Genomic DNA, 51,949 nt, shown 5'->3' with positions numbered 1-51,949 from the left:
TCAGGCTTACTTAGGTCTACTTCATAATTTGAAGCTGTACTCTTGGTGGAGGTATTACCCGCTTGATCCTTAAAGGTTACTGTCGCATTAACTTCACCAGCTACATTACCAAATGATGCCCCTTGAAGTTGTGCCGACCAAATACCATTTTTAAAATCAAAAATAATGGCATCAACAGTCTCTTCACCTACCGTAACTTGAATCTTAGTTGCGATGCTATCTTTAGGTATCGAGGTCAATTGACCAATTACAATAACTTTGTCGTTTGATTCCTCAATATTAATTACACCATCTTGCGCAATTCTATCAATTTTAAGGATCACATCATCTACTATCGGCGGGGTGAGATCTATAATCGCTGACTCTGTAACACTGTCAGAAACATTGCCTGCTTTATCTTTAATTTCTACAGTAACATCAAATTTACCTTCAGTTTTTCCCTCTAAAGGTACATTAACTACAATTTTACCTGCTTCAACATCTTCTTGTGTAAGTGCATGCTCTTCACCATTTACGATCACTTTATCCTGATCTGTTAAGCCTGTAGGTAAGTCTATAGTGACTTCAACCTTATCATCTTGAACTTCTTCTTTATTGATAAATGAATCACCATTACCAATGATGACATCCTGAGGCTTTTTCACTTTTGTTACTGCTTCTGATGATCCGCCACCCCCACTACCTCCTGCCGCACCCGCAATTAGACCAATTCCACCAAGCGCTAAACCAACAAATGGCCAAACACTTACAAATGAACTTTCTGACTGCCCATATAATAATGGTTCAATCTTATCTATAGGGTTATAAGTGATTGTTTTAAAATCAAATAAAAATAATTCTACTTGCTCATTTCTAAAAACTAACGAGCTTTCTTCTATATTAAAATGCCTTTGTTGCATAAAGATTTTAAAGATAGAGCTTTCCTAAGTTGTTTAAATTTAAGTGACAACTTGGGTGTGAGGTCGGCCGAGCTCCGTAAACTTATTTAAGATGGCCACACGTGCATGAATCTCGTTGACTTGGCTATCAAAATTCCGAGCACTGAGCTTATCGCCTAATAATTTGATGCAGTGCATCTTGGTTTCTACCAGACTTCGCTGATGGTAGCCCGACCATTTTTTCCATAGTGTCCTGCCTAAACGTTTAACAGTGCGAAGTAATTCATTTCGCTCTAGCGAATGAACTTTTGTATCTTTCCAAGGCTTCGCATTTTTTCTGGGTGGAATAATCGCATGGGCATTTCGATCTGTGATCAACTGGCGACACCGCTTTGTGTCATAAGCACCATCGGTATAAACGGAGTCAATATGCTCATCTTGAGGAATCTGATCGAGTAAATCACCAAGTACTTGTGAATCACTGACATTATTTGTCGTAAGCTGAACGGCACGTATTTGCAGTGTTTCAGCATCTATACCAATATGCAGTTTACGCCATTGCCGACGGTATTCAGGCTGATGCTTCTTACGCTTCCATTCGCCTTCACCTAAAAATTTTAAACCCGTAGAGTCGACGAGTAGGTGTAACCCATCACGACTTTTCTGGTAGTTAATTTGAATATCAATATACTTTTGTCTTCTACAAAGCGTCGTGAAGTCTGGTGCTGTCCAATCTAATCCGCAAAGTTTAATTAAGCTTTGAACAAAACCAGTAACCATGCGTAAAGTGAGTCTAAATAGAGATTTGATCATCAAACAGCATTGAATCGCTATGTCGGAGTAGGTTTGACTTCGACCTTGTTTGCCTTGAGGTTCTGCATACCATTGTGTTTTTGGATCGAACCAAATGGCAATATTCCCACGATTAATGAGAGCTCGGTTATATGCGGGCCAATTGGTTGTGCGGTAGATTTTGTGTGTAGGCTTCTTCATTTGGAAATTATATTGCCGAAGGAGTCTTTAAGAACAGCTTTGTGCAACAAAGCCTCATTACACTAAACAATGGACCTGAAAATATATGAATAATTATCCTGAAACCCCAAATTCAACCGAAACACAAGACCATCAGCCTGGTGTTCAGACTGCAATGAACCCAGAGCCAGAGATCATTAAACCTCACTATAAAGGTAGCGAGAAATTAAAAGGCAAAGTTGCTCTCATTACCGGTGGAGATAGTGGGATTGGCCGTTCGGTATCTGTCCTGTTTGCCCGTGAAGGAGCGGATATCGCGATTTGCTATCTGGACGAAGATCAGGATGCAAAAGATACAAAGAAAATGGTTGAAGCAGAAGGACAGCGCTGTCTACTGATCAAATGTGACTTGCAGCAACCAGAAGAAATTCAAGATCTGGTAAAACAGACTATTCAGGAATTCAAGACAATTAATATTCTGGTAAATAATGCAGGAGTACAATATCCGCAGAAAAGTATTACCGATATCTCTCCTGAACAGCTATATAAAACTTTTAACACCAATATTCTGAGTATGTTTCATTTAACTCAGGCGGTTCTCCCCCATATGCAGGCAGGTGACAGTATTATTAATACCACTAGTATTACTAGCTATCACGGACATGATGAACTGATCGACTACTCCAGCACTAAGGGTGCAATTACCACGTTTACCCGTAGTCTTTCGACCAATTTGCTGAAAAACAAGACAGGTATTCGTGTTAATGGGGTTGCACCCGGCCCGATCTGGACCCCACTTATTCCAAGTAGTTTTGACGAAGAAACCTTAAAAGAATTTGGTAAACAGACACCGATGGGCCGCATGGGACAGCCCAGTGAGGTCGCTCCAGCCTATTTATTTCTGGCTAGTGAAGAAGCCAGCTATATCTCGGGTCAGGTGATCCACGTAAATGGTGGCAGCATTGTTAATGGCTAAACAAAAGCTTTAGGATAATGGCTCTAGGGTCATTATCCTGTTCAAAATTAAGATTTTAAAATTGACTTCATCTTTAGAACTAAAAATAAGTTAGATATAAATGCTCCAGTCATTTAATAACCTATAAAACAATTCAAACAAATCCTGACAGAAGCTTACTTTGCCTAAATCAAGTCCTTGTTATAGTCATTCCCATATTAGACCGCATGTGAGGATCAGACTATGCCTAGAGGTGATAAATCTGCCTATACGGAAAAACAGAAACGGCAAGCTAAACATATTGAAGAAAGTGAGAAAGAACAAGGACGTTCTGAAAAAGAGGCTGAACGTATTGCTTGGTCTACAGTCAATAAACAGGATGGTGGGGGAAAGAAAAAGAAAAGTTCTGATCAAGCGTAATGATGTTTTCTAAAACATTTCATATAGGTAGGTGTTTAAAACATTTGCTTTAAGGATTGCCACAAAATATCAAATCCAAGCTGTTTTAAATTTAAGTTTCCAGTTTAACGATGGCAATTTTTCTCCTATCCATCTATCCAATAATTTTACTTATTAAATTTTAAATCTGACATAATCTTAGGTAAACATATGAAAATTTTGATTGTTCTGACCTCCCATGATCAACTTGGTGACACAGGCGAAAAAACCGGTTTCTGGCTAGAGGAACTGGCTGCCCCATATTATCGATTCATTGATGCAGGAGCCGAAATCACTTTAGTCTCCCCACAAGGTGGTCACCCGCCGCTTGATCCTAAAAGCAGTGCTGAAGATGCCCAAACTGAAGCAACCAGACGTTTTGAAGCAGATGAAACCGCCATGCGTGCTTTAGCCAATACCCATAAATTAAGCGAAGTAAATGCAGATGAGTTTGATGCCGTATTCTATCCAGGTGGGCATGGTCCGTTATGGGATTTAGCCAATGATTACACTTCAATCCATTTAATTGAAGAAACCTTGCAATCCAATAAGCCTGTCGCACTGGTCTGCCATGCGCCAGGAGTACTGAAAAAGGTAAAAGATAGTGAAGGCCACTCAATTGTGTCAGGTAAATCAGTAACTGGTTTTAGCAATACCGAAGAAGAGGGAGTCGGCCTGACGAATATTGTTCCATTCTTGGTCGAAGATATGCTGAAGGAAAATGGTGGGCATTATTCCAAAGCTGATGATTGGCAAGTTCATGTGCAGCAGGATGGTTTACTGATTACCGGACAAAATCCAGCATCATCTGCAGCAACGGCGGATGCCCTGTTAGATTTATTAAAATAATATCCTGAAGATGCCCATGAATAAATAACTCCTGATTTCTGCTCAATTCAGGAGTTATTTAAACAATTAAATCATGACTTAAATCCATCAACCCTGAAAGCCTTTCTCAACTCACGGTACATCAAATGGTGATGGATCCCATGTACCTCGTTCAAGTTCTCTTAATTTAAACCAGACATGCACAGATTCGCGCTGAAAATTCCGCATGACATAGCTATAAAGTCTTTCAGAAATAGGAACTTTAAAACTCAATAATCGATGTAGCATGAAGGCTAAATCAAAATCTGCAATACTCCATTGTGAACTTAACCATTGATCAACAATCAAAGCCTCACTTACTCTGGTTAACCGATCAATTTCTACCTGAGTATGCCGGTCTGGAACATAAGGTTCCGGTAATGGCTGAAAGATACCCGTGGAAGGCATATTTTGACATATCAGACTAAAATCAGATTTAAGCAATGCCTGAACCGCCCGACATTTAGCACGCGCCCGAATATCTGCCGGATAAAGAGCCGGATAATCAGGTGCTGGAAAAAGCTCATCCAGAAATTCAGTGATTGCCATGGATTCAAAAATTGACCAGCCATCCACAGATAAGCAGGGAATTTTTCCAGTTTTACAGATTCTTAGATAGGTATCTGATTTATTTTCATCCTTATCCAGATCGATTTTAATCTCTTTAAAATCGACATGTTTTTCTCTAAGGGCCACAAAAACCGACATGGCATAGGGACTTAATCTTTTACGATCAATATAAAGGCTTAGACTTTGCATAGCATGGCTCCCCTAATGGAGTTGTTATCAGTATATAAAACTATGGGATTGCATACGGTCATCAAGTTCCAAGTTATACCCAAACTGAAGTGAACAATAGCGGAGTATCTTTAGAGTTTAAGCAATTGCAACCAAGCCACTGCTAAATGGAAGAGCTCATTGAGCTGCATTCAGCTTTCCAAGTCATATGATTCACGTTAAATTAAATCATTTCTTTGATCAGTCACCATCATGCTTAATTTTGACGAATTTCCAGATACGGTCTATGCCATCCAGCATCTTGCCTTTGAAGACCTCGGCGCGTGGGAGGATACTTTCTATCAGCTCGGCTTACGGGTACGTTATTTTGAAGCAGGGGTCGATGACCTGACCCAGGCATTCGAGCACACAGGTCTGACGGTGATTTTAGGCGGTCCAATCGGCGTTTATGAAACTGAAGACTACCCTTTCTTACAACAGGAAATAGACTTACTGAAAGTTCGTTTACAACAGAATTTGCCGACTTTAGGAATTTGTTTAGGTGCACAGCTCATTGCGCATGCATTAGGAGCAAAAGTGTATGCAGGTCATAGCAAAGAGATTGGTTGGTCCAAGCTTAGCCTTGCATCTGTAGAGAATAATCCACTAAAAAATCTGGAAAATATTGAAGTACTACACTGGCATGGTGATACGTTCGACCTGCCCACAGAGGCTGAGCTTCTGGCAAGTTCTGCGGTCTATCCAAATCAGGCTTTCCGGATTGGCAGCAATATTCTGGCACTGCAATTTCATGCTGAAGTGGAAGCTGAGCGTCTGGAGAAATGGCTGATTGGCCATACCTGTGAGCTGCGTCACGCGAATATCGACATTGCAGCCTTACGTGCCGACAATCAGCAATATGCTGCTGCTTTAGAAGCTGTATCGGTATCCATCCTTCAAGAATTTCTCAAGCACATTCAAACCAGCTAATTTTTATTCTTCAAATTAAGTGGATGATAAAAAATATTCATTCAGATTAGCTATCTACTAATTTCTAGCAAAGCTTAATTTTCATCCATAAAAAAGCACCCTACAGGGTGCTTTTTAAATTTGTCTTTTCTTATTTTTTCGCAGCGGGTACAGATGCTTCAGTGGTAATGTTTACAGTAATTTTATCACCGACATTTGGCACATAAGCGCCAACATTGAAAGCTGAACGGTTAAATGACGTGGTCGCATTGAAGCCAATTGTTTGCAGTTTTGTCATTGGATGAACAGCCTGTTTATTTAATACTGCATCCAGCACAACTGGCTTGGTTACACCTTTTATAGTCAAATCACCGGTGATTTTATATTTGTTTTTACCTAAAGCCTGAACCTTGGTACTTTTAAACGTGATGTTTGGATATTTCTCTACATCAAAGAATTCTGCTTTTTGAATATGCTCATCCAGTGCTTTAACATTGGTATTAATACTCGATACCGGAATAGTTACATTCACTGATGAGTTAGCAGGCTTTTCATTATCAACCGTAATCGTGCCCTGAATATCACTAAAGTTCGCAGATGGTGTCGAAAAACCAAAGTGACTCCAGCTAAATACAGTCGCGGTATGGCCTGGATCAATGGTATACGCAACCGGCTTCGCCATAGAAAATGTTGCTACTGAAGCCAAAGTCAGGCCCAAAGCCAATGTCTTGAATTTCATATCATAACCCTCTGTTTTGAATAGGTTCTAATCTAGCTTAATTAGAATTATTTGCACCGCTAAAGATAGAACGATTTGTTGCATGCATGGAACGGTAAAATTGTAAGCATGATGACTTTGTCGATATTAAGTCATCTTATATTGAATAAAACCGGTTTTCTTGGCAACCTGATCATAAAGCTGCTGTGCTTGTCGATTGCTCTCATGAGTTAACCAATACACTCGATCACATCCATGCTGTTTAGCATCTACATATACTTTCTCAATCAAGGCTCGTGCCACACCCCGCCCTCGAAAATCAATATGCGTATAAAGATCTTGCAAATAGGCATACGGCGTTAAAGTCCAGCAGCTGTCATGTTGAATGACATGCACAATGCCGATAACCTGCTGATTCAGAATCGCTGCGAATCCATACATATTGCCGAATGCAAGATCAGTAAGCCTTTGCCAGGTATGCTGATTTACCTCTTCACTGAGCTGAGTCTGATAAAAATTCTGGTAATCCAACCATAATGGCAGCCACTCCTGCTGTGTAATATGTTCTAGAGGCTCAATTTGAATCTGGTCTTGTATCATCATTTTTATACGATTCTTCTATTTCAAATAGATTCAATTAGCTTAGGCTATTTTGATGATTAAGATAAGATATGTTTTTATTTTACTCACGCCAATTTTTTAAAATATATCTATGACTCATACAGATGATTATTTTGGTACAAAAATAGCCCCATGTGAGGCTATTTAAGCCTTCAATTTTAAAGCTTTTCCACCAGAATACGGTCAATCTGCTTTAAACCAGAATGTTTTTCATGGTTCTTACGACGCACTTTAATAATTTTTTCAGCCGCCAGATCCTGAAGTAACAGCTCAACTGCCATCATTGCTTCAAGAGGCAGATCCTGCCCGATCCATTTCTGTTCGCCTGCATCCATTAAAGTAATTTCATCGTTAATTTGTTCATACAAGCTCATGTTTATCTCACTCTTTCATTTCGACTATGGGAGAACTTTTTAGCAGTTGCCACATGAAAACAACACTAAAAAGTGAAAAAACAAAAGACGCCCCAAAACTGGGGCGTCCTTTAAAAACTGTTTAATCAGTTGATTAAGCAGTAATCTCTTTTACAGCTGCTACAACTGCTTCAGTGGTAATACCGAAGAACTGGAACAGATCTTTCGCAGGTGCAGATTCACCATAAGTAGTCATACCAATCACACGACCGTCAAGACCTACAAATTTCCACCAGTAATCCACATGTGCAGCTTCTACCGCTACACGTGCACGAATCGCTGCAGGGAGAACTGCTTCACGGTAAGCAGCATCTTGCTTCATGAATTCTTCAGCGCATGGCATAGAGACTACACGTACACCTTCAAGTTGTGCATACGCTTCCATTGCCAGAGATACTTCTGAACCCGTTGCAATAATGATCGCTTTCAATTCGCCTTTTTCTTCAGCCAGTACATAACCACCTTTCGCAGCGTTCTCGATTTGTGCTTGAGTACGGGTCTGGAATGGCAAGTTTTGACGAGAGAAGATTAATGCCGTTGGGCCTTCTGAACGCATTAAAGCTGATTTCCAGGAAATCGCGGCTTCAACAGTGTCACATGGGCGCCATGTATTCAGGTTCGGTGTACCACGTAAAGATGCGATTTGTTCAACCGGTTGGTGTGTTGGACCATCTTCACCTAGACCGATTGAGTCATGCGTATAAACATGAATTACGCGCTGTTTCATTAGAGCAGACATACGCACTGCATTACGTGCATATTCCATAAACATCAGGAATGTTGCTACATACGGAATGAAACCACCGTGTAGTGCTACACCATTGGCAATTGCAGTCATACCAAACTCACGTACGCCATAGTGTACGTAGTTACCTGCAGGATTGTCCTGTACGCCTTGCGCACCTTTCCAAAGGGTCAGGTTAGAGCCTGCAAGGTCAGCAGAACCGCCAAGCACTTCAGGCAAAGAAGGTACAAGTGCTTGCAACGTATTTTGGCTTGCTTTACGTGTCGCAATCGTTTCTTCTTTTGCATTTACTTCAGCAATGTAAGCATCTGCTTTTGCAACAAAGTCAGCTGGAAGATCACCAGAAATACGGCGTTTTAATTCAGCTGCTTCAGTTGGGTATTTTGCTGCATAAGCGGCAAAAGTTTCATTCCAGGCTGCTTCAGCTTGTGAACCTTTTTCTTTGGCATCCCATGCTGCATAAACTTCAGCAGGAATAACAAATGCTTCGTCTGACCAGCCAAGCGCTTCACGAGTCAATACGATTTCATCATTACCTAAAGGCGCACCATGACAGTCTTCTTTACCCTGTTTGTTTGGTGAACCTAAACCAATCACTGTTTTACACATGATGATGGTTGGTTTGTTCGCTTCAGCTTTCGCTTCTACAGTCGCTTGACGGATTGCATCCGCATCATGACCATCAACTTTGATGACCTGCCAGCCATAAGATTTGAAACGTTGCTCTGTATCGTCAGAGAACCAGCCTTCAACTTCGCCATCAATCGAAATGCCGTTGTCATCATAGTAAGCGATCAGCTTGCCTAGACCCAAAGTACCCGCTAATGAACATGCTTCATGAGAAACACCTTCCATCAAGCAGCCATCGCCCAGGAAGCAGTAAGTAAAGTGATCAACAACTTGAATATCGTCTTTGTTGAATTGCGCAGCAAGCGTTTTTTCAGCCAGTGCAAAACCTACGGCATTGGCAATACCCTGGCCTAATGGACCAGTAGTGGTTTCAATACCAGGTGCATAGCCCAATTCCGGATGACCTGGAGTTTTAGAATGTAATTGACGGAATGATTTCAAATCTTCGATTGAAAGATCATAGCCCGTTAAATGAAGAAGTGCATATTGCAGCATTGAGCCGTGACCGTTCGACAATACAAAACGGTCGCGGTTCGCCCAATTCGGGTTAGTCGGGTTATGGCTTAAAAATTCGCGCCAAACCACATCAGCGATGTCTGCCATCCCCATTGGAGCACCTGGATGTCCTGAGTTTGCTTTTTGCACAGCATCCATTGCCAATACACGAATTGCGTTTGCAACACGACGTTCATTAAGCGGGGTTGTCATAAATCAGTGTCCAAATAATTCAGAAATAGAAAATGATGAAAAGACTTTCAAAACTGCTGCATATTGTCTTAAAAAAACAGCGAGGGGTAAAGACCAGCCTACAATATTTATCACTTTATTGTTGTTTAGATTGGTCAACGTACATTTAATCTACACTTTTAAGTACAGGCACCGATTAATACTCAATTTTCATCACAATAAAAACCCTAATTTTCTTATGTTTTACAAGCGAGTTCCCTTCTATCAAATTTTTATTATTCTCTTGAAAAGGTCAGCCACTTAAATATACATATATGGCTTTTATTGATTCAAATTATTTCCCTCATCGGCAGGACTAAAAATAAACTAAAGCTCGCTGCTGTATTGTACCTTTTGCCCTCTTCTTCGTTTTCAGTAAATAAGGCCTAGTCTGTAGGCTTATACATGCAATGAAATTTTATAAATTTTAGATCAAAGTCTCGATGCAATCCTTCTATATATTATGTGCCGATCAGATTAATAGCGTTTAGCTCATTAACCTTAGCTTAAATCATCACGATTGATGGAGTGGTTTGCGACAGTAAAATGCATTTTCAAACAATAAGATTGCTTCTTCTTTGGAAAAATTAATCTAAGGTATAAGAAGCCTAGCTCTGCTGCTACAAAAAATGACCAAAAAAAGCTGCAAGATTTTTCTTGAGCAAAACATAAGCAAAAGCCACTGATATAAGCGGTATATCAGTTTTTCAAATACCAGTATTCAAATAAAAACAAATTAAATTGAAACAATTTCAGCCAATTTTACCGTTCAAACCTAGTCCTTCGACGCAACACGATGTAACATATCGGGTCTTTAAATTTAACTGTGATAGGACTTATGCGCGAGTACGCTGTATTTACCTCGGAATCTGTAAGCGAAGGCCATCCAGATAAAATGGCTGACCAAATCAGTGATGCCATTTTGGATGCAATCTTAAAAGAAGACCCATATGCGCGGGTTGCTTGTGAAACGCTTGTAAAAACGGGTGCGGTTGTACTTGCCGGTGAAATCACAACAACTGCAAACGTCGACTTTGAAGCGATCGTACGTCAAACCGTAAATGGCATTGGTTATCATCATTCTGATCTTGGCTTTGATGGTTCAACCTGTGCTGTGATCAACATGATCGGTAAACAATCTCCTGAAATTGCTCAGGGTGTAGACCGTCAAAAGCCAGAAGATCAAGGTGCCGGTGACCAGGGCCTGATGTTTGGTTATGCCAGCCGTGAAACTGACGTATTAATGCCTGCGCCAATTTCTTATGCGCACCGCCTAATGGAAAAGCAGGCTGAACTACGTCGTAATGGCTCATTACCATGGTTACGCCCAGATGCGAAAAGCCAGGTAACTTTCGCTTATGAAAATGGCATGCCGGTACGTTTAGATGCAGTGGTCCTTTCAACTCAACATGATCCTGAAATTTCACAGGCGAACCTGAAAGAAGCTGTGATTGAAGAAATCGTGAAGAAAATCATTCCAGCTGAAATGTTCCATGCAGAAACCAAATTCCACATCAACCCGACCGGTATGTTCGTAATCGGTGGTCCTGTAGGTGACTGTGGTCTGACTGGCCGAAAAATCATTGTAGATACTTACGGTGGTATGGCGCGTCATGGTGGTGGTGCATTCTCTGGTAAAGATCCATCGAAAGTTGACCGTTCTGCTGCTTATGCAGGTCGTTATGTAGCGAAAAATATCGTTGCTGCTGGACTTGCTGATAAATGTGAAATTCAGGTGTCTTATGCAATTGGTGTGGCTGAGCCAACTTCTATTTCAATCAATACCTTTAATACCGGTAAAGTATCTGACGAGTTGATCGTTCAATTGGTTCGTGAGCACTTCGATCTGCGTCCATATGGTATTACCCGTATGCTAAACCTGATCCAGCCGATGTATAAGCAAACAGCAGCTTATGGTCACTTCGGTCGTGAAGGTTCAGATACTGCGTTTACCTGGGAAAAAACAGATAAGGTTGAAGCATTACGTGCTTCTGCTGGACTGTAATTTTTCTTGCTTAAAAAGCCTGCCTTAGAGCAGGCTTTTTTGTTTTCAATAGTTTATAAAATAGTTGACAACATTTACACGAACGCCACATTTTGTAGCATTCTGAAGCACGTGATTCCGATAATATTTTTATATCAGTGATCTATGACAACAAAAGGATATAACACAATGAATAAACTTCTTATTGCTTTAGGTTTGGCGACAACTGTGGCACTTGTAGGCTGTAGCAAGGAAAAACAACCTGAAACTGGCGCAACTACAGGTGAGCACCTGGAAAATGCTGCAGAACAGGCAGGTCATGATATGGAAGATGCGAGCCGCGAAGCTGCAGCTGAAACCGACCAAGCTCTGGATAATGCAGCAGCAAATACAGCGGAAGCAACAGATAGAGCAGCTGCAAGTGCTGAAGCTGCAGCCCAACGTGCTAAAGAAGCAGCCAAAGATGCAACCGCCTCTGTTGCAGGTTCAGTTGAAGAAGGCGCAGCAAAAGTACGCCAAGAAGCTGAAAATTAATTCTGGTTACTTGATTCTTTTTCAAGGCTCCAGTGCCTTAAAAAGCCTGCATTTTGCAGGCTTTTTTATTCTCTCATCTATCTTTTCAGATTTAATACCTGGAAAAGAGAAGCCTGAAGCCGAACTCAGCCAATTGACCTGGATTTATATTATGCATGGTTTAGCTCAAGAACTGGCGTGAGGTTGCAATATAGCTGGATCATCATGCATTGGAGCCTTGGCCCGTGCTTGGGATGAGATCAGTGTTCATGCCAATACCACCGCTAAATCATTAAAAACTAGCAGACCAGCTACCCTTGTCTTTTCTGTACGAACATTATTTCCCACGTCTTAAATCTTGCTCAGTCTTAAGCAACTGATCTCAGCTGCCGCAATAATGGTAGGTATGTTTTCACTAGCAATTTTAGACGCGATTACCAGCTTACTTTACCAAGACGTTAAAGCTAAGTGCCAGTTAATATATTCCCTTTTTTGCTATCGCTGCCATGTTGTTCCTTTATTGGAATATCTCGCTCTTTCACATCAATCTGACTTAACACCATATAAGCTAAATTGATATGAAGAATCAGATATTGGAATGTAAATTCTAGGTTTTGGACTCGCTTTGAAAAAACAGGCCTGTAAAATGACACACTTTATTTTTTGATATTTTATCTCTCCTATGTCAGTGATTGCTGCATCCTCAAACCGCTCTAATATATCGGTTTGGGTATCATTTATTTTACTTGCTTTAGGTACGGTCGGTGCCTATCAAATCGTAGGGCTGAATCAGGCGCTTTTATTCCTGGTCGGTGGCGCCTTGGGCATGACCCTGTACCATGCTTCTTTTGGTTTCACTTCTAGCTGGCGTGTGTTTATCAAGGAACGCCGCGGTCGTGGGTTACGCGCGCAAATGATTATGCTCGCTCTGGCAGTATTGCTTTTCTTTCCCGCCCTTGGTGCTGGTGAGCTGTTCGGTAATCCTGTCAAAGGTAATGTTAATCCCGTTTCCATGTCAGTCATGATTGGTGCCTTTATTTTCGGTATTGGCATGCAGCTCGGTGGCGGCTGTGCATCAGGTACGCTCTATACCGTTGGTGGTGGTAGTGCGCGTATGCTGGTAACTCTGTTCTTCTTCTGTGCAGGTTCGCTGATTGCAACGTCTCATCTCGACTGGTGGTTTAATCTGCCACATCTGGCACCCATTTCGATTGTGAAAAGCTTCGGGGTAGTACCTGCCCTGTTACTCAGCTTTCTAGTATTTGCAGTTATTGCCGCTGCGACTGTGTTTCTCGAAAAGAAACGCCATGGCAGTCTGGAAGCTGAACCACAAAGCCAGTATCAAGGTTGGAAACGCTTTCTTCGTGGTCCATGGCCATTGATCTGGGGCGGTATCATTTTAACCCTGCTTAACTTTGCGACTTTGGCACTGGCTGGACGTCCATGGGGGGTAACTTCTGCCCTTGCCGTTTGGGCAGCGAAATCGGCAAGTTTCGTAGGTGTAGATGTTGCTTCTTGGGCATATTGGCAGCAACCAGGCAATGCTAAAGCATTATCAGAATCACTGTGGTTTGACATCACGTCGATGATGAACTTTGGCATCATGCTTGGCGCCCTGCTTGCTGCAAGTCTGGCAGGTAAATTTGCACCGAATTTCAATATTCCAAAACGTTCATTACTGGCAGCAGTCATTGGTGGCTTGATGCTCGGCTACGGCGCACGTTTGGCTTATGGTTGTAACATTGGCGCATATTTCAGTGGTATTGCTTCGGGCAGTGTACATGGCTGGTTATGGCTGGTATTTGCCTTTGTGGGGAATGGTATTGGGGTAAAACTCCGTCCGATTTTCTTCCCGGGCGAAAAACCTCAGCCAGAAAAACTGACCGGCTGTTAATACTCCAGCATAAAGAAGCCCATCTGATGATGGGCTTCTTTATGCACTGAATAATTTTAAAAATTTATAGTGCCGCTTTTAGATTACAACCATAGTTCATGGTTTGTTGTACCTGACGATAGCTGGTATATCGATCCAGAATAAAGGTATAGAACTGATCAGCCGTTGAGAAATTCGCTTTAAGATCTTCTTTTTCTGTATTTGGCAGCTGAATATCATTCACTAAATTAAGATTGTAATGTCCCAGTCGATACATCTCGGCAAAATAGCCATTCATCATATCGCAATAGGCCATTTTACTGGACTTAAGTGCTGTGCTTGCGACCAAATGCTGATTCAAGGTTCTCAGGTTATTTACATCTAAGGGGAACTGATGCGCAAAGGCAATGCTTTCGACTTTCTTAAACTGGCTAAAGTCAGTTGCCAGTTTTTGATTGAGGGTATCAAAGCGTTGCTGTAATTCCTGAGCATTTTTAACCTGATACTGAGCGGGGTCGACCTCAACCTTTTCGGGTTCTTGCGAACATGCAGTCAACGTCAAGCCTAGCGCCAATGTACTCAGCCATACCTTCATAAACACATCACTCAATCAAAAAACAATAGCGCTCTGATTATGCCTGAAAATCCTAAAGCATGTGTTTCAAAGTGCTTTTTCATTCATATATCGCCAATAGCGCTTAGGCACATATTGAATATGCAGCTTCATATTCTTACGTGCCTGAATATTTACACTATGAAAATAGTCTTTCCAAAGCTGGTCATAGAGTAATTCCTCATCATCCAGTTCAACGCTGAAAGACTGACTATGTCCAAGCCGGACTTGTGGATCTATCTGTACTGCATTCATTTCTACCTGATGTAAATTTTTTAAATCATAGTAGATACCATATTTGCGCTGTTCATCATAAATCAGCCAGGTCTGATCCTGATAACGTTCCTTGAAGTGTTTGCTAATAATCGGTAGCACATTAAAATCTGGCTTGATCAAACTTAAGAACAAACCATCCTGACATTTTTTGAAACGCACAAAAGCTTCCATCCGGTGCTTTTCGCGTCCCACCTGTTTTGCCCATTGTGACATACCCAATACCGCAGCATGACCATAGTCTTGATCCACTGGACGCTGACTCTGAAAAACATATATCGCAAAGTCAAACAGGACCTGAAAAGCCTGTTCTTGCTCCGCCAAAAAGGTATAGTAAAAAGCCCTCAAGCTGCCTGAACCGACTTTCTGCTTTAAGCCTTGCCAGACACGCTGGCCATGCGCATCATTAGACGCCACATGAATAAAATCATCAAACAGACCATTTTGTGCATGTGGATTGGCAGTAATTCTGACCTCAAATTCACGAAATTCAAAAGCACGAAATACACAGCTCAATAGTCCTGTCATCGTGCCATCAAAATAGTAACAGGCCATCAGAACCCTAATCCCAGTTGAGGTGAAAGTTGCTGCTGATATTTTGAATAACCCGACTGCAATATCTGCTGCCGAATCTGTTGTGATTGCTGTTCTTTTTTAAATTTTGGTGTATCGGCGCAGTGGATAAAATGCTGCGCACGGTTATAAGCTACCCCCATACGTTTCAGCTGATCAATATGAATCTGACCAAAACGGCGCGCCTGAACGATTTTTTTGGCTGAGCGTACTCCGATTCCCGGTACTCGCAGAATCATTTTATATTCGGCTCGGTTAATATCGACTGGAAAGGCTTCCGGATGACGTAATGCCCAGCTGAGCTTCGGATCAATATCCAGTTCCAGATTCGGATGCTGATCATCGACAATTTCTTCAGCATCAAAACCATAAAAACGCATTAACCAGTCAGATTGATACAGCCGGTTTTCACGTAATAATGGTGGCGCTGAACCCACGGCCGGTAGTGCTTTTTCTTCAGCATTAATCGGGATATAACCGGAGAAATATACCCGTTTTAGCTTGAATTCCTTGTAATGCCGATCCGCCATCAGAATAACATCACGATCCGTTTCACTATGCGCCCCAACCACCATTTGTGTAGTCTGGCCTGCCGGTACGAATTTGGGTACAGCCTTGATGATTTTACTTTCGTCTTTCATTTGAATCAGACGATCACGCACAATGCCCAGATCTTTCTGTACTTCAGCATGAGTTTTCTCTGGGGCAAATTTTCGTAATCCATCTTCTGTTGGCATTTCCAGATTGATACTCATCCGGTCCACATATAGACCTGCTTCAGTAATAATTTCCTGCGAAGCTCCCGGAATGGTCTTAAGATGAATATAACCATTAAAGTTTTCTTCCAGCCGCAGTTTCTTGACTACCTGCAGCATACGCTCCATGGTGTAATCGGCAGACTTAAAGATACCTGAACTCAAGAACAGCCCTTCAATATAATTACGACGATAGAAGTTCATGGTCAGATCAACCACTTCCTGCACGGTAAAAGCGGCCCGTTTTACATCATTGGAACGGCGCGAAACGCAATACGAGCAGTCATAAATACAGACATTGGAAAACAGGATTTTCAGTAAGGAAACACAACGGCCATCTTCAGTATAGCTATGACAGATCCCGTTGCCGGTATTGCCTAGACCTTTATCTTTATTCTTTCGATTACTGCCGCTAGATGAACAGGACACATCATATTTGGCAGCATCAGCGAGAATCTGTAATTTTTCACGTATACGATCAGACATGAGTTCAGGAAAATTTAACTAAAACAGTATTATAAAACTGCAGGATTTCATCTACTATGCAATCGATCAGTACAGCGACAATGAGTGTCGTCGCAAATGTAAAGCTTATGTAACTATAGTCGAATATTTCAAAATAAAATAACCAATATGATTTGCTTAATTTTCAAGGCGAAGGCACAGTAAGGTGATAACAAGGAGCAAAGCCATGTCTTTATTGGAAAAATTAGGCATTAAACACCCAATTCTGTTAGCACCCATGGCCGGTGTCTCCACACCTGAGCTGGCCGCTGAAGTCTCTAATCAGTGTGCTTTGGGTTCATTAGGATTAGGTGCCAGTAGCGTACAGTCTGCGCGTGAACAGATTCTTAAAACTCAGGAGCTGACCGATCAGCCTTTTCAGGTCAATTTCTTCTGCCATAAAACTGAAGACTTAGATGACACTGTCGCTCAAGCCTGGATCGAGCAGTTCAAGGATAAATTCGCCCAGTTTGGTGTAGAACCACCCAGAACCTTGAAATGCATTTATCCAAGCTTTAGGGACAATGATGATTTCCTGAATCTGGTTCTGGAAACACGTCCAAAAGCGGTGAGTTTTCACTTTGGTATTCCGCATTCGCATCAGGTTCAAGCACTTAAAGAGGCTGGAATTATCACCATGGTTTCTGCGACCAATCTGGCTGAAGCACGTGCGATCGAGGCTGCTGGCATTGATGTGGTGATTGCTCAAGGTATTGAAGCAGGTGGGCACCGTGGAATTTTCAGCACCAAATTTGATGCCTCAGTCAAAACTTCGAATTTAATCAAGCTGATTAAACAGTATTGCTCCTTGCCTATTGTAGCCGCTGGGGGCATTATGGACGGCTATCAGGCACGACAGATGCTGGAGTTTGGTGCTGAAGCCGTTCAGCTGGGAACGGCATTTGTACAGTGCAAAACCTCTAATGCCAATGAAGCCTATCGTAAAGCCTTGCTGTCTAAACCATTGACTCAAGTGACTGCAAGCATTTCTGGTCGTCCTGCGCGTGGCATTATCAATCACTGGCATACTGATATCGACACCCCGGATCGTCTAGATGTACCAGCCTATCCATATACTTATGACCTGGCCAAGCAATTACATGCAGCAGCCGTTCAACAGGGCGATCATGGCTATGGTGCTTTCTGGGCTGGCTCAAACGCCGCACAAACACGCGAAATGGAAGCTTCGGATCTGGTTAACCAGCTGGTTCTGGAGATTAAACATCGAGAATAAGCAGTTTTTCTTCTCATTAAAATAAAAAAAACCTCTCAATATTGAGAGGTTTTTTTTATGAGTAATAGAAGTTAGCGAGTCGCACGATGCCATGCATCTTTCACTGCAAACTTGGCTTCTTCCCAATTGAGACGGGAGTCACCTTTAACCTGTTCCCATTTGGTACGCAAATCAGGTTCAGCTTCATTAAATTCTTTACCATTGTAATATTCACGGTTTTCATAACCGAGGCGATATGCACCACGATAATCTCGATCATAGTCCAAATCACCATAGACATTACGGCTTTCACTATAATAAGGCGTCTGATGATGCTGTTCACGCCAGTAGTGATCATCGTCCTGTAAATTCTCTGAACCTGAAAGTGCAATACCTTCTGGTGTATCTAGCGTAGGTCGTGCTGATTCTGCCATTTCATTTCCAGCTAGGCCACCTACCACTCCCCCAACAAGGCCGCCGACGACTGCACCTGCAGGACCACCGACTGCTCCAATCGCCGCACCTGCTGCAGCGCCACCTAAGGTTCCAGCACTGGTCGCCACAGGATGATCACCCGCTTCATTCATATCGGGAACACGATGGCTTTCGGTATCTGGTAAATTTAAATCTGGGCGTGCACTGCCTGAAGTGGTAGGGCTGCTTTTCAATGCTTCATCATCTCTTAATACATCAGTCCGTTCTTGAGACAAATCACGATGTGAAGCTGGATTAATATCTGAAACTGGTCGATTGGTATTTGTCATTCTAAATCTCCCTTGATCTTTTATAGCCAAGATAGAAATCTCATCTTGTCTTTGATCTATTTATAATAGAGAAAATTCAGGTTAACACTGTCCAAGTCCTGTCCGGTTTCAGTGAATATATACTACGCTATGTACCTGTAGACTACGGATGTAACAGGCATGTCTAAATTGCATGAATAAACATCAAATAAGTATAGTTTTTATAACCAGGTAATTATAATTTTTTGAAATTCCCAATTTTATATTTATTCATGAATAGTCGTTTTAAATACATTATCCTCTTGCCTATTTTCAATGATGACTGTTAGATTTCTCGGATATAATAGACGTATTAAAAATAGCTAGTCTTAATCTGAAGGATTCAGACTAATGCTGTAAAGCAAATAACGGTTAAGTTTGTATTTGTAAAAAAATAATAAAACCTCTCCGAAGTAGAGAGGTTTTATCTAAAGATGTGATTTAGCGAGTTGTGCGATCCCATGCATCTTTGACTGCATATTTAGCCTGTTCCCAGGTCAAACGAGACTCACCTTTGAATTGTTCCCATTTGCTTCGCAAGTCAGGTTCAGCTTCATTAAATTCTTTACCACTATAATGTTCACGGTTTTCATAACCGAGTTGGTAAGCACCACGATAATCCCGATCATAATCCAGATCACCATGCACATTGCGGCTTTCACTATAATAAGGTCTGCTCTGATACTCTTCGCGCCAGTACTTGTCATGGTCACCTAATAGACTCGAATTCTCAATACCATGGTCTGGATGATCTGGTGTTGAAATATCCTTACCTGCGATTCCGCCAAGTACTCCGCCAACGACTCCACCAATCAAGGAGCCTCCTGGTCCACCCACCATACCGAGTGTTGCACCAATGGCCGCTCCGCCTACACTTCCAGCACCAGTTGCCAATGCCTGATCTCCAGCTTCAGCCTCTTTGTCATCTGGATCAAGGGGTCTTGTAGTATCTGCTGGATTTAAATTAGGATCACTACCTTGTGCGATTGAAGGATCCATTTTCACAACTTCTTCATGTTTTATTGCGTTATTGTCCTCAACCAGATCGGTTTGAGTAGTTGGATTAATCTCTGAAACTGGACGATTAATATTTGTCATTCTGATTCTCCCTTGATTTTATTTAGACAAAATTGAAATTCATCTTGCACATGTCCTTTATCATAGAGAAAATTCAGGTTAATACTGTCCAAGTCCTGTCCGGTTTTAGTGAAGTTAGTACTTAACTCTGTACAGGTATTTCCATCATGTAAACACCTTGCTGTATTGCAGCATACAGATATTAAAAAGGTACTGTTTAAACGACAGTACCTTAAGAAGGAATTCATTTCAGGTAATATGGAAAATCAGGTTGTTTCCAGAAGATTCACCTGCTCGACCTGCACATCACTCATGATCTGACCATACTCCAGCAGGTTATTGAAATAGTCTTCTACCACTTTATATTGATCTGCGGTACTTTCCACCTTATACATATTTTGACGAAACTCATTACTGGAACGCAGACCTTTGGTATACCAGGCAATATGCTTACGGGAAATTCGGCAGCCAGAATATTCACCGTAAAATTCATACAGTTCAGCCAAGTGACCCAGTAAGACCTCTTTAACTTCGGCAATACTTGGTGCAGCGAGCTGTTCTCCAGTCTTTAAATAATGTGCGATTTCACGAAAAATCCATGGACGTCCCTGTGCTGCACGCCCAATCATCACTGCATCGGCACCGGTATAATCCAGTACATATTTGGCCTTTTCTGGACTGTCGATATCTCCGTTCGCAATCACGGGAATATTCAATATCTCCTTCACATCTTTAATCAGTGAATAGCGCGCTGTGTTTAAATACATATCTTCGCGGGTACGGCCATGTAATGCCAAGGCCGCAATACCGGCTTCTTCTGCCCGCTTGGCCACACGCATGATATTTTCCTGACCATTTAAATAACCCAGACGGGTTTTTAAAGTCACGGGGACATCAACTGCAGCAACAACGGCATCCAGAATACGTGCAACCAGATCTTCATCTTGCAGTAATGCCGAACCAGCCAGCTTGTTACAGACTTTTTTAGCTGGGCAACCCATATTAATATCAACAATTTGTGCGCCGTTCGCAACCTGATACCGTGCCGCCTCTGCCAGATCACGCGGATCTGAACCGGCAATTTGTGCAGAAATTGGCGCCAGTTCGCCATCGAAATTAGCACGGTACAAACTTTTCTTACTCATGCGCAGGGTTTTGTCTGAAGTCATCATTTCACTAACAGCATGACCTGCACCAAAATATTTGCATAGTGTACGGAACGGACGGTCTGTCACGCCTGCCATGGGAGCAACAATCAAATTATTTGATAGTTGATACGGACCAATATACATATAAATTCATCACTTTGTTGATGAGCATAGTATACTGCATCTGCCTTGATCGCTCATCTGCTGGAATCTGATTTAGACAACATGAACAACACACTTCACCGAATTTTTACTGTTAAATCGTGGTCTGTCCTTGCTTTATCCCTAAGTCTTGCTGGCTGTGGCAATGGTTCCTGGTGGTCTTCTGATGAGCCAACTATGGAAGCTGACCAGATACCTAAAGCGATTCCATCACGTGTCAGCAATCGTGATTCATGGGCTAAAGATATCTATGATATTACCGAACAACTGGGTATTCCCCAAACTAAACAGAATATCTGTACCATCGTCGCAGTGGTGGATCAGGAATCTAATTTCCACGCAAATCCAACTGTTGCTGGTCTGGGCGAAAAAGCAGTAAAAGAAGTTCAAGGCCGTCTGGAAGAAAAATTTACCGAGAAACTTGGTGAAAGTATCGGTGGAACAGTTGCAGGATATTTCCAGGATGTTCTGAAGAATCATCCCACTCCGGATAACAACTATCTCAGCCAGATGCGTAAGGTTAAAACTGAACGTGAACTGGATGAACTGTATCGTGAAATATTTGACTATATGGCCAAACATTATCACGTGAGTGCCCTAACGGGTGCAGCCAAACTCTTTGGTCAAAACATCGGCGAAAAGCTTAATCCGATTACGACTTTAGGTTCGATGCAGGTGCATATTAGCTATGCCAAGGAGCATAAGCGTCAAGGTGGCAATATCGCTGAACTGCGTACCGATCTGTATAGTCAGTATGGCGGTCTGTATTATGGTATTCATCGTCTGATGATGTATCCGGCAGATTATGATAAACCGATCTATCGTTTTGCCGACTATAATTCAGGCATGTATTCCAGTCGTAATGCTGCCTTCCAGAGCATGCTCAATGACCTGACTGAAGCCGAACTGGATCTGGATGGCGATCTCTTGCTATATAGCAAAGATGGCAGTATCCGCTCTCAGAAAAGTCAGTCTGAACGTGAATTAATCAATGTATTTGCCAAGCATAATTTCATTATTACTGAGCGTCAGATCCGTTCTGACCTGAAGAAGGAAAAGGAAAAGGATTTTGAAGACACCATGACCTATCGTGGTGTAGCGAAACTATATCAGGAACAAACGGGTAAAGAACCTTTTTATGCCATCATGCCTGAAGTGGTGATTTCTGGACCAAAATTGAGTCGTGATTACAATACCAACTGGTTTGCTAGCCGTGTAGATGGCCGTTACCAAACATGCATGCGCAAAATCAAAAACCTCAAGCTCTAGCCTTATTTGACTTTGATGGCACCCTGTATCCACATGACAGCTTTACAGGGTTTATTTTTTCTGTCCTGAAAAAACGACATATTATTTGGCGTGGTCTGAAAATTTTGCCGTGGATTACTGCTTATTATCTCAAACTCTATCCTGCTCATCGCATGCGACCAAAGCTTTATTTAGCCATGTTTAAAGATGCTGATGTAAAAATAATTTACCCTTTAGCATTGCAATACGCGAATAAGATTTTAGGGAATCTTGACCCTGCCCTGTTTGAGCAGCTGAAAATGCATCAAAAGTTAGGACATAAAGTTATACTGGTTTCAGCAACCATTGATCTATATCTGGAAATGATTGCTAATACTCTAAGTATTGAGCTGCTCTGTTCCAAAGTGGAAATCAAAAATGGAAAATTGACAGGGAAATATCTAACACCCGACTGTAGCTGTCTGCAAAAGAAATTACGGATTTTAGAAGCAATCAATCTTGTAGATTACGAGACGATTTATGCTTATGGGAATGGTGAGGAAGATAAGCAAATGCTGAGTTTAGCGCAGCATAGCTATATGGTGGGTTATGACAATGATTTACCTGTATTAGAGAAAATCTAAATACTATAAAAAACTCTCAAATTAGTATTAGATCTCTTTCATAAATCAAAAAACGATCCTCTTTTTGGTTAATATTTGCACTCCGGATTTCTTGGCATTCGTGCATAATCTGCGAATGAAATACATCGATTCAAACAAGCTTTCTGATCCTCAGTTCAAGCGATACACAGGCATCTCATGGTCAACTTTCTATTTGATGGTTGAGCAATTGCAGAAGCATGTCTCTGCCAAAGGCAGACCGCCCAAGTTAAGCCTGGAGGATCAGGTTCTGCTCTGTCTGAGCTATTGGCGGGAATACCGAACCTTATTTCACGTTGCGACGAGTTACGGGGTTTCAGAGCCCACAGCCTCAAGAATTGTCCGTCATGTTGAAGACTGCCTGATTCGGTCCAATCTGTTTAATTTACCCAAAGATTTACCCGAGGGCGAAGGCATCGACTGGAATGTTGTGATCGTGGATGCCACGGAAATTCCAATCCAAAGGCCTAAAAAAACAGAAGAAAAGCTATAGCGGCAAGAAAAAGACCCATACCTTTAAAGTACAGGCCATGATTCACTACAAAACTCAGCAAATTCTGAGTTTATGTACCAGTCGCGGTGCAGTGCATGATTTCGAGTTGTTCAAACGCAATTTAAACCAGATTCCTTTTGGGGCTTTTATCCTTGCAGATAAAGGCTATCAGGGGATTTATGTGTTGTATCCGAATAGCCTGTTGCCATTAAAAGCCAAAAGACATTGTAAATTGGATCTTGAATTGAAAATCTATAATCAAGAAATCAATAAAAGAAGAATCGGAATTGAGCATGTATTTGGCAGCCTGAAAACCTTCAAAATCCTTGCTGAGCGTTATCGAAATAGAGGTAAAAGGCTTGGTTTGAGATTCAATTTAATCGCTGGAATCTACAACTTGGAACTGAGCAAAAAATGATTTATGAAAGAGGTCTAATTTAATCCCCCCAAATACATAAGAAATCTATATATCCAATACGGTGAAAATCCTTTTATTTTGCTATCAAAATTTATTTATGCTGCACGTCGGCATAAATGGAAAAAAGAAGAAATCGATCGTGTCATTTCAGCCGCAAAGAAAGGAAACTATATCAATCTCATTCGGATTTTACTTAGCCATGTTCAAGACTGAAAATATAATTAAAGGAATTAAAAAAACCACTTCAATTGAAGTGGTTGTCTATTAAATTATAGAAACTTATTTTTTAAACGGAAAAGCATATTTCACAATACGCTTGATCACGCTGCCGTACTGTTTCACCAGACTGGCATTGTTATAGTTCAGACCATATTTTTCACAAACCGCCTGAACTTTTGGCGCCATTTGACGATAACGACGTGCAGGTACATCAGGGTATAAATGATGCTCAATCTGATGGCTCAAGTGACCAGTCAGAATATGAAATGCTTCAGAGCCTGTCAGATTCGATGAACCACGAATCTGGCGCATATACCAGTGACCACGGCTTTCGTTTTCCAGTACTGATTTCGGGAATACTTCAACATCCTTGGTAAAGTGACCGCAGAAAATAATACTAAATGTCCAAACGTTACGGATACCATTTGCCACCATATTACCAGCAAACACCGGCAATGCAGCAGGACCTGCAATTAATGGGAAGAAGATATAGTCCTTAAACAGCTGCTTGGTAATTTTACGCTGCATTGGTTTCCATTCTTCTTTGGTCTGTTCCTTGGTTTTACGACCCTTGAAATATTTACCCAGTTCCAGGTTTTGAATCGCTACGCCCCATTGGAACAACAGGCAGAATGGAATGCTGTAAATCGGTTGCAATAAATAACCCGGTTTCCAGCGTTGTTCAGGGAACAGACGAACCAGACCATAGCCGATATCATCATCCATACCTTTAATATTGGTATAGGTATGATGCTTAAAGTTATGGGTTTGACGCCAGTTGTCAGAAGTACCCACAATGTCCCATTCATAAGTCTGGCCATTCATCTTAGGATCATTCATCCAGTCGTACTGACCGTGCATGACATTATGACCCAACTCCATATTTTCCATGATTTTGGCAAAACCAAGCAGACCTGTACCTAAAATCCATGCTGGAGGGAACCAGCCTGCGAACAATAACGCACGACCCGCAATAGAAGAGTAACGAATTGCAGAATAGACACGACGGATATATTTCGCGTCTTTCTCGCCCAAGTCATCTAGCACTTCCTGCTTGATCGCATCAAGTTCACGCGCAAGTTCGTCCAATTCTGTCTGTGTCAGTTCACGGTTTTTCGGATTTTTAAAATACTGAAATTTTACTGGCATATTCATAGTGATCAACTCGCTTATAGGTCGATGACAAGGTCAGTCTGCGCTGAATTCACACAAATTTTCAGGAGATTTCCTGGTTCTTTATTTTGTGCGCCATTGACTAAATTTTTGGTAGAACCTTCAACTTTATTGCAAGCGCATTTATTACAAATACCCATACGACAGCCGTGGTTCGGTTTAATATTTTGCTGTTCCAGACTCGCCAGAATAGACTGACCTTTTGGAATGCTAACAACTTTATTAGATTGCGTCAGTGTGACATTCACAAAGCCTGTTTCAGTGTTATCGTCCAGACTCATGCTGAAAGCTTCAGACTTAAATACTTTGGCATGAGCAAACAGTATTTCTGCCTGAGCGACAAAACCTGATGGACCGCAAGCATAGACTGTTGTCTGATCAATATTTTGAAGATCGGTCAGATGACTTTGATTCAAGCGTTCCGCAGCCGGTTGTTCCTGAGTCGCGAATACTTTAAAGCTAAAGTTTGGATACTGCGCAGCAAATTCTTCAAAACGTGATTTGAATGCGACATCTTGATAATGCTTTACCCAGTACAGAAGCTGTACTGGCTGTTGACTCAGCTTGCCAGTCTTGCTCAATGCTTCGAGCAAACTCAGCATAGGTGTAATACCACTACCCGCTGCCAACAACAGCATTGGTGTTGCTTCAACAGCTAAAGTCATATCACCAAATGGCAAACCGAATTCAATAATGTCACCAACTTGAGCGATATTTGCCGCCCAATGACTTACCTTACCATCTTCAACTTTCTTGATGGTCAGTAACACATGTTGCTGATCTAGCTGCGTCAGACTATAGCTACGCTCGTAACGAATACCATTTACCACAACGTAAACTGGATGATGCTGGCCCGCTTCGCCAAATTTGAACAAGCGATTGACCTGAATTTTCAGGCTGACCATATCCTGGGCAGCATTTTCTTTATGCACAATCTTGCCCAATGGCTGGTTCAACGACCAGAGTGGGTTAAATTTCTGCATCCAGAAATTAATCGCATGCTGATCAATCACGCTTTCTTTAAAGAAATCGATCGGCGATTTACGTTTTGCGAGTACCTGCATCTTCATAGCAATCTTGTTGGGTTTTGAATTATTATACACATGTATATATATTTGTATATACACCTGTATTGTTTCTATTCATTTCACAAGTTTGCTGCGCTTCGCTATAATACTGGAATGCCTCATATCCAATACATGACGAGTCTTCAATGAAAATAAGCAGTGACGCTTCCCTACTCAAAACAAAGAACATTGATGAACCGATCATTGTACGCAGCGTGGGGCGTAAGGCGACGATTACCAAAGAAGAACTGTTTCAGGCAGCCTTAAATCTGATTGGCCCACAAAAAAGTATTGCCTCTTTAAGCCTGCGTGAAGTAGCACGCGAAGCCGGTATTGCACCGAACAGCTTTTATCGTCACTTTAAAGATATCGATGAACTGGCAATTGAACTGATTGACCGTGCCGGTCTGGTATTGCGTAAGATTCTGAATGAATCGCGTTTAAAGGCATCGAAACAGAACAGTATTATTCGTAGTTCAGTAGAAGTATTTATTGCCCAGTTAGATGCTGATGAAGGCAACCTGAGTTTGTTACTCCGTGAAGGCTATACTGGTTCACAATCATATAAACAGGCGGTAGAACGTCAACTCCAGTATTTTCAGCAGGAATTACAGGAAGACCTGGTACGTCTGGAAAGACTAAATAAAAGCCGTCTGCTCTATCCGGATATCGCTGCCAAAGCGATTACCCAGCTGGTATTTAACATGGGTGCCAAAGTGATAGATATGCCAGCTGATGAACGTCAGGAAATTGCCGAACAGACTATGATCATGATCCGTATGATTTTGGAAGGTGCTCGACATCTCGATCAGTCTTAAATCCGTTAATCCTAATGAATGCAAGCTAAATAGAAAGAGATGCCGGTTATCTCTTTTTATTCGATATTATCCCAAAGTTTTCAGTTTGGCTTTTACATATTCAGCTACCTGTTTTGGCTGTTCCAGTGGAAACATATGTCCACCTGGCAAGACTGAATAATCAATTTGATAAATTTTCTTTAAGCCTTGCGGTAGACCCTGTTGATAGAACTGGCTCTGTTCTGCAGTGATGAGGTGAATGGGAACTTGCGGTGCTTTACGCGGGGTACGCCACCACCAGGCCGGAACTGTCCGAAAGATTTCTGCTTCAACCTGTTTTGGAATTTTTAAAGTTACACCACCGCGCTGTTGATCTTCAACAATTCCACTGTCGATATAGTCCTGAAAACACTGTTCATCAAAATGCTTAAACAGACGATTCGATCTCAGCGCCTCTACCGCGTCCAGCTGAGATGACCAGTGGTCTTTACGCTTTAAAGTAATACCTGCCGGAGTAAAGCGATCAATACTTTTTAAATTGAGCTTTTTTACCAGTTCAAATAACGCACTGTTTTTCCCAATCACAAAAGGCGGATCCATAATGATGAGCTTAGAAAATAAAGCTGGCTTTTTATAAGCCGCCATCATCGTAACTAAACCACCAAAAGAGTGTCCAAGTCCAATCACTGATTTTCCTGAAAATTGCTGTTCAATATCGGCAATCACCTCATCCACCAAATAACGCCAGTCTGTGGTAATTGGATAATATGGATTCATGCCGATCAAAGGAATACTTTTAACCGTATATTCATCCTGAAAACCGTTCAGGAACTTCCGATAGGTCGCTGATGGAATGCCATTGGCATGGGTAAAATGTAAGGCTGGCTTCATGCGGTTATATAGTTTTTCAATCCATGATGTCTGCAAGCTTAACCTTAAAGATGACTAAAAATGAGCACATATTCTTCCTAAGCATGACCTTGAAGTCACCGAATGAAGGATAAAAGCAGCTGGATTATTTTTGCGAAACTGTCAGATGCTGATTTGCCAGAAACTGGGCACCACAACTGGCTTTGTCACCTGCGACAATCACAGCCCGCCCTAAAACAGTTATGGATTGATTTTTAGCAATGGCGGTTACCACGCTATTGCACTTGGGACAGTAATGCTTCATGCCTTGTAAATGCACAGCGATGCCGTGAATTAATATAGAATTTTCCGCTTCACCAACTACACCACCATGTGAAGTTTGCGAGCCTAGAGTAATAAACGCCTGAGACATTATTTTGATTTCTTGTTATGGTTTTTTACCATTTTAACCGAAGATGATTTTTAACAACAACCATTTACTGACAGCTTATATCTTCAAACAAATATTCTTATCTAAATGAAATAGTTTTAATCATATAAGTCCTGATGATAGCCATCCAAATTTATTGTAGAAAAATAGCCATAAAAAAACAGCCCGAAGGCCATTGCTGTCCCACAATTTTTCACAAGAGGAAGCTCAAATGAGCTTCCTCTTGTTTTATGGATATTTTATCGGGTGAAAATAAAGCTTTTAAAGTTCTTCTTTCAAACAAGTTCACTTGAATTATTCTGAGTAAACGTTGAACTGTCCAACCTGTTTTTCCTAAATGTTGAGCGAAACTCACCAATAAATAGGCGATCATCGCAATCCAGATTTGTGTCTGAATTGCGTTCCTGCTGCGGCCTAAAAACGCTTTTAATTTGAGATTCTGCTTAATCGCCTTAAAGAACAGCTCAACTTTCCAACGATCTTTATAAATCGCCGTAATGGTGGAGGCGGCTAAATGAAAGTTATTGCTGAGAAAGCTAAAGTGCTTGCCACTTTGCTGATCTCTATATTCAATTCTTCTTAACACTGGGGCTTTTCTTTTTAGGGCATGTGCGCTATTCAGCTGAATGGTTTCATCTTTTAGAATACCTTTGGATTCAAGCACTGGATGTTGCTGGATCACCTGATACACAGATTTAGGCCTAAAACGTGTGACAAATCCAATGTTTTGAGCAGTCAGATTTGCATACCATTGGTAATCGACATAGCCTTTATCAAAAACTACAATGCTGCCAGCAGGAAACTGGAATTTGCGGCCTTGTACCATGTCATTTTCTTTGCCATTTTCAACTGCAACAAACTCAGGAATATCATTGCTGTGATTCAATCCTATACTGAGTTTCATGCTGGCTTTTGAGTCGTGAACTTTGGCCCATTCACATAAGGAAAGCGACAGGTCAATATGACTGGCATCCAAGGAATACAAGGGATTCTTAAAGCGAAATTTATGAGCTACTTTTGAGTGTTCATAGTATTTAAGCAACTTGTAAAATAGCTGTTGATACAAGGCAGCAGGCTGCTGCTCATTGATTCGTGCCAGCGTGCTTCGGGGAATAGACTTTGCTCCGAGATGACTTAGCTTTTCCTGTTGGCACTCCAAATTGGATTGAATATCTCTCAGACTTTGCCTACAAGAGAATTGAGACATCAATATGGCAATAAACTGATCCCACCGGGAAGCCGCTCTAAATTTCTGTCCAACATGGTGTACTTTAGCAAGTTGTTCAAAATCCTGTCGCACAACAGGTTTAATTAGCTCATGAAATACGGTATTCTGATGGGACAAAACCTGAATCCTGGTCGTTAAAGTGTTTGTTTGCACTCATATTTTAACTGTTAGGACTCAGGTTTTTTTATTTAAAGCAAACTATGGGACAGCAGTGGCCCGAAGGCTGCCTTTTCTTAGATGATTGTTATGGTTTAACCACCACCATCACCTGAATCGCTTCTGGGGTTACAGACAGACCATCCAGTAAGCTTAAACCTTCTTTCTGCAGTTTTTGCAGACGAGAAATTTCATCTTCACGGATGCTTGGGTTGAACTGTTTCAGATAAGTCAGACGGTCAATTTCATATTGCCATTTGCTGCCATAGACTTCCTTCGCCTGTTGCTTGAATTGCGGCAAAGCAGCACGAGCCAGTTCCAGTGCCTGTTGATAACGTGCTTCAATTACTTCACGACGCGCTTTTACGACCTGACGGCAGCTATTGCCATCCAGATGATGCAAGTATGGCTTCAGGATTTCTGGTGCAATTTTTTGCGACAGATCCTGACCTTTTTCGCTCAGCAATACCCGAACCAATTGCTGTGGCAGGCTTGATGGCAAGTTCAGTGCTTTCGGTGCCACCACATCCACTTTAAACCAGACTTCAAGCAATACTGAACCTTGTGGCAATGCAGCAGACTTCAACACCGCAACGTTAGTACTACCAAAACCTTGCGTATTGATCATTTCCATCACACTTTCAGTGAATGGATGTTCAAGCGTCAAGTATTGAGCATCTTCACGGATTTGTGCCTGATCACGATAGAAGGTTGCTGTCATGCCCTCTTCATCCAGAGTCAGACCTTGCACCTGCATTTGATCGGTTGGCTTGATGATCACAGTACCATTACTTTGCTCATCAAAATCAATGTTGGTCGATGCCATAAAGCGCTTCATGAACATTGGCAAAGTCGTATTATCGTCATAGTCTTCAAGCGCAGTGACGATTTCCTGTGCCACCATTGGACGGCAAGAGTTATACTCCAGCAGGCGGTCACGGCCTTCTTGCAGTTCTGCTTCCAGCGCCTGACGTTGTACAGTCACTTCTTCTAGCAGGTCTTCAAAAGCCTGACCTTTATCAGCAAGTAAACAGTCTTTTAATTCAATAATGAAGTTTTCTTGCAATGTTTGCGCAGTTGGCGAAATATTGCTGAAAATATTCAGTGCTTCGTTATACCAGCGGAACATACGCTCTTGTGCAGTACCGACCAGATAAGGTACATGGATCTGGATACGATTTTCCTGACCGATACGATCCAGACGACCGATACGCTGCTCAAGCACATCTGGATTTGCTGGCAAGTCAAATAGGATCAAGTCAGAAGCAAACTGGAAGTTACGGCCTTCAGAACCAATTTCTGAACACAGCAAAATCTGCGCGCCATAAGACTCTTCAGCGAAATAAGCTGCTGCCTGGTCACGTTCCAGCAGGCTCATGCCTTCATGGAACATCGCAGTACGGATACCAGCATGAAGACGTAGCACATTTTCCAGTGCTTCTACTACTGGACCACTACGCGCAATCAAAAGCACTTTTTTGTGTTTGAGATCAGTGCGGAGTTTTTCCATCAACCACATTACTCGTGGGTCTGATTCCATCCAGGAACCATCAAGCTGTGATTCTTCGGGCCACATTTGTTCACGTAGCTTGCCATTTTTAGACCAGTTTTCAGGTGCTGGTAATGGTGCTGGCTGGCAGTCCCGCCCCGGGAAGCCCTGAATGGCTTCACGGGTATTACGGAACAGGATACGGCCAGTACCATGGCGGTCCAGCAGTTCGTGAATCGCACGGAAACGTTGCTCAGGGTTATCTTCAATACGATGACCAAGCAGACCTTCAAGTGCTGCCAGATGCCCTTCTTCAAGTGGCATATCTGACATTAGCACTTCAGCAATTTTTGCAGTCTGCTGATATTGTGCTTCTTCATCCAGGAAACGGTCTAATGAACTGAAACGTTGTGGATCCAGCAAACGTAAACGCGCAAAGTGCGATTCCACACCCAGCTGTTCAGGTGTTGCCGTTAACAATAATACGCCTGATGTTTTTTCAGATAGTTCTTCAACCAGATCGTAACGGTCGTTACCACCCTCTTCTTCACTCCACATCAAATGATGCGCTTCATCGACAACCAGCAGATCAAAACCAGCTTCAAGTGCCTGCTCACGCAGGTCTTCGTGGTCAATCATCAGGTCAATAGAAGCAATAATGCGCTGTTCAGTCAGAAATGGGTTCAGATCAGGATCGTGTTCTTTGATCGATGCAGTACGAGTTAAATCAAATAGTGAGAATTCCAGATTGAAACGACGGCGCATTTCAATCATCCACTGATATTGCAGTGAATCTGGTACCAGAATCAGAATACGTTCAGAACGGCCGGTTTTTAGCTGTTGGTGAATGATCAAACCGGCTTCAATGGTTTTACCCAGACCTACTTCATCCGCCAGCAATACACGTGGTGCAAAACGTTTACCGACTTCGTGTGCGATATACAGCTGATGCGGAATCAGTCCTACACGTGAGCCAACCAGACCACGTAACGGGCTGCTTTGCATATTGGCTTGCATGAGCATGGCTTCAATGCGTAGATCATACCATTCTTTATAATCGATCTGGCTAGCCAACAAACGGTCTAATGGCTTAGACAACTGAATGGTTGCACCAATACGGGTTTCATTCAGAGCTTTACGTTCTTCAGTACCATCACTTAAAGTACGTACAACCTGATAACGCACCACGCCGTTGCGATCTTCAAAAGATTCAACCGTCCAGGTATTGCCTTCCTGGTCTTGCAGTTCATCATTTACATTAAAAATGATACGAGACAAAGGCGCATTGCTACGTGCATAGACACGGGTTTCGTCGCTTTTCGGGAATAAAATGCTGACCGATCGCTCATCAACATCAATGAGAACCCCCAGACCGAGTTCTGTTTCAGTATCTGATAACCAACGTTGACCAATAGCAAACTGCTGCAATTTTTCCACCTTTATCTTAAGTACAAGACTGTAAAGATTATGCTCAAAAATAACACATCATTTGAGCAAAATTTCACACCTTCAAGCAATATATTTTGACACAAAGCCCACCAAAAGTGGGCATCAATAACGACGATTAAACAAGTATTTCCTAGAATGGTGCAGGGCAATAAAACTCGACTTTTTCTGCATTTTTAGGATGAATAAAACTGAGCTGTTCTGCATGCAGACACAGGCGTGGCATCAACTGTTGCTGTTGCACTGTAGCATATAAAGTATCGCCAATAATTGGATGACCGAGATACTGCATGTGTACACGGAGCTGATGTGAACGGCCGGTAATGGGTGTCAGTTTGACGCGAGTAACGGGCTGTCCCTGAATTTCAAAATGCTCGACTGCCTGCCAGTGGGTCAATGCGGGCTTATTATGATTTGGTTCAGCAACATGTAATGGTGGACGGCTTGGATCATAGATCACCGGTATATCGACAGTACCTTCACCGTCTAATGTTCCGGCTACAATAGCTTGATAGGTTTTATCGGTTTGGCGTTCCTGAAACTGGCGCGAAATAGATTTTTGTCCTTCACGGCTTAAGGCAAAGACCAGAATTCCTGAAGTGTCCCGATCGAGACGATGAATAAGCAGTGTTTTTGGTTCTAATTCTACTAATCTGTTAATCAGGCAATCTTGCAAATCTTCTGTTTTACCGGGTACTGTGAGTAAACCTGCTGGTTTATGAATGACCATAAAATCGTCATCACGATGAATCAGATGTTCGGTTAGAAAATTGCTCAAAGTTCAATCCCTGGCTGATCGCGCAAAACAAGGCGGCAATGATAGAAAGCTTGGCACAGAATTACAATGTCGTTTTCTGTAATTGCCGATGAAATTTCCGATTATATTAAGAAAATTACCCAATTCGTGCTTATCTGCGTGCTGATTGCAGAACAAAACTCACCAGTTCTTCTAGTGAAGGATATTCATAAACATCTTCATAACCGACATTTGCACCATTAGCGCGCCACACACCAACCAGGCTTACCACAGCGATCGAGTCCAGTCCGTATTGTCTTAAATCTACATGTGGATCAATATCTAGTACATCCATATCCAGCTGTTCTGCTACTGCTAACATAATACCTTTGCTCGACAACACATATTCTGCTGGCGCACTCAGATTCTATAATCGGGTCAAGCTATAACTATTCATATGATGCAAGCCTTGTGCAGAAATATTATCGATCCACTGAATGTGCTGTTCTTGATTTGACAATAGGATCGCATCATCAATCACGCAAATTTGCTCAGTCACACTTTGTAAATGTGGCAGGATTTGTTTCAACACTGGGGTGATTGTGCCTGCAAAGATTAACTGTGGATGGGTTGAGGCATATTCACCGAGTTGCTGCATACCTTGAATCAGATCATCACCGTACAGGTCAACAATGGGAATATCGAGTGCTTTGGCTTTGTTGCTGATTTGGATCAGATTTTGCATCAATGGGCTATCTTGAATCCCTGCCTGCATCCTTAAATTATGCAACCCAACCAGCACTAGCACAGATTGTGTTGAGGACAGCTGCCATTTGGCTTGGGAAGGTGCAAACTGGATTTTTTTAGGCATTGGGTACAGCATAGTAGACTCTTATAAATACAAAATGGCATGAGGATTCATGATATTTTTGTCTAATCTCAATTTGAAAAAATTTTGATTGCACAAACATTTATTGAACTAATTTCATATAATACCCTTATATTAAATAGACATAAATTTAGTAAATTATTCATGCTCCATCTTTAGAAAAACTTGCAGATTCTTTTTTAATTTGTAATCCTTGTCACTAAGGGTGTCTAACTAAGCTAAGGCAGGTGTGTGTTGTAGTCGGGCCGCTACAATAATGATAAAGAGCGCCTGTATGTTGAATTTCAAGATTTTTAATAAAGTCTCTACAGAAGTATTGACGATAAAAAATGACCTCCAGCTTAATTCTGAGCAGCAATTAATTAATAAATATAGAACTTCTACTTCTGAGGATTATAGACAAGCTATTGTTTTGATCTTTAAAGAACGTGGTTACACTAGACTAGAAATAGGCCAAATATTCGAAAGGTAAATTTAAACTTTTTCTAAAATTGGAGAAAATATAATAAACGTGACATGAAATACGATTTTTATTTTATATAGAAAAGCCCCCTCATTACCGATTGGGCTTTTATTTGATATTTCACGCTTCATTTTGGAACAATTTATTGAATTGAATTAATCAATTTCTATTTTGAATTAACTCAGCTGTGCTAAAAACTTCTCAATTGCTACCTGAGCAATCTCCGCATCTTCAAACGACTTCACACCAGATACACCGATTGCACCCACTAACTGCCCTTGATACAGAATCGGCTCACCACCTTCCAACATACCCGAGAAGGTATCCATTGTCAGAAAACCCATCTGGCCGCCTTTAATAATATCTTCAAATAGCTTGGATGGACGGCGACTCATGGCAGAACACTTGGCTTTTTCCAGACATAAGTTAGCCGTCATAGGTGAAGCACCATCCATACGCTTCATCGCAAGTAAATTACCCGTTTCATCCACCACCGCAATGCTGACATTAAAGCTATTCTGAATCGCATATTGATGGGCTTGATCTAATAAAAATTCTGCATCACTTAAAGTCAAATAATGTTTGGTTTGCATTTTGATCTCAAATTAACTGAAGCTTCCCTCTCCTTTTAGGGGAGGGTTAGGGAGAGGTGTGATCTTTATTTACAACGATGAATACCCTCTCCTGAGCGAATATTAAAAGCATTGCTTATAAATTGTTTATAAAATAAAGCCCAAGAGAGGGTTAGGGAGGATTTAAATTTACCCTTTCATCTCAGCAAAAGTTTCTTTTGCTGCTTGAATGGTATAGGCAATATCTTCATCAGAATGTGCAGCCGAAATAAAGCCTGCTTCAAATGCTGATGGCGCCAGATTTACGCCACGATTGAGCATCCCATGGAAGAATTTACGGAAAGCATCGACATCGCATTTCAACATTGAATCGAAGCTGGTGATGTCTTCTTGATCAGTAAAGTATACACCAAACATACCACCGACTTGTTGGGTCTTGAATGGAATACCAGCTTCATCCGCAGCAGCTTGTAAACCAACCAGCAGTTTCTCAAGTTGCGCAGTTAATTTCTCATAGAAACCTTCTTGACGCAGATGTTTAAACATCTCAATGCCAGCACGCATTGCCAGTGGGTTACCTGACAAAGTACCTGCTTGATACACCTTACCAAGCGGTGCGATGCATTCCATCACTTCACGTTTACCTCCGAATGCACCCACTGGCAGACCTGCACCGATGATTTTACCTAAAGTGGTTAAGTCAGGAGTTACGCCATAATGTGCTTGCGCGCCACCAAGACCCACACGGAAACCTGTCATCACTTCATCAATAATGAAAACTGAACCATGCTCATCACATACATCACGAATGGCTTGCAAGAAACCGTCAATCGGTTTCACCAGGTTCATGTTACCTGCCACAGGTTCAACAATCACACCCGCAATTTCAGAACCGAACTTGGCAAAGCATTCTTTTAAGGTAGCGATGTCATTGTATGGAAGTGTTAAAGTATGTTTTGCAAAGTCCGCTGGTACGCCCGCAGAAGTCGCTTCGCCCTCGCCTTTGGTCAAAAGCCCTGAACCTGCTTTTACCAGTAAGGAATCCGAGTGACCGTGGTAACAACCTTCAAACTTCACGATCTTGTCACGGCCAGTATAACCACGTGCCAGACGGATCGCAGTCATTGTTGCTTCAGTACCTGAGTTGGTCATACGAACCAGTTCAATTGATGGCATGATATCGCAAATGATATCCGCCAAAGTCGTTTCATGAACCGTCGGTGCACCAAAGCTTAAGCCATCTACCGCAGCATCCTGAACAGCTTTAATAATAGCTGGATGCGCATGACCCAAAATCATCGGGCCCCATGAACCGACATAGTCCACATAACGTTTACCATCGACATCGTATAGATAAGCACCTTGTGCTTTCTCGATAAAGAGTGGCGTACCGCCTACGCCGTTAAAAGCACGTACAGGTGAGTTTACGCCACCTGGAATATGTTTATTGGCTTGTTTAAATAGTTGTTCTTGCTTTGGAGATAAACTCATGAAAATCACTCAACTCAAAAAAATAAGATAAGAAATAAAAAATTAAGCTTGTTCAGCAAATAGTTCTGACCAGTCATACACACGTTGACCGACAGTAGACATTGAACGACCTAAAACATCGTTAATAACCGCACAAAGATCCGCACCTGCCCCAATCACCTCTTTCGAGTTTTCAACAGTTAAGCCACCAATTGCACAGATGGGTACATTTAATTTTTGCTTGGCCAGTTTTAAAGTTTCCAAGCCAATATTGCCCGCTTCAGGTTTGCTATCAGTGGCATAGATCGCGCCAAATGCCACATAATTTGCACCATCTGCAATGGCTTGTTCTGCAAGCTCAAGTGAGTTGTTGCAACTACGACCAATCAAAACATTTTTAGGTAACCGTTCAACAGCTTCCCGAATGGAACCATCACCCTGCCCCAAATGCACACCTACGCCATATTTTACCGCAGTTTCTAAATCATCATTAATCACAAATGGAACTTTATATTGTTCACACATTTGTTTCATATATTCGATTTCATAAGCCTGATTTTCTTTCGCCACTTTTTTACGACGATACTGAAGTACTGCAACTTCATAAGTTGCCATCGCACCTTCAAGTTTCGCAAGAAGAAGTTCAATTGGATCATCATTGGTAATTAAATATAAACCGCGCATGACTGCCGCCATTCAAAATACATCAGCTATTATAGGCATAACCAAGAGCATGATGACACCATGCAAACTTATATAACGACATATTTTCAGTAAATAAATACAAGGAATGCAGTATCAAAATAACCAGTTCATTTAATGTGGAAAATTAATAATTTCAGGGATAATTTATATCTGCTATTTGACTTAAATAAATCACATAAAAATAATCATCAGTTATGAATCACTCATTTGATACCCTGATTTTTATGCACCCAATTTGTAGGAGCATTGCAGAATGTCAGGTAATAATTTTACCTTGCCGGATTTTGGCCATAAAAAAAGCCCGGAGAAGGTCACTCCAGGCATGGAAAACTGTGTAATTCTTGCCGCTATATCTTTTGGTAAAATATCACCTTTAGACAACACCTTAATTATTAGAACATTAACTCTAAGCTTGCAAGCGTTTTCCTGTAATTTTGATGACCCATCAATACATTTTTTTATTTTTTAATCAGTTCTAACTTGGAATCTTGTCCTGATCACGACTAATCAGGCTGATATTGCCACGCAATACATCAGCAAACATACGCCAATCCGAGACAAAACTATATAGTGGCTGCTTAAAGCTAGCGGGCTTGTTTTTCTCAAAAATAAAATGTCCGATCCAGGCACAGGCATAACCCGATGCCAGTCCATAAAGAAAATATTTTGGTTTACGCTGTATGATCGCCTTGCCAAAGAAATACAGCCCAATACTGCTTCCTGCTACATGCAGACGGCGACTCATGATATTGCGGTGTTCAGTCAGATAAAATCGATAAAATTCATGATAATCACGGATCGGCATTGGCTGGCTAACTGCTGGCATCAGATCCGCTTTAGGTTCTACTTGTGCATTCATGGCATCATCCTGATATTTTTAATTTCACATTAGCGCATTATTTAAACATTTAAAAGTGCGATTTCATGCAGTGAGCTTTCTCAGCTATGTTTAATTTTCCTTGAATCTAGCATGCTTTCAACTGCTTAGGCATGAATAAATTCTATCAATTTAAACAGGTTCATGATTTTTTTAGCCTGGTCAAGTCTTACTAAAAAAATGATTTTAGTTACAATCTTCGACTTAAAAATTAAAAACATGATTGCAGCGTGTATGTGCTCACATCCACAGCATATACAAAGCATCATCAGCTCTGTCTATCACCTTTATAGACAGTACAAACAGGATATTTATCATGGTTGAAGTTGAACTTAAATTTCAGATTCCAGCAGCACGCCGCACTGCGCTGTTAAAGGCACTTGATCCGAAGAAGTCCGAACAGATTCAACTGCAAGCCAAATACTATGACACCGAAGACCGTCTGCTTTCAAAAAGTGGTGTAGCCCTGCGTCAGCGTCTGGAAGGCACTCGTTGGGTACAAACCTTAAAAGCAGCCGGTAAAAGCCATATTGAACGTTTTGAACATAATCATGACCTGGGTGAACTGGAACGGGCACCTGAACTGGATCTAAATATTTATGCCACTGCACCAGAAGCGCAACAAATTTTAAATAACGCACTGGGTGATCAGATCAGCCAGCTCAAGCTACAGTTTGAAACGGATATCACCCGTACCCTGCGCGTGATTGAATATGAAGGCACTGGAATTGAAGTTGCCCTCGATATCGGTGCGATCCGTACTCTAGATGCCGAACAGGAAGTCCATGAAGTCGAATTCGAACTAAAAAGTGGTTCAGTTGAACAATTGCTGGCATTTAGCTTTGAATGGGTTAAGAAATATCAGCTATGGCTCGATGTGCGCAGCAAAGCAGAAATCGGTAACCTGCTTGCAACACAGCAAAAAGTTAGCCCAGCAGTACCAGCTAAAGAATTCCAGCTCAGCAAAAAAGACAGTGCAGCCAAAGCTTTATGTAGTCTGATTGCCCAGCAGATGCAGCATTTACTGCCTAATATCGCAGCAATTTCAGCGCAGGTCGCAGAGCAGGATCATATCGATCAGGCTCAGCAAGCGCTAGAGCATTTGTATCTGAGTGTTCTGTTATTCAAAAACTGGCATTCTGGCATTTCAGATAAATGGGCACATCAGTTGGAAGCTTTTAAGAAGCAGTTTGAACACTTGCAGCATTTACAGCATATGCAAAGCACATTAGCCGCCTTTTTACAGAATCCGACTACTGCAGAAAACCTGAGTAAAGATATTCTATATGCCAAAGAGAAGCTGGGTAATCTGGTGAAATCCACCCAGAATGTGCATCACTATCTGGAATTACTGATCTTCAGCTTAAGTACAGATGAAGCCAAGCCACTGGAATTAAAATCTGCAGCGCAAACTACTTTGCAGCAACAATACAAAGTTTTGCAGGAACAAATGAGTCAGACTGATATTACCAATTTTGAGAGTCTGGATCAGCTAGCAATTCGCATTCAGGAATTAAAATTTAGCTTCCCGATTTTGACCACAATTTATGATGTCAAAAACCTGCAAAAATACAGTAAGGCATTAAATGATGCGCAGCAGGCAGCAAATGAATATCAGACACTGGCCTCTTCTGCAGTCTATATTCAACAGACCGAGCTGGAAGCCAGTGACTGGTTTGTCTTGGGCTGGCTGACTGCAAAGCAGGAAGTTTATGCGCAAAAACTGCTAGAGGCCACAGAACAGTTTCTGATAAGCCGCAAGTTTTTAAAATAAAGTCGCTTTATCAAGTTTTATTGCAGTTGTAGAAAATCCATCCTAGAGCACTTCAGTCGCAGAGGTGCTTTTTTGTTGCATTTGCAGCTTACCTTTTCCAAACGCTTTGGGCTATATTCACTATTATAACTATTAAATGCCGTATCGAGGAGGAGCACCCGATGGCAGAAATCGAACTCAAATTTCAAGTTCCCTCCCACATGCACGCACAGCTGCAACAAGACTTCATCAGTTTAACGCTAGTGCGTAATCATCTCTGGGCTCGTTATTTTGATACGACTGAGTTACAGCTGCGCGAGCATGGCATTGCTTTACGGCAGCGCCTGGAAAATGAAATCTGGCTACAGACCCTTAAAGCTCCTGGGAAACAGCCTTTTGAACGTCTGGAGGTGGAATTTGAGTTAGGAAAAGAACAGCCTGAACAATGTGACCTTAAACACTATAAAAATTATCCTGAAGTCAGTGAACTGCTCAAAGAAGCATTAGGGTCACTAAAAATTCCTTTACATCTGCAATTTGAAACTGAAGTGCAACGTTCTATTCATGTAGAAAACTATAAAAACAGTGTGATTGAAATTGCTTTTGATCAAGGTGAAATCCGGCATGGTACAGAATTTATTGCCATTTATGAGCTGGAATTTGAACTCAAACAGGGACAGCTGAGTGAACTGATCGAATTTGTACAACCCTGGATCCAACGTTATGACTTATGGCTAGACAGCCGTAGCAAGTCAGATCGTGGCTATGCTTTGCTTGAAGGCAGCAGCATTACACCTGCTCAACATCAACTGCCGCTGGTATTAAGCAAGGATGATAACCTACATGGCATGTTGCAGAAAATTATTAGAAATACCTTGCAGCACCTACTTCCTAATGCGACGGCGCTGTCTACTGAACATTATGACAGTGAACATATTCATCAAGCTCGGGTCGCTATCCGTCGTCTGCGCAGTGCCTTACGCTTTTTTAATGTCGATGAGCTAGAAATTCCTCCAATTTGGGTGGAACAACTGACTGAGCTTTTTCAGCAACTCGGTACAGCACGTGATCGCGATGCCTTGGCAGAAAGCTTATTGCCACAACTTGAAGCTGCCGGATCACCGATTCTGAGCTTACCACCGGCAACAGAAGAAAATGTCGATGTAGAACAGGTGTTCCGGGAACCAGAAACCAATTATCTGATACTGGACTTACTCCGTTATAGTGAGGCTGAACCTAAACAGGTCACTACAGATATTCGTATGCTGTATAAGCGTCTAGGCAAATTACATCAGCAGATCTGTGCCGATGCTGAACAGTTTTGTGAGCTGGCAATTGAAGATCAGCATCGTACCCGTAAACGGGTCAAGCGTTTACGCTATAACATCGAATTTCTGCAAAACCTGTTTCCAGCCAAACAGGTGAAAAATTATCTCAAAGCGTTAAAACCGCTACAGGAAAGCCTGGGTCAATATAATGACCTGCATGTTGCAGAAAGCCTATATCAGCCTTATGTGAAACGAAAGCCTAAAGCATGGTTTGTGCTAGGCTGGTTGCATGCGGAGCAACAGCGGCTGCAAAAGGAAATTCAGGCAGAGTTACAGCAATTTGCCCAGGTACAGCCTTTCTGGAAGAAATAGATCAGTAAATACTTAGCGATATTTACCGTAAACTTTCCAGGTATTGTTATCGGCAAGCGGATCGTTATAACTGTCACTGCGCTGTTTACGTGGCTTATCTCGTGCATCTACCAGTTCGAAATGCTGCTCTACGCTCAGGACAATACCATTCACATAGAATCGAGTCCGAGTATATTCATTTTGCCCATGCTGGAACACATAAGTGCGCAAATCGACAAATTCCCGATGTGCCACCAGTGCTGCTGTCTCATCGCTGTCTAGCCAGCGTTGCATCGCCTGAATCTGCTCTGGCTCAAATTGACCGCATTTTTCAACCAGACTGGCAATACCACGAAAAGTTTTTGATTCTTTGGCGCGGGTTTTATTGATCCGGATACGATCGACATGAAAATAGAATAATGGCAGATTTAAATGGCTCGGCAGATGAACTGCATCCAGCACTTCGTCTTCCATAAAAGGCTGAAACAGATCCTGCGCCCTTTCAATCAGACCCGTCCACTGACGATAATATTCTTCCACCTGCGACTTGCTGCCATAGTAAATTGGTAGTCCTTCAACATTGGCCAGATTGACTGGTGGCCAGATATTTTGGCGTAATAAGGCAATGTCACTTTTCAGGCTTTGTACAGCGATTGCATCTTGCATGGGAATCACATTTTTATGCTTAGGCTATTTTTAGATTAAGCCAAAGGTTTAGTTTCTGCAAGGCTTTGCCTATAATAAGTCGATTAAGATTTTAGTGTCAGGAAAAATTCATGGTTCAAAAGATTGAAGCGACCGATGTAACCGAAGAAGAAGCGTTAAATGCTGCATTCTTTGAACGTGCTGATGAATTTATCAAGCAAGCCAATGAGTTTAGCCGCGTAGAAAAAGGCTCTCAGGACAATCCTGCAGAAAAACGCGGTCAGGTCAGCGCTTCGATGCTGTTTGCAACTGCCCGTTTTAATACCTGGGTAGCAGCCAACAATTTCAAAGATGGCAATGAAATGCGTGATGCCAAAGATCAGGTGATGTCTTATATTCTTCAGCAGTTCCAGATGATGCTGGAAGACAATTATGATGAATACTGCGAGCAGTTCGAAAACTATTTGCGCTTCCGTCATAACGAAGAATTCCATGCTAACAAGCATAAACATGATCATGACCACGATCATTAATGCTCAGCCCTTCGGGGCTTTTTTTATACCTGGCATTTTTAGATCAACTTTTTGCATTGACGCCCGTATTATTTTACTTCTATATAGCAATAAGAATAATTCCAATAACAACAAGGAAAGTCATGCAGCTTAGTTTCCCCATCATCGACCCACACATTCATCAATGGGATCCCTATCACACCCCTCATGCAGCTGCACTGGCAGTCAAACTGTTTGGTAAGCATCCTCGCCTGCTGGACCGTATGGTGCGCCTCCTGAATCCAAAACCAATTATTGAAACGATAGGCCTGACTGAACACATTACCGCACCTTATTTACCTGCTCATTACAAACAGGATATTGCTCATTATCAGGTCGAACAGGTAGTACATATTGAAGCTGGCTGGCATGAACACAAAGGCACAGGTGTCGTGAATGAAACCCGATTTGTAGCCGGTCTGCCTTTTCAGGCACACGATCTGGCATTGGGTGCAATTGTGGCTACCGCGGATCCACGCAGGAAAGACTTTAAAAAGTTACTGCAACTCCATCAAGAAGCTTCGCCCAAGTTTCGTGGGATCCGTAAAATGGCTTCCGTGCATCCAGATAAAGGCGTGCATGCCTGGGCTGATGAACCCCATTTGTACCTTAATAAAAAATTCCTGAAAGGGTTTGAACATCTGGCCAAAGCCAGGCTGAGTTTTGATGCGTGGGTCTATTCCACCCAGATTTCTGATGTGATTCATCTTGCCAAGACTTTCCCTGAAACACCGATTGTTCTGGATCATCTCGGCACGCTTGTTGGACTATTTGGCACAGTGGGTAAAGGTACTGGAAAAACTGCACAGGAAAGGCAACGGATTCTAGAAAACTGGCAAACAGATCTGGCCAAACTGGCAGAGTGTCCGAATGTCATGACCAAAGTCTCTGCGCTATTTATGCCAGTGCTGGGTCATCATTTTCATCAGCAGCGACAATTAGCTTCCAAAGCGCAGCTGATTGAACTTGCGACGCCTCTGATTCAGCATGCCCTAAAATGCTTTGGAAGGGATCGTGCCATGTTTGCCTCCAATTTTCCGATGGATCGGGTCAGTGCAAATCTGGTCGATATCATTGATGCTTTTAGTGATATCGTGCATGGCTATGATGAAAATGCTTTAAAATCTGTTTTTCATGACAATGCTAAAGGTTTTTACCGGCTTTAAAGGTTGAGAAAATGGCCAGAAATTATGGAATATCTATTACCTCTCACTTATGGAAGATATTTACTACTATTAAAGAATAAACATTTCCCTTCCTTATAAAAACCTCCTGCATTGAGGAGGTTTTTTAGTCAGTTATCTATCAGAATTAAGCAGATTTAACGTTTCGTAAGCGTGGTCTGATTTACTGGCTGCCCATATTGATCCGACATCACTTCTACCAGCTGATCGGCAGTCAGATACTTTTGAATCACTGCATCGATATCTGCTTTGGTTAAGGCTGCCACCGCGCGGTCACGTTTTTGACGATAATTCAGGTCACGGTTCCGTTCCAGCTGAGGCACCAGCATGCTATGAATACGGCGATCATCTTCCAGTGCTGTGACACGTTTTTTCAGAATACTGGCTTTTGCAGCTTCGACTTCTTGTACAGTGACACCTTTGCTACGTAGCTCAGCAATTACCTTACGTATTGAATCCGATACTTGGCCAGAGCGTCCTGCGGTATAGTTTGCGCCAAAGGCCAAGGCACCGGCATTGTCCCATTCAGCGAAATCTACATTAGCACTAAAGCCATAGACCAAGGCATTCTTTTCACGTAATTCCTGTGCCAGACGAGAAGACAGTTGTGAATCACCCAAAATGTGTCTTAATACCAGTAATGCAGGTACATCTGGATGATCTGAACCCACCGGAATTGAAATGGCGGCGACATAGCTGCCAAACTCGCGCTGTTCCGATAATGCATGTACCCTTTCAGCAGTACGCGCGACATATTCAGACTTGAGGCGGGCATAAGGCTCATTGCTCTTCCAGCCCTCAAATTCCTGCTTGATTAATGTTTGCATCGCTTGAGGCTTAAATTCACCAGTGACCGCAACGCGGGCATGATGGGTTTTAAAGAAACGTTGATACAGTTGCTGGACCTGTTCACGCGTCGCTGCGTTGATCTGCTGTTTAGCCAAGTCAGGCTCAAAATGATAACGTAAATCTCCCGGCTCATAACGCTCGAGCAGACGCGCAAAAGTCAGACTGGTCACCGTATCCGGTTCTGTATAAGGACGGTCTAAGCTGGACAAAGACTGAGACTTGATCAGATCAAACTGGCTCTGCTCAAAAGTCGGATTTTTCAATACATTTAGAATGTATTTAAAATATTCTTCAAAATATTCTTTCTTGGCTGAAATCGAAATATTCAGGCCATTGCCTGATGCACTGACATTGGCCGAGCCACCCACTTCAATAGTTTTGTCTGAAATCTGTTGCAGGCTCTGAGTCTCAGAAGCTCGCATGATCAAGTAAGCCATCAGATCCAGCAATTCCCCTTTATGCTTGAGTGTTTCAGCTGTACCAAAATCAAGGGCAATCGTCGAGTAGACTTTGTCATCGCGGGTCTGGGTGGGGAACAAAGCATACTGAATGCCATTTTGCAGTTTGCCACGCTGGATCTGCTTTTCTTTGCTGGCCAGTAGCTTTCTAGATTCCTTTACGTACTGCTTTACTTCAGTCTGATAAACCGAAACATCTTTTAATGGTTCTTCAGTGACAGGCTTTAAATCCAGGGTTGGTTTGACTTCTGCAAGCTGTTCTTGCTGTTTAGCTTTTTTCTGATCTTCAGGCGTAGGTACAATATTGCCCTGGATGCGGTATTCCGCCTTAAAGAAATTCTTATAGATGGCGTTAGCATCAGCCACAGTCAGGTTTTGAATTGCATTCAGATCCCTAAAATATTTGCTCCAGTCTCCATTCGAAGATGCAATATAATCACTCAGGCGTGAACCTAGGGCTGCTGCGTTATTTTTAATGTTCTCAGCGGCATTGCGGCTCATATTTTTAACCCGGTTCAGCTCAGTTTCATTAAAACCTTTACCCTGCTCGACACCATTCTGCAACGCCTGTTCGACCTTTTTCGCATCATGATTCGGCGCATAGACCGCACCCATGAAGACCATATTGAAGTCCTTATCTAGCCAGGTGGCAGACTGTACAGCTGTCGCTGTTCCCTGCTCGACAACCCCCTGATACAGATGCCCGCTCGGCTGCAAGGTGTACAGCGTTGGTGTTACCGATAATGCGTTCTGCTTAGCTACTTCTGAACGGTTCAGATAGATATTGAATTTGGCAAAATCACTGCCTTTGGCCACAGTAAACTCACGCTGTTTAATCTTTTCAGGACTTAACTCTGGTACTTTCGGCTGTTCTGGTACAGAACGTGCCTTGATTGGACTAAAATGCTGATCAATATATTTCAGTACCTGTTTCTTGTCGAACTTGCCTGAAATTACCATATAGGCATTATTTGGTGCATACCAGGTCCGGTAGAATTGATTCAGTTCCTGCATATTGATCGATTGTAGCTCGTTTAAATCGCCAATTGGCAGACGACCGAGATGCTGGTTGCCATAAGCCGATTTAAAGATTTGATCCATCAATACTGAAAATGGCTGATCCAGACGGATTTCACGTTCACGTTTAACAATATCAATTTCAGTTGGTACATATTTTTCTTGTAGTACCAGCCTATCCATCCGTTCTGCTTCAAGCTGAATTACCGCAGCCAGTGCAGTGCTTTCAGGGCGAACCAGATTAGTATATTTGGTAGAATAATAATCCGTACTGGCATTCGATGAGAGTGTGTACTGGTCCAGACGACGCTGAAATTCATCACCTTTAATATTTTCAGTCCCTTTAAAGGCTAAATGTTCTAATAGATGTGCCAGACCACCTTTCCCCTGCGGATCGTTCAATGAACCGGTGAAATAGACCGTATTCATAAAAGTCTTATTTTCTTTGTCATTTGGTGCAAGGACAATTCTTAAACCATTATCCAGTTTATATTCTTCAATATTTTGTTCTGTTTTTACCAATACTGGTTGAGCAAAACTGAGCGTCGCTGCGCCCATTAAAAACATGGAAAGTGTTAATTTTTTAAAACGTAGTGACATTCTGGATCCAGCAAATTTAAACATGAACTTTTTATTCAGTGAACATCATAGAGAATGACTCTCTTGTTGTGAGTTGTATTTTTATAAAAGCTGCTGTTCACAACAGCTTTTAGATATTCTATCTGATTAAAGCAGAATTTCAGCTTTCATATACAGCTTGCCATAACCTGAAATTTCAATCCGGTCATTATCCTGTATCTCGCAATACAGCACACCACCCCGACTTGAGCCCTGATAAGCAACCAGCTGCTGTTTTCCGAGTTTTTCTGCCCAGATCGGCACGATTCCGGTATGAATTGAACCCGTCACTGGATCTTCATTAATACCATTACTTGGTGCAAAATAACGCGATACACAGTCATACTTTTCTGCACCCGCCGTTAAGGCGACATCCAGCAATGCGCCAGTCGCAGTAATCGCGGTACGGCGATCATTGACCTGTTTCAGTAATTCAAAATCCGGAGCCTCATCCAGCACATCCTGTACCGACTCATATTCGATAATATAGGCCTGTTCATTTAAATAGACATTTTTAAAAGATTTGGTCAAAGCTCCACGCAACATAGCAGGATATTCATCGACCAAAACTGCCCGACGGATCGGGAAGTTCATACGGATTTTTCCATCTTCATCTTGACTAACTATAAAAATACCGAGATTTTTTACATGAAATCGAATGGTTTTATGCGAGGTATAATCCAGAAATAATACAAAGCTGCTGGCCAAGGTTGCATGCCCACAGAAATCAACTTCTTTCGTTGGCGTAAACCAGCGAATTTCATAGTTTTCTGCATCAATGGTCTTCACAAAGGCAGTTTCAGATAAATTATTTTCCAGCGCAATGTTTTGCATCAGGCTCTCATCCAGCCACTCATCCTGCACAATCACCGCAGCGGGATTGCCCTTGAATAGCTCCGTAGTGAACGCATCCACTTGATACATTTTCATTGCTTAAACTCCTTTTGTTTAGCGCTTTAGTTTAAAAGCTTTTTTCGCCAAAAAAATTTATATATGTTAATAAGCCAATAAGTGCATAATTTTTAGCACGTACATTTGTTTATTTTAAGGTTTGCAATGTCTAATCCCCATCTGAAAGCTGTACCCTTGGAAAAATCCTATCGTTTGCTCAATCATGGTCCAACGGTGCTGGTTTCTGCCCAGGATCAGGAAAATACGGATGTTATGGCCGCAGCCTGGGCTTGTGCACTAGAATTCCAGCCAGCCAAAGTCACTGTAGTTTTAGATAAAAGTACCAAAACCCGCAAAATTATTGAAAATTCTGGTTACTTTGCTTTGCAAGTTCCCACGCTTAAACAGCTGAACATGGTGCAAGCCGTTGGAACGATCAGCATGCATGATCAACCCGATAAGTTAGAACAATGTGGTGTGGAACTGTTCCAGTTTGATCAGTCAGACATTCCGGTTGTAAGGGGTTGTGCAGCCTGGCTGCTGTGTGAACTGATTCCTGAACCCCATAATCAGCAAACTCATGACCTGTTTATTGGCAAGGTCATTACGGCTTATGCTGACGAGCGCGTGTTCCGTGATGGACACTGGTATTATCAGGACGTGGAGCGTGAATGGCGCAGCATTCACCATATTGCAGGGGGGCATTTTTATAGCATTGGTGATCCGGTTTCAGCGGATGATATAGACTGATCACCCAACCTATACACTCTTAAAATCAGATACATGAATCATCCATAAACATCGATCCAGCATCTGCATATGCCGGGTAATTATGCTAATTTACTAAATAACTTCAAACGGTTTAACTGAAATGATGCCTTTCAAAATTCACTGTATAGACGTCAAAAATATCTTACAGAACTATATCTGGCTGCTGGAACATACAGACTCCAAACAGGTCGTGGCTGTTGATCCCACGGAAGCTGGTCTGGTACAGGAATATTGCCAGCAGTATAGGCTGGAACTGGCGCAGATCTGGTTAACCCATTGGCATAAAGACCATATTGGCGGTGTTCCTGAACTGATTCAGGATAAAAACATTCCGGTATATGGTCCTCGTGAGGAATTGAGTAAAATTCCATTCATCAGCCATCCTCTAGAGCATGAAGATGAATTCAATTTTCATGGTATCGATGTCAGCATCATCAGTGTACCGGGACACACTTTAGGCCACATTGTCTACTTTATCGATGCGCTAGATGTGCTGTTCTGCGGTGATACCCTGTTTGCAATGGGCTGTGGACGGGTGTTTGAAGGTACTTTTGAACAGATGTACCACTCTCTATCCCGTCTGGCTGCATTACCCCCGCGCACCAAGGTGTACTGTACACATGAATATACACTTTCCAATGCCCAGTTTGCACTGCATGCAGAACCGGATAATCTGGAAATTCAGGAGCGCCATGAACAGGTTGAACGTCTGAGAATGCTAGGCCAATGCACCTTACCCAGCACGATTGAAATTGAACTTAAAACCAATCCTTTCTTGCGTGCAGACAGCGTTGAAGAATTTGCCCGTTTAAGAACCTTGAAAGACAATTTCTAATTAGGGTTTTTATAGAATCTGATTGCTTTTCGCGTAGGCATCCAGCTCTGCTTGGGTCACAACGCGTAAAGCATGAATTTCATCCACCCGAACCAGTAATAAACCGCCCAGTGCTGGCTGATAACGTCTTGCGCTCCCGAATGGCGTATATGCCACTTGAGACTGTACGGTAAATTCAATCCAGTCCTCATGTCCCAACATGACAGCAACCGGTGTCTGATCCTCTTGCTGCATACGTTCAATGCAATCCTTTACATACTGTTCAATATTTACTTGTGTCATATTCAGACTCACTATTTTTTGCAAGTATAAATTATTCTACACATTGATCGAGGACCACTTATTGCAAAAAATGGTCAACCAGATGATTGCTGCAATCTCTACCCAAATTGAAATGAATAACAATTCGACCAGTTGTAGACTCCCCCTAGTTGCAACATACTCAAAACTTTATAATGCGTAAATTTCAGTCAATCAGAGTGCGATTTCTAATATTTAGTTACAACATCCAAAAGCATTCATAAATCATAAATTTAGCTATTTATTAGTGAAAGTTCATCCAATTATTTGTCTATAAAAAAAGCATTTTCAGGAAATTTAAAGAATTTTTAAAATTTGCCCCTTTAAAAATTTTTTATTCACCCTAATTTATTAAGGAACAGTGATGAAGGAGTTATCTCGTGAAAAAAGTGGTGAAAGCAAAAAATCTTCTGGCATTCCGTCTATGGCTTGAAAAATTGGGGTATTCCGTACGTACCTTGGCAGACAACCGTGGTTTTACATTTAGTTTTAAAAAAGAATACGGTCTGGTGACCTGTGATCTCTCTGGCAATACCCTTGCAATGCAATTGGGTGAAGAATTCGAAGACCATTTGAAGGCTTAATTTGCGTCACTTTTAACGCGAAAGATCAATTCAAACATCTTAAGTTAACGCCAAGCTAGCCCATTTCGATGGGCTTTTTTATAGCTATAAAATTTCAGGCGAAAAAAAACAAGGCATCAACCTTGTCTCTTTTGAATGGTGGGGACGGAGAGACTCGAACTCTCACACCTCGCGGCGCTGGAACCTAAATCCAGTGCGTCTACCAATTTCGCCACGTCCCCATCGGGTACCAACTTATCGCTGGATTTCTCAAACTTTAATGGCAGAGGATCAAGGATTCGAACCTTGACGAACGGTTTTGGAGACCGTCATGCTACCATTACACCAATCCTCTACTCGACCATCTCTACTCATTCTCATAAGTAAATTTGGTGGGGACGGAGAGACTCGAACTCTCACACCTCGCGGCGCTGGAACCTAAATCCAGTGCGTCTACCAATTTCGCCACGTCCCCGATGGCTGTGTATATTATAGAGATCATTTCCCTTTGACAAGCCACTTTACAGGCAATTAGAGTCTAATCTGCTATAAATTAAGCAGTTAAATCTATTTTTTTATTTTTCATCAAATTAATACAGAGAAATGCATCATTTTTATTCTTTTTCTATCAATCGATTCATTACAATCATTTTTCTGTTTCCTCTGCTCGTTCACTTAACTATAGCGAATCAGAGGTTTCTTTATAGTTTCGATTCCAATCACTTGGTCTAATAAAGACTCATTCATCTACCCTGCCAAATTTCAGGCAAAAAAAAACAAGGTATTCAACCTTGTTTTTCAAATCTGGTGGGGATAGAGAGACTCGAACTCTCACGCCCAGAAGGCGCTGCGACCTGAACACAGTGCGTCTACCAATTCCGCCATATCCCCGCTGAACTGTATATTATAGAGATCAAGCTTTGTTGACAAGCGCTTAAATAAGCAATAAAGCCTTATTTAATCAAAAATTAAGCAATTAAATCATCCAGGCATTTTGATGGTCAGATTTTAAAAAATTAAAAACAATTTGATCCAAAAACTTTTATTCATCCAAATTTTTTCGATCAACCCATTTCGAGTGCACTTACATAAGTAATAATACATATGGCCAGTCATTATCAATTCTAAGATTTAAAAAACACAATAAATCTTGGCTCTTTTTATCAATTCGATTCTTTATAAAAACTTGCTACCCTTTTCTTATCTCCAAGTGAGCAAGAACTATCTTTTTATGCATTAAACTCTTTAGCTTTTTTTCTGGATGATCGATATAGAGTGATATAGAGTTTAAAAGAACCGTATGTTTTTTTCAAAGACCGAATCAGAGAGGAAAGCTTGCCATTAAATTTCAGGCGAAAAAAAACAAGGCATCAACCTTGTCTCTTTTGA

51 protein-coding genes, 4 tRNA genes and 1 pseudogene are annotated in these 51,949 nt (G+C 41.8%); 23 read left to right on the top strand and 33 right to left on the bottom strand.

Features of this window, described 5'->3' with window-relative positions:
* The coding region (locus F899_RS15635; RefSeq protein ID WP_005221706.1) for a hypothetical protein at positions 1–899 on the bottom strand (899 nt) is incomplete at its 3' end.
* A gap of 39 nt (positions 900–938) precedes the next feature.
* Complete coding sequence (locus F899_RS06925) at positions 939–1,871, bottom strand: IS5 family transposase (protein ID WP_004811110.1); 933 nt, start codon at positions 1,869–1,871, stop codon at positions 939–941.
* Positions 1,872–1,956: 85 nt separating this feature from the next.
* Here F899_RS06925 and F899_RS06920 point away from each other — a divergent pair, with 85 nt between their 5' ends.
* The 3 genes from F899_RS06920 (at position 1,957) to F899_RS06910 (ending at position 4,092) form a co-directional block, all read left to right on the top strand.
* Positions 1,957–2,826 (top strand): SDR family oxidoreductase, encoded by an 870-nt coding sequence (locus F899_RS06920; protein WP_004812568.1) that lies wholly within the window; start codon positions 1,957–1,959, stop codon positions 2,824–2,826.
* Between the two features lie 222 nt (positions 2,827–3,048).
* The gene (locus F899_RS15630) at positions 3,049–3,225 is read left to right on the top strand and encodes a hypothetical protein (protein WP_005221705.1); all 177 of its coding nucleotides are present in this window, start codon (positions 3,049–3,051) and stop codon (positions 3,223–3,225) included.
* A gap of 189 nt (positions 3,226–3,414) precedes the next feature.
* Positions 3,415–4,092, top strand: a complete 678-nt coding sequence (locus tag F899_RS06910; protein WP_004894308.1) for a type 1 glutamine amidotransferase domain-containing protein — start codon at positions 3,415–3,417, stop codon at positions 4,090–4,092.
* Positions 4,093–4,203: 111 nt separating this feature from the next.
* Here F899_RS06910 and yfcF read toward each other — a convergent pair whose 3' ends face one another.
* On the bottom strand, positions 4,204–4,869 hold the full coding sequence (gene yfcF, locus F899_RS06905) for a glutathione transferase (protein WP_005221704.1): 666 nt from the start codon (positions 4,867–4,869) through the stop codon (positions 4,204–4,206).
* Between the two features lie 231 nt (positions 4,870–5,100).
* On the opposite strand from yfcF, the gene F899_RS06900 reads away from it, so the two are divergent.
* The gene (locus F899_RS06900) at positions 5,101–5,817 is read left to right on the top strand and encodes a glutamine amidotransferase (RefSeq protein ID WP_005221703.1); all 717 of its coding nucleotides are present in this window, start codon (positions 5,101–5,103) and stop codon (positions 5,815–5,817) included.
* Positions 5,818–5,947: 130 nt separating this feature from the next.
* Here the strand turns inward: F899_RS06900 and F899_RS06895 are convergent, their stop codons facing one another.
* The 4 genes from F899_RS06895 to tkt all read right to left on the bottom strand — a co-directional run bounded on the left by F899_RS06895 (position 5,948) and on the right by tkt (position 9,631).
* Positions 5,948–6,535, bottom strand: a complete 588-nt coding sequence (locus tag F899_RS06895) for a YceI family protein (protein ID WP_004894301.1) — start codon at positions 6,533–6,535, stop codon at positions 5,948–5,950.
* A 126-nt stretch (positions 6,536–6,661) separates the two neighbouring features.
* Entirely contained in the window at positions 6,662–7,117 is a 456-nt protein-coding gene (locus F899_RS06890) for a GNAT family N-acetyltransferase (RefSeq protein ID WP_034433969.1), read from the bottom strand.
* A 176-nt stretch (positions 7,118–7,293) separates the two neighbouring features.
* A complete protein-coding gene (locus tag F899_RS06885; RefSeq protein WP_004812556.1) occupies positions 7,294–7,509 on the bottom strand; it encodes a hypothetical protein in 216 nt (71 codons plus the stop codon).
* Positions 7,510–7,642: 133 nt separating this feature from the next.
* Positions 7,643–9,631 (bottom strand): transketolase, encoded by a 1,989-nt coding sequence (tkt, locus tag F899_RS06880; RefSeq protein ID WP_004894294.1) that lies wholly within the window; start codon positions 9,629–9,631, stop codon positions 7,643–7,645.
* Positions 9,632–10,487: 856 nt separating this feature from the next.
* On the opposite strand from tkt, the gene metK reads away from it, so the two are divergent.
* The 4 genes from metK to F899_RS06865 all read left to right on the top strand — a co-directional run bounded on the left by metK (position 10,488) and on the right by F899_RS06865 (position 14,040).
* Complete coding sequence (gene metK / locus F899_RS06875) at positions 10,488–11,654, top strand: methionine adenosyltransferase (protein WP_004812553.1); 1,167 nt, start codon at positions 10,488–10,490, stop codon at positions 11,652–11,654.
* A 168-nt stretch (positions 11,655–11,822) separates the two neighbouring features.
* Entirely contained in the window at positions 11,823–12,167 is a 345-nt protein-coding gene (locus F899_RS06870; protein WP_004812551.1) for a hypothetical protein, read from the top strand.
* Positions 12,124–12,348: a hypothetical protein gene (locus tag F899_RS15555; protein ID WP_155756519.1), complete on the top strand. Its 225-nt coding sequence runs from the start codon at positions 12,124–12,126 to the stop codon at positions 12,346–12,348. Before F899_RS06870 ends, F899_RS15555 begins: the two co-directional genes overlap by 44 nt.
* Before the next feature lie 480 nt (positions 12,349–12,828).
* Positions 12,829–14,040, top strand: coding sequence for a YeeE/YedE family protein (locus F899_RS06865; RefSeq protein ID WP_005221701.1), 1,212 nt, complete (start codon positions 12,829–12,831; stop codon positions 14,038–14,040).
* Between the two features lie 64 nt (positions 14,041–14,104).
* On the opposite strand, the gene F899_RS06860 is transcribed toward F899_RS06865, so the two are convergent.
* The 3 genes from F899_RS06860 to F899_RS06850 all read right to left on the bottom strand — a co-directional run bounded on the left by F899_RS06860 (position 14,105) and on the right by F899_RS06850 (position 16,719).
* Positions 14,105–14,614, bottom strand: a complete 510-nt coding sequence (locus F899_RS06860) for a hypothetical protein (RefSeq protein ID WP_004812548.1) — start codon at positions 14,612–14,614, stop codon at positions 14,105–14,107.
* 66 nt (positions 14,615–14,680) lie between these two features.
* Positions 14,681–15,460 carry a TIGR03915 family putative DNA repair protein gene (locus tag F899_RS06855; RefSeq protein ID WP_005221700.1) on the bottom strand — a complete coding sequence of 260 codons (780 nt, stop codon included), beginning with the start codon at positions 15,458–15,460 and terminating at the stop codon, positions 14,681–14,683.
* Complete coding sequence (locus tag F899_RS06850; RefSeq protein WP_004894280.1) at positions 15,460–16,719, bottom strand: putative DNA modification/repair radical SAM protein; 1,260 nt, start codon at positions 16,717–16,719, stop codon at positions 15,460–15,462. Before F899_RS06850 ends, F899_RS06855 begins: the two co-directional genes overlap by 1 nt.
* A gap of 205 nt (positions 16,720–16,924) precedes the next feature.
* Between F899_RS06850 and F899_RS06845 the strand changes: the two genes are divergently transcribed.
* Positions 16,925–17,971 carry an NAD(P)H-dependent flavin oxidoreductase gene (locus F899_RS06845; RefSeq protein WP_005221699.1) on the top strand — a complete coding sequence of 349 codons (1,047 nt, stop codon included), beginning with the start codon at positions 16,925–16,927 and terminating at the stop codon, positions 17,969–17,971.
* A gap of 71 nt (positions 17,972–18,042) precedes the next feature.
* Here the strand turns inward: F899_RS06845 and F899_RS06840 are convergent, their stop codons facing one another.
* From F899_RS06840 to dusB, 3 genes are all read right to left on the bottom strand, one after another.
* Positions 18,043–18,714 (bottom strand): glycine zipper domain-containing protein, encoded by a 672-nt coding sequence (locus F899_RS06840; RefSeq protein ID WP_004894274.1) that lies wholly within the window; start codon positions 18,712–18,714, stop codon positions 18,043–18,045.
* 459 nt (positions 18,715–19,173) lie between these two features.
* Positions 19,174–19,830, bottom strand: a complete 657-nt coding sequence (locus F899_RS06835) for a hypothetical protein (protein ID WP_005221698.1) — start codon at positions 19,828–19,830, stop codon at positions 19,174–19,176.
* Positions 19,831–20,075: 245 nt separating this feature from the next.
* A complete protein-coding gene (dusB, locus tag F899_RS06830; RefSeq protein ID WP_005221697.1) occupies positions 20,076–21,101 on the bottom strand; it encodes a tRNA dihydrouridine synthase DusB in 1,026 nt (341 codons plus the stop codon).
* A gap of 81 nt (positions 21,102–21,182) precedes the next feature.
* On the opposite strand from dusB, the gene F899_RS06825 reads away from it, so the two are divergent.
* The 4 genes from F899_RS06825 to F899_RS06815 all read left to right on the top strand — a co-directional run bounded on the left by F899_RS06825 (position 21,183) and on the right by F899_RS06815 (position 23,919).
* Positions 21,183–22,388, top strand: a complete 1,206-nt coding sequence (locus F899_RS06825; protein ID WP_026056709.1) for a DUF1615 family protein — start codon at positions 21,183–21,185, stop codon at positions 22,386–22,388.
* Positions 22,355–22,990, top strand: a complete 636-nt coding sequence (locus F899_RS06820) for an HAD family hydrolase (RefSeq protein WP_005221696.1) — start codon at positions 22,355–22,357, stop codon at positions 22,988–22,990. Before F899_RS06825 ends, F899_RS06820 begins: the two co-directional genes overlap by 34 nt.
* Positions 22,991–23,105: 115 nt before the next feature.
* Entirely contained in the window at positions 23,106–23,501 is a 396-nt protein-coding gene (locus F899_RS15385) for a transposase family protein (RefSeq protein WP_008306679.1), read from the top strand.
* The gene (locus tag F899_RS06815; protein ID WP_005221695.1) at positions 23,449–23,919 is read left to right on the top strand and encodes an IS5/IS1182 family transposase; all 471 of its coding nucleotides are present in this window, start codon (positions 23,449–23,451) and stop codon (positions 23,917–23,919) included. Before F899_RS15385 ends, F899_RS06815 begins: the two co-directional genes overlap by 53 nt.
* A gap of 279 nt (positions 23,920–24,198) precedes the next feature.
* On the opposite strand, the gene F899_RS06810 is transcribed toward F899_RS06815, so the two are convergent.
* Together F899_RS06810 and F899_RS06805 are read right to left on the bottom strand one after the other, a co-directional pair.
* Positions 24,199–25,293, bottom strand: coding sequence for a fatty acid desaturase family protein (locus F899_RS06810; protein ID WP_005221693.1), 1,095 nt, complete (start codon positions 25,291–25,293; stop codon positions 24,199–24,201).
* A 14-nt stretch (positions 25,294–25,307) separates the two neighbouring features.
* Positions 25,308–26,375 carry a ferredoxin reductase gene (locus F899_RS06805; RefSeq protein ID WP_008304718.1) on the bottom strand — a complete coding sequence of 356 codons (1,068 nt, stop codon included), beginning with the start codon at positions 26,373–26,375 and terminating at the stop codon, positions 25,308–25,310.
* 149 nt (positions 26,376–26,524) lie between these two features.
* Here F899_RS06805 and fabR point away from each other — a divergent pair, with 149 nt between their 5' ends.
* The gene (gene fabR, locus F899_RS06800) at positions 26,525–27,196 is read left to right on the top strand and encodes an HTH-type transcriptional repressor FabR (protein ID WP_005221689.1); all 672 of its coding nucleotides are present in this window, start codon (positions 26,525–26,527) and stop codon (positions 27,194–27,196) included.
* A 66-nt stretch (positions 27,197–27,262) separates the two neighbouring features.
* On the opposite strand, the gene F899_RS06795 is transcribed toward fabR, so the two are convergent.
* The 6 genes and pseudogenes from F899_RS06795 to F899_RS06770 form a co-directional block, all read right to left on the bottom strand.
* On the bottom strand, positions 27,263–28,066 hold the full coding sequence (locus F899_RS06795; RefSeq protein WP_034434214.1) for an alpha/beta fold hydrolase: 804 nt from the start codon (positions 28,064–28,066) through the stop codon (positions 27,263–27,265).
* 124 nt (positions 28,067–28,190) lie between these two features.
* On the bottom strand, positions 28,191–28,457 hold the full coding sequence (locus F899_RS06790) for a PAAR domain-containing protein (protein WP_005221686.1): 267 nt from the start codon (positions 28,455–28,457) through the stop codon (positions 28,191–28,193).
* A gap of 211 nt (positions 28,458–28,668) precedes the next feature.
* Positions 28,669–29,820 (bottom strand): IS4-like element ISAbe18 family transposase, encoded by a 1,152-nt coding sequence (locus F899_RS06785; RefSeq protein ID WP_005221684.1) that lies wholly within the window; start codon positions 29,818–29,820, stop codon positions 28,669–28,671.
* Positions 29,821–29,947: 127 nt separating this feature from the next.
* Positions 29,948–32,785 carry an RNA polymerase-associated protein RapA gene (rapA, locus tag F899_RS06780; protein ID WP_034424508.1) on the bottom strand — a complete coding sequence of 946 codons (2,838 nt, stop codon included), beginning with the start codon at positions 32,783–32,785 and terminating at the stop codon, positions 29,948–29,950.
* Between the two features lie 142 nt (positions 32,786–32,927).
* Positions 32,928–33,572 (bottom strand): RluA family pseudouridine synthase, encoded by a 645-nt coding sequence (locus F899_RS06775; RefSeq protein ID WP_005221683.1) that lies wholly within the window; start codon positions 33,570–33,572, stop codon positions 32,928–32,930.
* 130 nt (positions 33,573–33,702) lie between these two features.
* Positions 33,703–34,413, bottom strand: a pseudogene (locus F899_RS06770) (phosphopantetheine-binding protein).
* Between the two features lie 280 nt (positions 34,414–34,693).
* Between F899_RS06770 and F899_RS06765 the strand changes: the two are divergent.
* Entirely contained in the window at positions 34,694–34,891 is a 198-nt protein-coding gene (locus F899_RS06765) for a hypothetical protein (protein ID WP_004812396.1), read from the top strand.
* A 167-nt stretch (positions 34,892–35,058) separates the two neighbouring features.
* Here the strand turns inward: F899_RS06765 and F899_RS06760 are convergent, their stop codons facing one another.
* From F899_RS06760 to thiE, 3 genes are all read right to left on the bottom strand, one after another.
* Positions 35,059–35,475, bottom strand: coding sequence for a GlcG/HbpS family heme-binding protein (locus F899_RS06760; protein ID WP_004812395.1), 417 nt, complete (start codon positions 35,473–35,475; stop codon positions 35,059–35,061).
* A 168-nt stretch (positions 35,476–35,643) separates the two neighbouring features.
* Complete coding sequence (gene hemL, locus F899_RS06755; RefSeq protein ID WP_005221677.1) at positions 35,644–36,945, bottom strand: glutamate-1-semialdehyde 2,1-aminomutase; 1,302 nt, start codon at positions 36,943–36,945, stop codon at positions 35,644–35,646.
* Between the two features lie 42 nt (positions 36,946–36,987).
* Positions 36,988–37,608: a thiamine phosphate synthase gene (gene thiE, locus F899_RS06750; RefSeq protein ID WP_008304736.1), complete on the bottom strand. Its 621-nt coding sequence runs from the start codon at positions 37,606–37,608 to the stop codon at positions 36,988–36,990.
* Positions 37,609–37,882: 274 nt separating this feature from the next.
* Between thiE and F899_RS15375 the strand changes: the two genes are divergently transcribed.
* Entirely contained in the window at positions 37,883–38,098 is a 216-nt protein-coding gene (locus tag F899_RS15375; RefSeq protein ID WP_005221673.1) for a hypothetical protein, read from the top strand.
* A gap of 6 nt (positions 38,099–38,104) precedes the next feature.
* Here the strand turns inward: F899_RS15375 and F899_RS06745 are convergent, their stop codons facing one another.
* Entirely contained in the window at positions 38,105–38,488 is a 384-nt protein-coding gene (locus tag F899_RS06745) for an Mpo1-like protein (RefSeq protein ID WP_005221671.1), read from the bottom strand.
* A gap of 334 nt (positions 38,489–38,822) precedes the next feature.
* Between F899_RS06745 and F899_RS06740 the strand changes: the two genes are divergently transcribed.
* Together F899_RS06740 and F899_RS06735 are read left to right on the top strand one after the other, a co-directional pair.
* Entirely contained in the window at positions 38,823–40,280 is a 1,458-nt protein-coding gene (locus F899_RS06740; protein ID WP_005221669.1) for a CYTH domain-containing protein, read from the top strand.
* Positions 40,281–40,441: 161 nt separating this feature from the next.
* Positions 40,442–41,899 (top strand): CYTH and CHAD domain-containing protein, encoded by a 1,458-nt coding sequence (locus tag F899_RS06735; RefSeq protein ID WP_005221667.1) that lies wholly within the window; start codon positions 40,442–40,444, stop codon positions 41,897–41,899.
* Positions 41,900–41,911: 12 nt separating this feature from the next.
* Here the strand turns inward: F899_RS06735 and F899_RS06730 are convergent, their stop codons facing one another.
* On the bottom strand, positions 41,912–42,544 hold the full coding sequence (locus F899_RS06730; RefSeq protein WP_005221665.1) for a hypothetical protein: 633 nt from the start codon (positions 42,542–42,544) through the stop codon (positions 41,912–41,914).
* Between the two features lie 110 nt (positions 42,545–42,654).
* Between F899_RS06730 and F899_RS06725 the strand changes: the two genes are divergently transcribed.
* On the top strand, positions 42,655–43,056 hold the full coding sequence (locus F899_RS06725) for a DUF3144 domain-containing protein (protein ID WP_004812380.1): 402 nt from the start codon (positions 42,655–42,657) through the stop codon (positions 43,054–43,056).
* A gap of 122 nt (positions 43,057–43,178) precedes the next feature.
* Entirely contained in the window at positions 43,179–44,240 is a 1,062-nt protein-coding gene (locus F899_RS06720; RefSeq protein WP_005221663.1) for an amidohydrolase family protein, read from the top strand.
* Positions 44,241–44,395: 155 nt separating this feature from the next.
* Here F899_RS06720 and F899_RS06715 read toward each other — a convergent pair whose 3' ends face one another.
* Together F899_RS06715 and F899_RS06710 are read right to left on the bottom strand one after the other, a co-directional pair.
* Complete coding sequence (locus F899_RS06715; protein WP_005221661.1) at positions 44,396–47,182, bottom strand: M16 family metallopeptidase; 2,787 nt, start codon at positions 47,180–47,182, stop codon at positions 44,396–44,398.
* Between the two features lie 126 nt (positions 47,183–47,308).
* On the bottom strand, positions 47,309–48,130 hold the full coding sequence (locus F899_RS06710; RefSeq protein ID WP_005221658.1) for a PhzF family phenazine biosynthesis protein: 822 nt from the start codon (positions 48,128–48,130) through the stop codon (positions 47,309–47,311).
* 126 nt (positions 48,131–48,256) lie between these two features.
* Between F899_RS06710 and F899_RS06705 the strand changes: the two genes are divergently transcribed.
* Complete coding sequence (locus F899_RS06705) at positions 48,257–48,841, top strand: flavin reductase family protein (RefSeq protein ID WP_005221656.1); 585 nt, start codon at positions 48,257–48,259, stop codon at positions 48,839–48,841.
* Between the two features lie 121 nt (positions 48,842–48,962).
* Positions 48,963–49,697: a hydroxyacylglutathione hydrolase gene (gene gloB, locus F899_RS06700; RefSeq protein ID WP_005221654.1), complete on the top strand. Its 735-nt coding sequence runs from the start codon at positions 48,963–48,965 to the stop codon at positions 49,695–49,697.
* A gap of 9 nt (positions 49,698–49,706) precedes the next feature.
* Here the strand turns inward: gloB and F899_RS06695 are convergent, their stop codons facing one another.
* A complete protein-coding gene (locus F899_RS06695; RefSeq protein WP_005221652.1) occupies positions 49,707–49,979 on the bottom strand; it encodes a hypothetical protein in 273 nt (90 codons plus the stop codon).
* A 398-nt stretch (positions 49,980–50,377) separates the two neighbouring features.
* On the opposite strand from F899_RS06695, the gene F899_RS06690 reads away from it, so the two are divergent.
* Positions 50,378–50,581 carry a hypothetical protein gene (locus F899_RS06690; protein ID WP_004812366.1) on the top strand — a complete coding sequence of 68 codons (204 nt, stop codon included), beginning with the start codon at positions 50,378–50,380 and terminating at the stop codon, positions 50,579–50,581.
* Positions 50,582–50,717: 136 nt separating this feature from the next.
* On the opposite strand, the gene F899_RS06685 is transcribed toward F899_RS06690, so the two are convergent.
* The 4 genes from F899_RS06685 to F899_RS06670 form a co-directional block, all read right to left on the bottom strand.
* Positions 50,718–50,802: transfer RNA gene (locus F899_RS06685), tRNA-Leu, on the bottom strand.
* Positions 50,803–50,841: 39 nt separating this feature from the next.
* A tRNA-Trp gene (locus F899_RS06680) sits at positions 50,842–50,915 on the bottom strand.
* Between the two features lie 35 nt (positions 50,916–50,950).
* Positions 50,951–51,035 (bottom strand) — tRNA-Leu (locus tag F899_RS06675).
* Between the two features lie 330 nt (positions 51,036–51,365).
* A tRNA-Leu gene (locus F899_RS06670) sits at positions 51,366–51,451 on the bottom strand.
* Positions 51,452–51,949 lie beyond the last annotated feature (498 nt).

Origin of the sequence: Acinetobacter sp. CIP 101934 (assembly GCF_000369585.1) — a bacterium.
Taxonomy (GTDB): Bacteria; Pseudomonadota; Gammaproteobacteria; order Pseudomonadales; family Moraxellaceae; genus Acinetobacter; species Acinetobacter schindleri.
This window is presented reverse-complemented; position numbering and strand designations above follow the sequence as displayed.

Excerpts from the sequence above, each read along its gene's own strand:
- F899_RS06925 (WP_004811110.1), bottom strand. The coding sequence starts at position 1,871 with ATGAAGAAGCCTACACACAAAATCTACCGCACAACCAATTGGCCCGCA.
- F899_RS06920 (WP_004812568.1), top strand. The coding sequence starts at position 1,957 with ATGAATAATTATCCTGAAACCCCAAATTCAACCGAAACACAAGACCAT.
- F899_RS15630 (WP_005221705.1), top strand. The coding sequence starts at position 3,049 with ATGCCTAGAGGTGATAAATCTGCCTATACGGAAAAACAGAAACGGCAA.
- F899_RS06910 (WP_004894308.1), top strand. The coding sequence starts at position 3,415 with ATGAAAATTTTGATTGTTCTGACCTCCCATGATCAACTTGGTGACACA.
- yfcF (WP_005221704.1), bottom strand. The coding sequence starts at position 4,869 with ATGCAAAGTCTAAGCCTTTATATTGATCGTAAAAGATTAAGTCCCTAT.
- F899_RS06900 (WP_005221703.1), top strand. The coding sequence starts at position 5,101 with ATGCTTAATTTTGACGAATTTCCAGATACGGTCTATGCCATCCAGCAT.
- F899_RS06895 (WP_004894301.1), bottom strand. The coding sequence starts at position 6,535 with ATGAAATTCAAGACATTGGCTTTGGGCCTGACTTTGGCTTCAGTAGCA.
- F899_RS06890 (WP_034433969.1), bottom strand. The coding sequence starts at position 7,117 with ATGATGATACAAGACCAGATTCAAATTGAGCCTCTAGAACATATTACA.
- F899_RS06885 (WP_004812556.1), bottom strand. The coding sequence starts at position 7,509 with ATGAGCTTGTATGAACAAATTAACGATGAAATTACTTTAATGGATGCA.
- tkt (WP_004894294.1), bottom strand. The coding sequence starts at position 9,631 with ATGACAACCCCGCTTAATGAACGTCGTGTTGCAAACGCAATTCGTGTA.
- metK (WP_004812553.1), top strand. The coding sequence starts at position 10,488 with ATGCGCGAGTACGCTGTATTTACCTCGGAATCTGTAAGCGAAGGCCAT.
- F899_RS06870 (WP_004812551.1), top strand. The coding sequence starts at position 11,823 with ATGAATAAACTTCTTATTGCTTTAGGTTTGGCGACAACTGTGGCACTT.
- F899_RS06865 (WP_005221701.1), top strand. The coding sequence starts at position 12,829 with ATGTCAGTGATTGCTGCATCCTCAAACCGCTCTAATATATCGGTTTGG.
- F899_RS06860 (WP_004812548.1), bottom strand. The coding sequence starts at position 14,614 with ATGAAGGTATGGCTGAGTACATTGGCGCTAGGCTTGACGTTGACTGCA.
- F899_RS06855 (WP_005221700.1), bottom strand. The coding sequence starts at position 15,460 with ATGGCCTGTTACTATTTTGATGGCACGATGACAGGACTATTGAGCTGT.
- F899_RS06850 (WP_004894280.1), bottom strand. The coding sequence starts at position 16,719 with ATGTCTGATCGTATACGTGAAAAATTACAGATTCTCGCTGATGCTGCC.
- F899_RS06845 (WP_005221699.1), top strand. The coding sequence starts at position 16,925 with ATGTCTTTATTGGAAAAATTAGGCATTAAACACCCAATTCTGTTAGCA.
- F899_RS06840 (WP_004894274.1), bottom strand. The coding sequence starts at position 18,714 with ATGACAAATACCAATCGACCAGTTTCAGATATTAATCCAGCTTCACAT.
- F899_RS06835 (WP_005221698.1), bottom strand. The coding sequence starts at position 19,830 with ATGACAAATATTAATCGTCCAGTTTCAGAGATTAATCCAACTACTCAA.
- dusB (WP_005221697.1), bottom strand. The coding sequence starts at position 21,101 with ATGTATATTGGTCCGTATCAACTATCAAATAATTTGATTGTTGCTCCC.
- F899_RS06825 (WP_026056709.1), top strand. The coding sequence starts at position 21,183 with ATGAACAACACACTTCACCGAATTTTTACTGTTAAATCGTGGTCTGTC.
- F899_RS06820 (WP_005221696.1), top strand. The coding sequence starts at position 22,355 with ATGCATGCGCAAAATCAAAAACCTCAAGCTCTAGCCTTATTTGACTTT.
- F899_RS15385 (WP_008306679.1), top strand. The coding sequence starts at position 23,106 with ATGAAATACATCGATTCAAACAAGCTTTCTGATCCTCAGTTCAAGCGA.
- F899_RS06815 (WP_005221695.1), top strand. The coding sequence starts at position 23,449 with ATGCCACGGAAATTCCAATCCAAAGGCCTAAAAAAACAGAAGAAAAGC.
- F899_RS06810 (WP_005221693.1), bottom strand. The coding sequence starts at position 25,293 with ATGAATATGCCAGTAAAATTTCAGTATTTTAAAAATCCGAAAAACCGT.
- F899_RS06805 (WP_008304718.1), bottom strand. The coding sequence starts at position 26,375 with ATGCAGGTACTCGCAAAACGTAAATCGCCGATCGATTTCTTTAAAGAA.
- fabR (WP_005221689.1), top strand. The coding sequence starts at position 26,525 with ATGAAAATAAGCAGTGACGCTTCCCTACTCAAAACAAAGAACATTGAT.
- F899_RS06795 (WP_034434214.1), bottom strand. The coding sequence starts at position 28,066 with ATGAAGCCAGCCTTACATTTTACCCATGCCAATGGCATTCCATCAGCG.
- F899_RS06790 (WP_005221686.1), bottom strand. The coding sequence starts at position 28,457 with ATGTCTCAGGCGTTTATTACTCTAGGCTCGCAAACTTCACATGGTGGT.
- F899_RS06765 (WP_004812396.1), top strand. The coding sequence starts at position 34,694 with ATGTTGAATTTCAAGATTTTTAATAAAGTCTCTACAGAAGTATTGACG.
- F899_RS06760 (WP_004812395.1), bottom strand. The coding sequence starts at position 35,475 with ATGCAAACCAAACATTATTTGACTTTAAGTGATGCAGAATTTTTATTA.
- hemL (WP_005221677.1), bottom strand. The coding sequence starts at position 36,945 with ATGAGTTTATCTCCAAAGCAAGAACAACTATTTAAACAAGCCAATAAA.
- thiE (WP_008304736.1), bottom strand. The coding sequence starts at position 37,608 with ATGCGCGGTTTATATTTAATTACCAATGATGATCCAATTGAACTTCTT.
- F899_RS15375 (WP_005221673.1), top strand. The coding sequence starts at position 37,883 with ATGTCAGGTAATAATTTTACCTTGCCGGATTTTGGCCATAAAAAAAGC.
- F899_RS06745 (WP_005221671.1), bottom strand. The coding sequence starts at position 38,488 with ATGAATGCACAAGTAGAACCTAAAGCGGATCTGATGCCAGCAGTTAGC.
- F899_RS06740 (WP_005221669.1), top strand. The coding sequence starts at position 38,823 with ATGGTTGAAGTTGAACTTAAATTTCAGATTCCAGCAGCACGCCGCACT.
- F899_RS06735 (WP_005221667.1), top strand. The coding sequence starts at position 40,442 with ATGGCAGAAATCGAACTCAAATTTCAAGTTCCCTCCCACATGCACGCA.
- F899_RS06730 (WP_005221665.1), bottom strand. The coding sequence starts at position 42,544 with ATGCAAGATGCAATCGCTGTACAAAGCCTGAAAAGTGACATTGCCTTA.
- F899_RS06725 (WP_004812380.1), top strand. The coding sequence starts at position 42,655 with ATGGTTCAAAAGATTGAAGCGACCGATGTAACCGAAGAAGAAGCGTTA.
- F899_RS06720 (WP_005221663.1), top strand. The coding sequence starts at position 43,179 with ATGCAGCTTAGTTTCCCCATCATCGACCCACACATTCATCAATGGGAT.
- F899_RS06715 (WP_005221661.1), bottom strand. The coding sequence starts at position 47,182 with ATGTCACTACGTTTTAAAAAATTAACACTTTCCATGTTTTTAATGGGC.
- F899_RS06710 (WP_005221658.1), bottom strand. The coding sequence starts at position 48,130 with ATGAAAATGTATCAAGTGGATGCGTTCACTACGGAGCTATTCAAGGGC.
- F899_RS06705 (WP_005221656.1), top strand. The coding sequence starts at position 48,257 with ATGTCTAATCCCCATCTGAAAGCTGTACCCTTGGAAAAATCCTATCGT.
- gloB (WP_005221654.1), top strand. The coding sequence starts at position 48,963 with ATGATGCCTTTCAAAATTCACTGTATAGACGTCAAAAATATCTTACAG.
- F899_RS06695 (WP_005221652.1), bottom strand. The coding sequence starts at position 49,979 with ATGACACAAGTAAATATTGAACAGTATGTAAAGGATTGCATTGAACGT.